We start from the raw sequence: 57,671 nt of genomic DNA, 5'->3' as shown, positions 1-57,671 counted from the left end.
ATATAGATATTACAGATAAAGATGATCAAAAGGTAAAACAGTTTAGTTTAATTATTAAAGAAATGTTAAAGCAGACATTGGTAGAGTATGGGGAAGAGAATAAGATACAGCTTAAAAATGAATTAAGTCAAGAGATGGATATTATGATGAGCAAGAAGATTATGGAACTTGAAGAAGCACAACAGCTCAAAGATGAAGAGTATTATAAGAGAATAGATGAGACAATGCGAGAAATGCAAGTAATGAGAAAGCAATTAGCAGATTTAGAGCAAGTCGGACAAAAGACATCAGTATGGAAGAAAATTTTTAAAGGAAAATCACCAGGAATAGAAGAAAAGAGTATGTAGGGGCAAACTACATACTCTTTTCTTTTTAACATATTAAAAGGTTTTTATACAAATACAGGTAAGTTATGCTTTTTAAAGATACTTTTAGCATGTTCAACTGATTCTTTTGAAGGTTGCTCAGTATCCATTAAGGAATACTCATATCCAAGTTGTTCCCATTTAAACTCACCCATTTTGTGGAATGGTAAAATATCTACACGTTGAACGTTATTTAGTGTAGTTAAGAATTGTGCTAAATCTTCAATGTCTTGTTCATTATCTGTTATATTAGGAACAAATACATAACGAATCCATACAGGAATATTACGTTCATTAAGATGTTTAGCAAAAGCTAATGTAGGATCTAAAGGAACCCCTGTTAATTCTTTAAATACAGTAGGGTTATATGACTTAATATCAAGTAACACAAGATCAGTATAATCAAGTACAGGATTAGCTTTTTCGATATCAACAAATCCAGAGGTATCCAAACAAGTATGAACACCTTCTTGTTTACACTTCATAAACAGATCTTTTACAAAGTCTGGTTGAAGAAGTGGTTCGCCACCGCTTACTGTAAGACCGCCACCAGAAAACTGCATGAAAGACTTGTATTTTACAATGTCTTGAATCAGATCTTTAGTATCTTCTTCCTTTCCATCATTCATTTTCCATGTATCAGGGTTGTGACAATATTTACAACGAAGGGGGCAGCCTTGTGTAAATAAAATGTAACGAATCCCAGGACCATCTACAGTACCGCAGGTTTCTACTGAGTGAATTCTGCCTATCATGTCATATACCTCCCGTAATGTAACAAGATAAGAGGATAAGTTATCCCCTTATCTTTATAAATTTATTTATCTATTAGAATTTTTCGTGGAATGTTCTGTTGATAACGTCTAATTGTTGTTCTCTTGTAAGACGAATGAAGTTAACAGCATAACCAGATACACGAATTGTTAATTGTGGGTATTTTTCTGGGTGATCCATAGCATCAAGTAATGTTTCACGGTCAAATACGTTAATATTTACGTGGTGACCATCTTGAACGAAGAATCCATCCATCATACCAACAAGGTTGTTGATACGTTCGTCTTCTGTTTTACCAAGAGCACCTGGAACAATTGAGAATGTGTAAGAGATACCATCTTCTGCATGTTGGTATGGAAGTTTAGCAACTGATGCAAGTGATGCAACAGCACCTTTTGTATCTCTACCGTGCATTGGGTTAGCACCTGGAGCAAATGGTTCACCAGCTTTACGTCCATCAGGTGTATTACCTGTTTTCTTACCGTAAACTACGTTTGATGTAATTGTTAAGATAGACATAGTTGGGTAAGCATTTCTGTAAGTTTTGTGTTTTCTAATTTTGTTCATGAATGTTTCTGTAATTTTAACAGCAATATCATCAACTCTGTCATCGTTGTTACCATATGCTGGGTATTCACCTGTGATATCGTAATCAACTACAAGACCATCTTCATTTCTGATTGGTTTAACTGTAGCATATTTGATAGCTGATAATGAGTCAGCAGCTACTGAAAGACCAGCAATACCTGTAGCAAATGTACGAAGGATTTCTTTATCATGAAGAGCCATTTCTAATTTTTCGTAGCAGTATTTATCATGCATATAGTGAATGATATTTAATGCGTTTACATATGTTTCAGCTAACCAATCCATTACGTTATCGAATTTAGCCCAAACATCATCAAAGTCAAGTACGTCTGTAGTAACAGGTGCAAATTGTGGAGCAACTTGGTCACCGTGTTTTTCATCTTTACCACCGTTGATAGCATAAAGTAATGCTTTTGCAAGGTTAGCACGAGCACCGAAGAATTGCATTTGTTTACCAATTCTCATTGCAGATACGCAACATGCGATACCGTAGTCATCACCCCAGTAAGCTCTCATAAGGTCATCATTTTCGTATTGGATTGAGCTTGTTTCGATAGAAACTTTAGCACAGAAATCTTTGAATCCTTTTGGAAGGTGTGTTGACCAAAGTACTGTTAAGTTTGGTTCTGGAGCAGGTCCTAAGTTAACTAATGTGTGAAGTACACGGAAGCTTGTTTTTGTAACAAGTGTACGTCCATCAAGACCCATACCACCGATTGATTCTGTTACCCAAGTTGGGTCTCCTGAGAATAAATCATTGTATGCTGGAGTACGAAGGAAACGTACCATACGTAATTTCATTACGAAATGATCCATTAATTCTTGAGCTTCTTCTTCAGTTAAAGTACCAGCTTTGATATCTCTTTCCATGTAAATATCAAGGAATGTAGATACACGACCAAGTGACATAGCAGCACCATCTTGCTCTTTAATAGCACCAAGGTATGCAAAGTATGTCCATTGAACAGCTTCTTGAGCTGTTTGAGCTGGAGCAGAGATATCGAAACCGTAACCTGCTGCCATTGCTTTAAGTTCTTTTAAAGCACCGATTTGTTCTGTAATTTCTTCACGAAGTCTGATGATGTCTTCTGACATGTTAGGTACTTCAAGAGAAAGTTTTTGAGCTTCTTTATCTTGGATTAATCTATCTACACCGTATAATGCAACACGACGGTAGTCACCGATGATACGTCCACGTCCGTATGCATCTGGAAGACCAGTGATGATACCTGAGTGTCTAGCTTTTTTAATAGCTGTTGTATATGCAGAGAATACACCATCATTATGTGTTTTACGATATTTAGAGAAGATTTCTTGTGTATCTTTATCTAATTCATAGCCATAAGCTTCAAGTGCGTTTTTAACTGTACGCATACCACCGTTTGGCATAATATTTCTTTTTAAAGGTGCATCTGATTGGAAACCTACGATTTGTTCTAAATCTTTATCAAGGTAACCAGGACCATGAGAAGTGATTGTTGAAGGAATTTTTGTTTCAACGTCTAAGATTCCTTTTTCACGTTCCACTTTCATAAGTTCAGCTACTTCATTCCATAATTTTGTTGTTCTTTCAGTAGCACCTGCTAAGAAAGAATCATCACCTTCATATGGTGTGTAGTTTTTTTGAATAAAGTCACGTACGTTTACTTCTTTTTGCCATTCACCAGCTGCAAAACCATTCCATTGTTCAAACATGCTAAGGTCAACTCCTTTAATATTTAATATAAGCTTATTATTTGATTTCACCATAGATATATTCTTAAATATGGGAACTAATAATAATTATTAGCTAAATCATTTTACCTTTTTATTATATAATGTATACTGTATACACGTCAATAGTAATACAAAAAAATATTATTATAAATTTTCTATACAAATATAAAAATTAATTTATAATTATTAAAAATTTTGAGTATAATTTAATCAAATAAAATAAGATTCTAAAAGAACCTTATATAAGGAAAGAAAAGCATAATTAAGAAGGATATTATTGTAAAGGGAATAGACAGGCATTATAATAGTAAAGCATATATAGTACATATTTTTAAAGGAGCCAAGTATGATTAAACATATTATGAATGTATTGTATGGTGTTATTTTAGGTGTATCTAATGTTATTCCTGGAATTAGTGCGGGGACAATGGCGGTTATCCTAAATATCTATGATACATTACTTGATGCAGTAAGCTTAAAAAAGGATAAGTTAAAAAAATACTTTCCTTTCTTAATGGCAATAGGTATAGGAATGTGTGTTGGTATTATCCTATTTAGCAATGCAATCACATTCTTATTTGAAAATTACAATATACCTACAAACTTTTTATTTATCGGTATCATAATAGGAAGTATTCCGATGGTAGTTAATCATGCAAAAGAAAAAGATAAAATTAGACCAATTAATTGGATTCCATTTGTAGTATGTTTGGGACTTATGATTATAATGGCTATTACAGATAATGTGGAAGGGAGTACTCCTATAATAAGAGAGATTGACTTGACCATGGGATGTTGGTTAATTATATCAGGAATGATTAGTGCATTCTCCATGATTATCCCAGGAATAAGTGGTTCATTTATTATGCTTACATTAGGTGTGTATACTTCTGTTATTACTGCAATCGCAGAATTTAATCTATTCATATTAATACCTGTTGCAGTTGGTGTACTAATTGGTTTAATTGGTGGAATTAAAATTGTAAAAATATTATTATCAAGATATAATCAAGCAACGTATATGGCTATATTAGGTCTAGTAATAGGTTCAGTGTTTGTGATATATCCAGGATTTACATTTAATGCAACTGGCTTTTTTGCTTTAATATGTATGTGTATAGGTATAATTAGCACTTATTGTTTTTCGGATAAATGATTTGAAAAGAATAAGGATATACTAAATTTAGTACAACAGTGTAGAGATGTACGTGATAAATTAAGGAGAGAATTATGGGAAAAGAAACTTATGTATTCGGACACAGAAATCCCGATACAGATTCTATATGTTCAGCAATTGCTTATGCACATCTTAAAAGTGCATTAGGTGATAGTAATGTAAAAGCAGTTAGATTAGGAAAAGTAAGTAAAGAAACAAATTATGCATTAACTCATTTTAATGTAGAAGCACCAACTTTAATAGAGCATATCAAACCACAGGTTAGTGATATGAAATACTATGCAATTCCACCTATCTATGTAGTGGATTCTGTAAAGAAAGCATGGGATGTAATGACAGAGCATAGAAGACCTATGATTCCTGTTCTTTATCCAGATCATAAATTAGCTGGAGTTGTATCTATTTCTGATATAGCTAAAACTTATATCGGTTTAACAGATGGTTCTGTACTTAAAAATCATCGTACACCATTTGTAAATATTCCAGCAGTACTTGAAGGAAAACTTATTTATGGTGATTACCCACAACCATATGTAGAAGGAGATGTATATACTACAGCTTCTATAACAGATGAGGACAAGCTAAATGATGTAGATATTGTGATTACAGGTAATAATAAAGCACTTATTCAAATGGCTATTAATTCTGGAGCAGGTTGTGTTATCATCACTGACCAAGATATGGAGCAAATTGACTTTACACAAAAACCAGAAAATGAATGTGCAATTATCTGTACACCATACTCATTCTTTAAAACAATAAAAATGATTTCACAAAGTATTTCTGTTAAGAACCTTATTGGAAATCAAGATCTTATCTATTTCCAAACAGAAGATACAATTGATGAAGTTAAAGAGATTATGCTTAATACAACACATAGACATTTCCCTATTGTTGATGAAGAAGGAAAAGTTAAAGGGATTATCTCTAAACGTCATATCTTAGATATTCAAAAGAAACCAGTTATCTTAGTGGACCATAACGAGAGAGACCAAAGTGCAAAAGGTATTGAACAAGCAGAAATTCGTGAGATTATCGATCATCACCGTATTGCTAATATTGATACAGTAGGGCCTGTTTATTTAAGAGCAGAGCCAGTAGGTTGTACATCTACAATTGTAGCTAAAATGTACGAAGAGCATAATATTATGCCACCAAAAGAAATTGCTGGATTAATGTTAAGTGCTATTTTATCAGATACACTTATTTTTAAATCACCAACTTGTACACCAACAGATGAAAAAATGGCAAAACGCTTAGCTAAGATAGCAGAAGTAAACTTAGAAGAGTATGGTATGGACCTTATTGCAGCTGGTACATCATTAGAAGGCGTTCCAGCAAGTGAGTTATTAGAAATGGACCGTAAACCATTTACATTAGGTAAATATAGCACAGCTGTAGCTCAAATTAATACAGGGGATTTCAAAAGCATTTATAAAATGAGAGATGAAATCTTATCAGAGATGGAAGCACTAAGAGAAAGAGAAAATCTTGATCTTGTTGTACTTATGGTAACTGATGTTATTGTAGGTGGAACAGAATTATTTGCTGTAGGGCCAGAAAAATGGGTTGTAGAGCGTGCATTTGAATTACCAAAAGGTGACGATAGTATTTTCTTAAAAGATGTTTACTCAAGAAAGAAACAAATCATCCCTCAATTAACAGCTGCAAGTCAAAATAATTAATACATTTAAAGTTGATAAATAGGACAATTGTATTATAATGAAAGAGTAAGAAAAATTATTTTTTACATTAAAAGGAGAATAGAAAAATGGCTAAACAAGTTTCAAAAGACATGGTAATTGGTCAACTTATTCAAGTAGATAGAGGAATTATTCCAATTCTTATGAGAGCAGGTATGCACTGCCTAGGCTGTCCATCAGCTCAAATGGAATCTATTGAAGATGCATGTGCAGTTCATGGAATGGACGTAGATGTTCTTATCCAAGAAATCAATGATTACCTTGCAACAGTAGAAGAATAAAATAAAAAGAAAGACCTAAAAGTAACTACTTTTAGGTCTTTTTTATAAATAATTAGCTAATATATCAAGTGCATTAGATTCAATAATAGCTTTGCCGTGTTCTTTTAAGAACATCTCATTTAGGTCACTAAAATTACCTGGTTCTCCAAATTCATCTAATAAGCTTTTTACAAATTCTATATTCCCGTTATTGTTATTATTTTCTTTAAGAATAACATAGTAGCGGTTTTGATACTTGTAAAGAGAAGTTTCCCCAAAATAAAGATGATTGATATGATGAGATACCGCACTTACATCATCTAAATTTCTAAATGCATACATGAGTGCAGCAGGAGCAAGTTTAGTTGGATGAAGAGGTTGTTTAGTAGATGGAGCTGTAGTAGAGGTAGATGAAGAGGCCATCATTTCAAGCTCAGCTAAATTTTTAGCAATAGAATCTTTGAAAGTACGATGAGTCGGTCTTTCGCCTATAATCTCTAGTTTTTGTTCTATTTGTGTAGGATCTTCTACTTTGGTAACAACAATCATAATGCTATCAGTAGAAAGAGGTACAGCTTCTATCATAAGAGGAACATTCTCCGCTTCAAAACCAAAATCTTCATAAGCTTGTGCCATCATGTCCCTAAAAAGAGCCTGTGCCTTTGTAGAGCCGTAGGCAAGTTCGCCTATTTTAATATCTCTATTTTGCAAATCAGAATGATTTAGAGTGACTCGGATTTGTGTATCGCTAATTTTTTCGATTTTCATACAACTCACATCCTTTCATACAGTCACATTAAATGTAGGATAAACCTTAAGATATAAATAAGTATAAGATAATGCTAAATAAAAGTAAAGAGGATAAATCTATCAATTCTTGAAATGACCATAAAGAGTGTCTAATGTATTATATGATAGTTGAAGTATTTTTATTGCCAGTTGATTCATTATACCTAAAATATTATTTTATTAAAAAGTCCTATGGTAAAATTATAAAACAGGCTAGGAGGATATTTTAAGAGTATGTTATACTTATCAGAGTGAAGGAGGCAAAATGATGCTGAAAAAAATATTATTAGGGATGTTAATGTGCATGATTTTAGGAGTTGGTGCTATATTTACTTTTATTATGATGCCGGGGAAAGAACAAGTAGATCCTCTTACATACTTTAATGAGTTTAAAGAAGGACAGTTAAACGCAGTGTATGAGGATGTGAGAGTAGATATAGAAAGACCAGTTATTGAGCAAGATGGATTATTATATGTATCATATCCTTTTGCTAGAGAATATATAGATGAGAAAATTTATTATGATTATAATGAGGAAACTATTACCATCACTAATTTAGAGGAGTTAAGAAGAATAAAACCTAATGATAATAAGATGGTAGTTAATAAGCAAGATAAAGAATTAGTAACACCATTTTTAACTTATCAAAATGAATTATATATTCCGGAAGATTATTTAGAAGAAGAGTATGGAATTGATATTCAAATAGGGAGAGATGAAAGATTAGTATGTATCTCAAATCTTAATATACAAAAGCAGATAGGTACAGTTAAAAAGAAAGAATCAGAGCTTCGTACCCATCAAGATAGAAAGGCTCTCATTGTAGATAAGGTAGAAAAAGGCCATCAACTTACTGTATATAGTGAAGAAGACGGTTATATGAGAGTACGTGATGAAAATGGAGTGATTGGATATATTCAGAGTAGTGATGTTAAACTAGGAGAAATGACTTCAATTAAGCAAAATAAGGTATATACATTAGCTCCAATGAGTAAACCAATAGATGGTAAGGTTAAATTGGCATGGGATCAAATGACAAGTAGAGGAACAGGAGACTGGTCTACACCTAAATATAGACACATTAATAATGCAAATATTATCGCACCAACTTGGTTTGAGTTTGCAGATGAACAAGGAAATCTTATAGATAGAGGTTCTAAGGAATATGTGAATACTGCGCATGCAAAGGGACTTCAAGTATGGGCACTTATTAGCCATAACTTTACAACACCTGAACTTACTAGAACGGTATTAACAAGTACAGCTAAACGTCAATATGTGATTAATCAATTATTAGAAGCTGCGAGAGAATATGGATTTGATGGTATTAACGTAGATATAGAGAATATCCAAGCTGACTTTGGGGTAGAATGGATACAGTTTATGAGAGAGCTATCTGTGCAAGCTAAGCAAGAAGGGCTTAGTGTAAGTGTAGATGTTTATATCCCATCTGCTTGGTCAACGCACTATCAACGTGATAAGTTAGCTGAAGTAGTAGATTACTTCTGTGTAATGGCTTATGATCAACATTGGGGTGGATCAGAACAAGCAGGTCCAGTAGCAGGACTTAAGTGGGTAGAAGAAGGTATACAACTGAATTTACAGGAAGTACCTAAAGAAAAATTAGTGTTAGGCATACCGTTTTATACGCGTATCTGGCAAGAAACTAATGGTGAGTTGACTTCTAGTGCATATGGAATGGGGGCATCTCAAAGCGTTATTGGAAAATGGAATGTAGATCCAACCTATGATGATGAACATGATCAATATTATGTACAAAAAACAGAAGGTGACACAGTTTATCAGACATGGATAGAGGATGCATCAACTGTTTTAAAACGTGTAACCTTAATTAATCAATATGATTTAGCAGGTTATGCAGGATGGAAATTAGGGTTAGAGACTCCTGATGTATGGGATTCGTTAAAACAAATGAAAGAGTGACGTAACGGAGGCTAGAAATGATTAGTGATGATAGATATGAGAAGATGATCTATAGAAGGTGTGGTAATAGTGGTCTTTTGTTACCGGCTATTTCTTTAGGGTTATTAAAGAATTTTGGAAAGACAAATAGCTATGATAATAGTAAAGAAGTAATTATATCAGCTTTTAATCATGGGATTAATCATTTTGATTTGGCTAATAATTATGGGAATCCACCTGGCTCAGCAGAATGTACATTAGGACGTATATTAAGAGAGGAGCTAATAGGGTATAGAGATGAACTGCTTATCTCCACTAAAGCAGGCTATACTATGTGGAAAGGACCATATGGGGACTGGGGTTCAAGAAAACATTTGCTATCCAGTTTAAATCAAAGTTTGAAAAGATTAGGGCTTGATTATGTAGATATCTTTTATTCTCACAGAAGAGATTCCAATACACCTCTTGAAGAAACAATGGGAGCATTGGCAACTGCCGTTCATCAAGGAAAAGCATTATATGTAGGGATTTCTAATTATAATGCTTTAGATACGAAAAAAGCAGTAACTATTCTAAAGAACATGGGGGTACCATGTCTCATTCATCAGCCATCCTATTCTTTGCTTAATAGACGGGTTGAAGATGGATTAATTGATTTATTCAAAAAAGAAGGAATGGGAGCTATTGCATTTGGTTCATTAGAACAAGGATTATTAACAAGCAAGGGATTAGATGAAGAAACATTAAAAGGAGCTAGAGCATTAGATTCAGAAGTGCTAAAAGGTGAAGAAACACTAGATGAAGTGCTTCATAAAATACAGCAATTAAATGAAGTAGCTGCACATAGGGGACAGACATTGGCGCAAATGTCTATAGCATGGACACTTAGAGAAGGTGGTGTCACATCTACACTTATTGGAGCAAGCTCTAAGGAGCAAATTGAGGAAAATGTTAAAGCTCTAGACAATTTAGAGTTCACAGAAGAAGAACTTACAATAATTGAGCGTATTTTAAATAAGTTAATATAGAAAAACTAAAGGGTACTGGACTAGAAAATTAGACAGTACCCTTTAGCTATATATTTGATATGAAAATATATAGTATAGGAATTTAACTAAAGAATAGACATAAAAGTAGTGGTAGAGATATTTTAACATACCAATAAATGAGTATAATAGAAGATGCAAATGAAGTAATTATAAAACAAAGTGAGGAGCATCATGAATAAGAAAATAAATGTAAAACTAGCGAGTGTTCAATTCTTTTTAATGGCTGCATATGCATCCTATTTTAATTTTTTTATTTTATTTTTAAGTGAACAAGGCTATTCAAAATTTGAATGTGGTATTATACAGGCTTGTATTGCTATTGTAAGTTTTATTTATCAACCAATATTAGGATATATTACGGATCACTATCTTTCTTATAAGAAATCAGTCTTGCTAAGTATAGGATGTGTACTTATTTTAGCTGTATGTATACCGAGTGTTGCATCTATTCTATTTCTATTAGGATTATTTGTAGTTATTCATGCAGCAACCACTAGACAACTTCCAGTTTTACTTGATGGCTGGATTGTATCTATAAGAAACAAACATCCAGAAGTAGATTATGAAAATACAAGGGGGATAGGATCAATAGGAGCAGGGATTGCATCTATTGTGATGGGACTTGTTATAGGTTATTTAGGATATGATAAGGTGTTTTATTTTAATGCCTTGCTGATGAGTCTTGCAGGAATCTTGCTTGTTACTTTAGAAGATATTAATGATGAATATAAGCAAGAAGCTAAGAAAATACCTCTTAAAGGAACTATTAACCATTTAGTAACTAATAAAACATACATGTGCTTTATGGTGAGTGCATTTTTCCTTAATGTGGGGATTAAAATGGTCAACACTTTTGGACCAATTATGATGCAAGAAGTAGGTGGGAATAGTGTTTATTATGGCTATGTAATGTTTATATGTGGAATTGTAGAGGCAGCTACATTTGCATTAGTTGGGAAAATGTTAATGAAGCGTAGCTTAGAGTATATATACATATGGGCAGTGATTTCGCTAGGTGTTGGTAGCATATGTATTTTTATGGTTAATAATTTAGTTTTATTCATAATAGGGAGAGTCATTATGGGGGCTACTTATGCTATTTATACAGTTATGGCATTATCCTATGTAAATAAAGTTATTGCACCTTATTTAAAAGCTACAGCTATGGGCGTATTGGTAGCTGGAACAGGCGGGATTGCTCAGATTTTATCTAGTTTATGTGGTGGATATATATTGGAATATTTTAATATGACGCAAGTGACATTTGTGATGATAGGACTAATCATTTTAACAGCGGTTACCTTTATTCCTAATTTATTGAAAGAGAAAAGGACAACACAATAAGATAATGGCATTTTTTCTTAACCTCTCTAATACAATAAAAGTAGAACTAGTACAAGTAAGAAAAGAGAGGAAAGAACATGGGGCGTATCATCAAAAAAAATAGTCTAAATATGCTAGTATTAGGTTTAGCTTGCTTGATTGCATTTTGCACTTACTTGAAGTTTGCTAATGGGTCTTTTGAAACTTTTAGCTTATCTACAGCTTCTAAAGTAGTTGTCATTGATGCAGGACATGGAGGGTTCGATCCTGGTAAGGCAGGAGCAAGTGGAACAAAAGAAGATGAGATTAATCTAGCTATAGCATTTAAATTAAAGAGTTACTTGGAACAATCAGGCGCTACAGTTATTATGACAAGGGTAGATGATGAGAAGTTACAAGGAGAAAAAGGAAATACACATAAAAGAAGAGATATGAATTATCGTAAACAGGTTATTCAAGAAAGTGACGCAGATATTTTAGTAAGTATTCATCAAAATGCATTTACACAGCCACAAGTAAAAGGCGCTCAAGTATTTTATTATCAAGACTCTGATAAGGCAAAATTATTAGCTAACTGTGTACAAAATAGCATTAAAGCATATGCCGATCCTGAGAATAAGCGTAAGATAAAAAGTAGTAAGGACTACTATATTCTTAAGATTAGCCAAATGCCAGGAGTAATTGTAGAATGTGGCTTTTTGACTAATCTAGAAGAAGAGGCAAAACTTGCAAGTAATAGTTACCAAGATAAAATAGCATGGTCGATTTATGCTGGCATAGTAGAATATTTTGAGGCACTAGATGCTCAGTAGAATACATACCAAATAGAAATAGCTCTCCAATGTTTATAAATATAACATTGGAGAGCTATTTCTATAAATCTTATAATGTTACCATACCTTGTAAGGCATCAATAACTAAAGGGAGTGTTGTATCATTAAGATGAGCAAGAGAAAGTCGAGAATAAGAACATTTAGATTTCATAGTAAAAAGTTCACCAGGAGCTAAGATGATATGTTGCTGTAGTAAATATTTTTCCATAGCAGATGAGGATATAGCCTGAGGTTTAAACCAGAAGAATAGACTACCATGTTCGGAATATAAGTTAATAGTATCTTTCAATTCTTTTAAAATAGGCATAATCACTTTAAAGTATTTGTAATTATGTTCTATAATTTCTTGGCGAATAGAAGAAAAAATAGAAGAATCTAAGTAATACTGTAAAAAGCGTTCATTAAAAGTAGACTGCATAGGTTCATTAAATTTCTTGGACAGTGCTGGAGGCAAAGCGATAAAGCTATACTGTAAAGTTGGTAAATAAAGCTTAGAAAAATGATAAATATAAATGACATGATTGTTATGATCTAAGCTATAAAGTGGCATAAGAGAGGTTTCAGTATAAGCAAAATCAGAGAGGGTGCCATCTTCTATAATATAAAATTGATGATGTTCAGCTAGTTCAAGTAAACGTTTTTTGTTTTCTAATGCATAAGAAATACCTGTGGGATTCTGAACATATGTAGATACCCATATAAACGAAATATGTTCTGTTTGTAATACTTTTTCTAAATGATCAAGGTCTAATCCATTTTGAGTAAGAGGAAGCTCGATCACTTTAAAGCCTAACGAGCGCAAGAAAGAGCTGTAGCTTAAATCGTGATAGGCCTCGATACCTATTGTAGAGTTAGGATGGATCTTGAGTAGGTCAACTAGAAAGCTTAAGAAATCTTTTGTATAGCGAATTTGACTAGGATTAGAAAGAAGTCCTACTGATTTGAAGAATTCGCTAATACTTTGTTTTAATAAAGTATGTCCTCGATAAAGTGGGTCAGAGAAGACATTCCAACCTTCAGCAGCAATCATTTCATTAGCAAGTTCATTAATAAGTGAAGGTGGAAAATAGCTTTTATTAAAAAATAGACTACTACAAGATATGGTTTCTTGAGATTCAGATGGTTGACTAACTTGGGAAGAAGAAACATAGGTACCACTTCCAACATAAGCAGTTACTAAGCCTTGGTTTTCTAATAGTTTGTAGGCATTTACAACAGTATCCCTATTTATATTAAGTTTTTTTGAAAGGGTCCTAATAGTAGGTAGTTTAGTGTGATTAGGGAGCTCACCTATTTTAATGAGATGAGCCAAAGAATTGGCAAGTTGAATATATAAAGGAGTTGGATCAGATTTTGATAAATGAATGGTGCAAAACATAAGAGCCTCCTTGGAATGAATATTTTATAAAAAATCAAGCTTTATAAAGTATATTAACAAGCTAAGAAAAATATCCATAACAAGACAAAATCAAAAAGCTGCATACCCAGTTATTTGCGGGTTGCAGCTTTTTGGTTCCATTTTTTTAAAAGACGAATATCTTCTCCGAAGAATCTAAGAATACTATATTCACCAAAAATACGAGAAATAATACGTTCAGAATATAGGCTACGCCAGTCACTAAGTGGTAAGTTAGTAGAAATAATAGTAGAAGTTTTATTAAGTGCTCTTGTATTAATAACATGGAATAAATCAGGACCTGTAAAACTATTAGTAGCTTCAGTGGCGAAGTCGTCAATAATAAGAAGATCTACAGTGAGTAGAATATCTAAATTATTCTTTTCATCTTCCTCCATATCTTCACGGTGGAAGCGAGATTCTTCAAATAATTTAAAGAGTTCTTGAGCACTTAAATAGAGAACACTGTATCCTTGGTTAAGAAGTTCCTTGGCAATACAATTACACAAGAATGTTTTTCCAAGGCCAGTAGGACCATGCAATAGCATATTATTTTTCTTATAGGCAAATTGCTCTACAAAGTTGATGCATTCTTGATAAATAAGCTCCATATTTTTTCTAGGAGATTTATTATACTCTTTATCTACTTGATCAGAATAATAATTAAAATTAAAGTTAGAAAAACTTTGATCAGCACCAATAGATTTTAAATTAGATTGATCATAAGAGAGATTAATAAGAGCTTGTTTGAAACATTTACAAGGTTGATGATGTGCATATTCATTAGCAATGCTATCCCTATGACTAACATCACTAATAAAGCCTGTATCTTTACATACAGGACAGTCATGGTGCATATCTAAGTAATCAACAGGATAACCATATTCAACTAAAAGTTGTTTTTTTAGACGACGTAATTCTTCATTTTTGTGACGATAATTTTCAATAAATTCATCAGGGGAAGCATTAAGAGCACTTTTGACAAGACTAATTCCTAATTTATTAAGAGATTGATCTATTCTTTCAATATCAGGGATTTTTTTATAAATTTCCTCTTCACGATTACGTTTAGCTTCTGCAGCACGTGTACGTTTCTGATCGTATTGTTTCAACAGTAATTTATACTGAAGTTCTTTAGTAGTCATCTATTAATTTCCTCCATAAATCTTTTGCTCTAAAAATTGGCGTTCACGTTTTTCAAGTTCATCTAAGTCCCAATTATGTGAATAAGTTGTTGTAAAGTGAGGGTTTTTACTTTTAGCAGTTTTATTTCCTTTTGACTTAGCAGCTTCTTGTTCCTTAGAATGGTTTTGATCAAGGGTTGCAACTTCTTCCAAGGTGTGAATACCTTTTTCTTTCCATTTATCTAAAATAGAACCTAAATAATTTAAGCTAGGAGAAGAGGAATAAGTAACTGTTCTATTGCATGCTTCTAGTATTACCCCTATGTCGAAGGCATAATCATTAAGCCATTTATCTATGAGTTCTTTCTGATGTTTCGTAATAGTTTCACCTGTCATACCTAAAGCTTTTAAAATCGTACGATATTTTTTTGTAATAGAAGCTTGAGCTTTAGCGTCTTCAACTGTTTTAATACCTTGGTCAACCCAACCTAAGGCAACTTTTTCAATATAACGAATATGGGTATGATTATTTGAAGCACAATATTGAACGAGATATTCTATAAGATCTAGTGGTAAATTAAGCCAATCATATAAACCATATAAAACTTGTTGGTCTGTTGAAGAAAGAAGACGTCCTAGATATTTTTCGCATACAGTGAATAAGTTAGCAATAGAAGTATGCTCTTTACAATATAGAGTAAGTTCATCAGAAGTATAATGAGGTCTTGTTTGTTGAATAAAGGTACGTTGAGTTTTTGTTTCTACAGAGGCAGTACGTCCTACTGTAGGAGCACTAGTAGGCTTGTCTAATTCAAAGGTAAGTTCAAAGTCTTCATCTGAGAGCATTTTAAATTGAAGTACTCCGTGAGTATTCCAATATTCTAAAGCTGTAGTGAGTTCAGAACAAAGCATATTTAGCACTTTAGCAGAGTCTTCAAGAGATATACCCTCTATAGAAGGATCATGATAAAGTGCAAAAATATAAAGATAAACTTTAACATAGCCACCTAATGCTTGAGGCATATAATCTGTAATAAACCAATATGGAATGCTAATGGATGTTGGGGGATTTGAAATAAATTTTACATATGCCAAAGCAAGCGCCTCCTTTAATCTAAATACTATCGTGTTAGTATTATAGCACAAAAAATAAAAAATAGTATGTGGCAAAAAACAAAATCCCCTTAATAAAAAGGGGATTTTGAGGATAAGCTGTTAATAAGTTATTATATTATTCACATGAGTTATAAACAGGTGCCTGTGGATAATGTGGATAACTATTTTCCTAATAAGATATCTGCTACTTGATTAACATTTCCAGCACCCATAGTAATGATTAAATCACCTGGTAGACAATGTTCTAGCAAATAATCTGCGATTTCGCTAAAATCTGACAAGTAAACTGCATTCGTATTAGGATTGTGGATTTTTTTGACGATATCTTGTGCATGAATATCCCCAGGATTTTTTTCCCTCGCAGCATAGATATCTGTAACAATAAGAAAATCTGTGTTTGAAAGTGCTTCAGCAAACTCATCTAAAAAGGCTTTTGTACGTGTATAAGTATGAGGTTGGAATACTACAAATAAACGTTTGTGTGGATAAGCCTTAGCTACTTTAAGGGTTGCAGCAATTTCTGTTGGATGATGTGCGTAATCGTCGACTATTGTAATATCATGGATACGTCCTTTAATTTCAAAACGTTGATCTGGTCCAGTAAAGAGTGTTAATCCTAAATTAATTTGATCAATATTAATATTTAAGAAGTGACAAACAGCACATACTGAAAGACAGTTAAGGACATTGTGCATACCAGGTACACGAAGGTGGATACGTCCTTGATATTTTTCTTTATAATAAACATCAAAGGCAGGACATGCATTTGCATCCATTGTAATATTTTCAGCATACCAATCAAAATGATTTTCTAGGCCAAAGGTTTCAACTTTACAAGTCATATTATCAATAATATATTGTACGTGATCAATATGTCCATTAATAGCTAAGAAACCATCCCATGGAATTAAAGTACCAAATTTTTTGAAGGAGTCACGAATTTGGTTAATATCTTTGAAGTAATCCATATGGTCTTCTTCTACATTAAGGATAATACCTATCTTTGGGAAGAAGTTTAGGAAACTATCGCAGTATTCACAGGCTTCAGTGATAAAATATTCACTTCCACCTAAGCGGATATTTCCATCAATAGATTTTAAGATTCCACCAACTGTTATAGTAGGGTTAAGACCTGAACTAATAAGTACTTCTGAAAGCATAGAAGTAGTAGTTGTTTTACCATGTGTACCAGATACACAGATTGGATAATCATAAGATTTCATAAGACTACCTAAAAATTCTGCACGTACTAGAACGGGAATATTATGAGCGCGTGCAGCCATTAATTCAGGGTTATCATCATGAACAGCAGCAGTATAAACAACTAGGTCGATATCAGGTGTGATGTTTGAAGCACTGTGAGATGGGAATACTTCAACACCTAAAGACTCCAGATGTTTAGTAACGGGAGAAGACTTCATATCAGAACCAGTTACTTTATTCCCTCTATCGTGCATAATTTCAGCAAGGCCGCTCATACTAATGCCACCGATACCAATAAAATGAATATGATGTTTATTTGAAATTGTATTAAAATCAATCATGTAATTATCCTTCCAATCTTTATTAATTGTTTCTATAATTGTATTATACTATAAGCAATCCTTTACGTGCATCATTAATTATAAAAGCTTTTTAAATATAATTCGAATGTTTTGGTTTAAATTTATTGAAATATTCGGTTTTTGATGTATAATAAAGCTATTCAAAATGAGAAAGGAATTAAAGGGTGATGAAAAAAGTACAGAAAAACGGTAGAATCGGTATCATATCTAGTATATTAACAGATAATCCGAATCAAATATTTACGTTAACACACTTTTGTGATGTATTTGATTGTGCCAAGTCAACCATTAGTGAGGATATAGATACAATACGAGAGCTATTTCAAAATTATGGATTGGGTAATATTGAAACAGTTTCAGGTGCAGCAGGAGGCGTCTATTATAATCCTTTAATGAATGACGAACAAATTAAAGATTTTACAAAAGAACTTTGTTCTATTATTGACCAACCAGATAGAATGATTCCTAGTGGCTATATTTATACAAATGATTTGTTATACTCCCCTCAACTTTCTAAAAAAATAGGAGCTGCATTAGCTAGCATGTTTAATGGGCAAGAAATAGATTATGTAGTAACTGTAGAAACAAAAGGTATACCTATTGCGCTTATGACTGCACGTGCCCTTAATAAACCAATGGTAGTAGTAAGAAACCAAAGTAAATTAACAGACGGAACAGTTATCTACATGAACTATATTACTGGTAGTAATAACCGTATTAAAACAATGTGCTTGCCTACACGCGCTATAAAAAAAGGTTCTAAAGTACTTTTCATTGATGACTTTATGAAAGCTGGAGGAACAGCTAAAGGTATATTAGATCTTATGCAAGAATTCCAAGCAGAACTTGTAGGTGTAGGTGTGCTTATGGCTACTAAAGAACCTGAACGTAAATTAATTGATGATTTTAAAACTTTAGTATGGCTAGATACCGTGGATACTATAAATAAAAAAATTAATATCTATAGTGCGTTTGAATAAGAGCTAATGAAAATTAGCTCTTATTTTTGTTTAAATGATTTCTTTATAGTATACGAATGCTTATTAAAAAAGATACATATATAAATCCCACAGGAAGCCAAAAAAAATATTTTTAGATAAAAATGTTAAAAACTTGAAAAAATTATACTTAAATGGTATATTTAATTATGATTTATTTAAAAAATAAAAAATATATTAGTCAAGCTGTGGAGGGGTGCGCATGAATCAGCCAGAGATGATGGCCATGTTATTAGCAGGTGGACAAGGAAGTAGACTTGGAATTCTAACTAAAGAAATTGCAAAACCTGCTGTAATGTTCGGTGGTAAATATCGAATTATCGATTTTCCATTAAGTAATTGTATTAACTCAGGGGTATACACTGTAGGGGTTCTAACTCAATATGAGCCACTTATCTTAACGAAACATATTGGTATAGGAACACCTTGGGATTTAGACAGAACAAATGAAGGGGTGACTATGCTATCACCTTTTGTAAAAGGTAATCAAGGGGAATGGTACTCAGGAACAGCTAATGCTATCTATCAAAATATCCGCTTCATAGATAGTTATAATCCAGAATATGTACTTATTTTATCAGGGGACCACGTATATAAGATGGATTATAGTAAGATGCTCGACTTCCATAAAGAAAATCATGCTGATGCAACGATTGCAGTAATGGAAGTAAGTTATGAAGATGCTAAGCAGTTTGGAATCATGAACACAAATGAAGAAGGTCAGATTATAGAGTTTGAAGAAAAACCACCTGTACCGAAAAGTAATTTAGCATCTATGGGAATTTACATTTTTACATGGAAGGAATTGAGACAAGCTCTTATAAGGGATCATGAGCAACATGAAGATAGTGACTTTGGAAAGCATATTATTCCAATGTTAATAGGGGAAGAAAAGAAATTATTTGCTTACAGATTTAAAGATTATTGGAAAGATATTGGAACAATTGATGCATATTGGCAAGCAAATATGGAACTTACAAATACATTGCCTGAATTTAATTTATACGATGAGTTCTGGAAAATTTATACTAATATTGAACATCAACCACCTCAATTTATTAGTGACACAGCCATTGTAGAAAAGGCACTTCTATCTGAAGGGTGTGAAATCAAGGGGAAAGTTTATAATTCAGTTATAGGACCTAGAGTTATTATAGAAGAAGGAGCAATGGTAGCAAATTCTATTATTATGCAAGATACAGTGGTAAGATCAGGTGCAGTTATTGAACGATGCATAGTATCAGAAAAATGTGATATAGGGGAAAATACATATATAGGTCAAGGGGAAAATATCCCACATGAAACGAAATCACATATTTATTATAGTGGAATTACTGCAATAGGTGCATATACAACGATTCCTGATAATGTAGTAGTAGGGAAAAATTGTGAGATTAGTGGAGACACAAAAAAAGAAGATTATCAAAACGGTAAGCTTGAAAGCGGCCGTTCACTAGTTTTGTAGGGGGGATATTATGAAAGCGGTAGGAATTGTATTGGCAGGGGGAAAAAGAAATGCACTTGGTGCATTAACAATGCAACGTAATGTTGCAGCAATACCGGTAGGTGGATCATATAGAGCAATAGACTTTGCTTTAAGTAATCTAAGTAACTCAGGAATTAAAAAGGTAGCTGTTATTTCACAGCATAATACAAGATCATTAACAGACCACATTTCATCATCAAAATGGTGGGGATTTGGTCGTAAAAAGACAGGATTATTCCTTTTTACACCACATATGATTAGTGCAGAAACATTTAGCTATAGGGGAACAGCAGATGCAATTTATCAAAATGTGGATTTCTTAAAAAAGAGTAATGAACCTTATGTAGTGATTGTATCTGGTGAACAAGTTACTAAGATGGATTATGATAAATTGATCCAATACCATATTGAAAAAAATGCCGATATTACTATCATGTGTAAAAACATGCAAGGTGAAGATGTAAGGGATTATGGAGTAGTTAAATTAGATGAAGAATTAAGAATGGTAGATTTAGAGGAAAAACCATTAGAGCCTCAAGGTGACACAGTCTCACTAGGCGTTTATGTAATTGGTCGAGAACTACTTATTCACCTTTTAGAAGAATTAGAAAGTGAAGCAAGATATAATTTTGTAAGCGATATCCTAATCCGCTATAGACGTAAACTTAAAATATATGGATATATGTTTGATGGATATTGGAAAACCATTAAAGATATTCCTGCATTTTATGAAGCTAATATGGATTTCTTAAATCCAGAAGTTAGAAAATTCTTATTTAATACAGCACCTCATATTTTTACAAAGGCTAAGGACGAGCCACCTGCAAAATTTAATGATCATTCTAACATTGCTAATAGTATTATTAGTGGTGGTGATATCATAAACGGTACGGTAGAGCAGTCAGTATTATTTAGAAAAGTTTTTGTAGGAGAGAATGCTGTTATTAAAAATAGTATTATTATGGAAGGTTGCACCATAGGAAGAGGTGCTGTGCTTGAAAATGTCATTTTAGATAAACAAATTTATGTTTCTGAAGGTCAAAGACTGATTGGTACGCCAGAAGATATATTAGTATACCCTAAACGTAGTATTATTTGATGACTGATGACGTGCAAAACTTACAATAAGACTAAATTTTTACATCATTTTATATACAATCTTTAAAAAAATATTGATTATTGTTTAAAAATCGTATATAATTTAAAATATAATACACAGGTTAGCTTAAGGATGGGGACACCTTGGCTCGACTTAAAAACAGGAGGGTTTGCTAAATGGAGATTACAGATATCAGAGTAAGAAAAATCAATAAAGAAGGAAAGATGAAAGCGGTAGTATCTGTTACTTTTGATAATGAATTTGTAGTTCATGATATCAAAGTAATTGAAGGAGATAAGGGCAGCTTTATTGCAATGCCTAGCCGCAAAACTCTAGATGGTGAATTTAGAGACATCGCTCATCCAATTAACTCTGAAACTCGTGATCGCATCCAAAAGACAGTACTTGAAAAATACGAAATGGTATTGCTTTCAGATGATGATGCAGTAAGTGATGAAGTAGCAGTTTCAGAAGAATACTAAGACAAGCTAAAATAAACCTCTTAAAAGCCTAGGCTTTTAAGAGGTGTTTTTTTGGTGCTATGCATCTTGCATAAAACGTAAATAAATGAGAAAATAGAACCAGTTTAATCGAGAGGATGTGCAGTTTGTGAAAACAAAATCTATTATATTAGCAGCAGGACAAGGAACAAGAATGAAGTCAAATACTTCAAAAGTTTTACATGAAATTTTTCATCAACCACTTGTTCACTATCCGATAGAAGCTGCTAGATACGCAGGAGCAGAGGAAGTATGCTTAGTTGTAGGACATAAGGCAGAAGAGGTTATGGCTACATTTGGAGAGACTGTACAATATGCACTTCAGACAGAACAACTTGGAACAGGGCATGCAGTAATGCAAGCTATGGATTTTATAGAAGATGAAGGAGAGGTACTGATTCTTTATGGAGATACACCTCTTATCACAGCGGAAACAATAGAAAAAATGCTTGCTTTCCATAGAAGAAAGAAAAATGCAGTTACAGTTCTTTCTGCTATTGTAGATAATCCAACAGGATATGGTCGTATTGTAAGAGATGAAAGCAAACACTTTGTAAAAATTGTAGAACAAAAAGATGCTACAGATGAAGAAAAACGTATCTGTGAGATTAATGGAGGAATGTACGTTTTTGAAGCGAAGTTATTAAAATTTGCACTTTCTAAAATCACCAATAATAACGTGCAAAATGAGTACTATTTAACAGACACAATAGAGATACTTCTTCATGAAGGGTATAATGTAGATGCAATTGCTATTATGAATCCAGATGATATTTTAGGTGTTAATTCTCGTGCGCAATTAGCAGAAGCTACCGCAATTATGAAACATCGTATCAATACAAAACATATGGATAGTGGCGTAACTATCATTGACCCACAAAATACTTATATTGATCCCTCTGTTGTCATTGGAAAGGATACTATAGTAGAACCTGGATGTATTATTGAAGGTAATACAACGATTGGTGAAAATTGTGTTATTGGATTTAATACAAAAATTAAAAATTGTGTTATTGAAGATGAGGTATGTATTGAATCTAGTGTATTAACAGATAGTAAAGTAAAGAAGAATGCACATATTGGACCATTTGCATATATTAGACCAAATAGTACAATCGGTGAAAAAGTAAAAATTGGAGACTTTGTTGAAATTAAAAATGCTTCAATAGGTAAAGGGACAAAAGTATCTCACTTAACATACATTGGAGATGCAGATGTAGGAAGTGGAGTAAACTTTGGGTGTGGTACAGTTGTTGTTAACTATGATGGGCAAAAGAAACATCGTACAACAATTAAAGACAATGCTTTTATAGGATGTAATACAAATTTAGTGGCACCAGTAACAGTTGAAGAAGGCGCATATACGGCAGCGGGTTCTACTATCACAAAGACAGTTCCAAAAGATAGCTTAGGCATAGCTCGTGCGCGTCAAGAAAATAAGGAAGAATGGGTTACAAAAAAACGCCAAAATTAACCGAAATATTTGCTAAATGTGTATAAAAACGTTCATATAAGTTGCAATTTATCCTCAATATGGTATAATGTTGTCGATTTAGTGGACGTAGATTCTTAAGGAGGACTTAATCAAATGATTAGAAATTATGCTGATATCAAAGTGTTTACCTGCAACGCCCATCCAGCATTAGCTGAAGAAATTGCTAAGTGTCTTGGTGTAACATTAGGTAAATCTGAGGTTTTAAGATTTAGTGATGGAGAAGTTTCCGTAAAAATTGATGAGAAGGTACGTGGTACTGATGTATTTATTATTCAACCTACATCAACACCTGCCAATGAACATCTTATGGAATTACTTATTATGATTGATGCGATGAAACGTGCATCAGCAGGCCGTATTACAGCAGTTATTCCATATTATGGATATGCAAGACAAGATAGAAAAACTAGAGCGAGAGATCCAATTAGTTCAAAACTTGTTGCAGATATTCTTCAAACAGCAGGTGCTGATAGAGTTCTTACAATGGACCTTCACTGCTCACAAATTCAAGGATTCTTTAATATTCCTTTAGATCATTTAGTAGGTATGCCTTTACTTACAAAATACTATACAGATAAATTAGGCGACAATACAGAAGATGTAGTAGCTGTTTCACCAGACTTAGGAAGTGTAGGTCGTGTTAGAGGATTTGCTACAAAATTAGATATTCCTATCGCAATTATCGATAAAAGAAGACCAAAAGCTAATGTATCAGAAATTATGAATATCATTGGTGAAGTAAATGGTAAAAGAGTTATCTTAGTTGACGATATGATTGATACAGCAGGTACAATTTGTAATGCAGCAAATGCATTAAAAGAAAGAGGTGCAACAGCAGTTTATGCTTGTTGTACACATGGTGTATTATCAGGTCCAGCATTAGAAAGAATTGAAGCTTCATCTATTGAAGAACTTGTAGTATTAAATACTATTGTTCTTCCACAAGAAAAGAAAATCTCAAAAATTAAAGAGATTTCAGTAGCAGAAATCTTTGCAGATGCGATTAGACGTATACACGAAGACTTATCAGTTTCTAAATTATTTGATTAATAGAGCGTTAAAAGGGTTTAGATTTTTATCTAAACCCTTTTTGTTATATCTATAAAAATGTATAATATAAAGTACAACAATACAATGCTATACATAAGCAATAAAATTGGAGGAACAAAATGAAATTAATCGTAGGACTAGGAAATCCTGGCATGCAATATGAGACTACAAGACATAACATAGGATTTATAGCAATAGATAGATTAGCTGATAAATATAACATTAGTGTTAATAGAAGTAAATTTAAAGCACTTGTAGGAGAAGGTACGATAGGTGGAGAGAAAGTTATATTAATGAAGCCACAAACTTATATGAATTTGAGTGGAGAATCTATTTCAGCGTGTAAAAGTTGGTATAAACTAGAAAATGAAGATATAATTATAATGTATGATGATGTATCTTTAGGGGTAGGAGATATTCGTATCCGCAAAAATGGAAGTAGTGGTGGACATAATGGAATTAAGAGTATTATTGCCCATTTAAGTTCAGAAGTATTTCCAAGAGTGAAAATTGGAGTAGGTGAGAAGCCAAAAGGATGGGATTTAGCAGACTATGTATTAGGCAAGTTTACTCCAGATGATACAAAGGTATTAGATGAAAGACTAAAAGTAGTCTGTGATGCTGTAGAGACAATGGTTGTTAAAAATGTAGATACAGCTATGAATAACTATAACGGTAAAATGAGACGGTGATCATATGAATTATGGCAAACAAACACTTATTAAACCATTAGAAGAATTAGAAGGGTTTAATAAATTTGTATATGATTTTAATAGTACGCACACAGGGAAAATAGTGGGTACAGTAGATGGATGTAAAGGACACTTGATTTATGCATTAACAAGTGAAACAAATAGGATTCCAACAATTATCACTGCGGATGAAGTAAGCGCAAAAAAACTTTATGAAGATTTGCAATATCTATATGAAGGTCGTGAAGTATATCTCTATCCTGCTAGAGATATACTCTTTTATAATGCAGATGTACATAGTACAGATATTACTGCAGAGCGTATGAAAATCATAGAGAGTTTGCTACAAGGGGAAGAGGCTGTCATTATTATTCCGGCAGAAGCACTTCTTAATCCTTTATCACCTAAAGAGACTTGGCTCTCCTATCAAAGAGTACTCAAAGAGGGACAAGTTGTTGATTTAAAAGAACTTAATAAGTATTTGGTTGAGATAGGGTACGAACGTGTTGCAAAGGTGGAAGCAATAGGGCAGTTTGCCATAAGAGGGGGGATTATAGACTTTTTCCCACCTAATGTTATGATGCCTTACCGTATTGAACTTTGGGATGATGAAATAGACTCTATTCGTACGTTCAATGCTTCTACGCAGCGTTCTGTTGAGAAGGTAGAACAAATTATTGTTATTCCTAACCAAGAGATTATTTTCCCACTTAGTCTATTACAAAAGGCTGCACCAGATATTAAAGCAGACTTGAAAAAAGTAGTAGAGACATTAAGAGGAGAAGGTAAGAAAGAAAGTGCAAAAAGCATAGAAAGTCAAGTAAAGGCACATTTAGAGCAAATAGAAGAAGGTATAAGTATTGAAGGATTAGAAACGTATATTCCTTATACTAACCTACAAACGGTTAGCATATTGGACTATTTGCCTAAAAATACAGTTGTATATATAGATGAACCAGTTAAAGTTAGAGATAAGTGTGAACGTCTATATGAAGAATACGAGATGAGTATGCTAGATCGATTAAATTATGGCCATCTTTTGCCTAAACAACTTGATTTTATCTTTAAATATCAAGATGCAGCCTTTAGCTTAATTCAAAAGCCTTTTATCACATTAAATAATTTTATTACTAATGAAGAACATTTTGAAACGGATAATGAGCTTTCTATTGCTGTATATGAAAATACTACGTTTTATAATAGCCTAGAGTTATTAGAAAAAGATGTTAAGGATTGGAAGGCTGAAGGTAAGAAGGTTTTAATCTTAGCAGGCCTTAAAGCTAAAGCTATGCGCCTTATGGAAGAACTAGAGGAAAGAGGGATTTTAACAACTTACTCAGAAACCTTACAAGATCCTATTCAGCCAGGACAAGTAATTATATCAAAAGGTTCACTTAATAAGGGATTTATGTATGAAGGTGCGGGCTTCCACGTAGTCGCAGATAAAGATTTGTTTGGGAAGGAAAAGAAAAAGCCTAAAGCTTCTAAAAAGCATAAAGGAAGCAAGATAGATAGCTTTTTGGACCTAGTACCAGGAGATTATGTGGTGCATGAAAATCATGGTATAGGCGTTTTTAAAGGTGTTGAACAAATTGTTATAGAGGGTATAGCTCGTGATAATTTAAAAATAGAATATGCAAATGACTCAACTTTGTACGTAAACATCAATCAAATGGATATGGTCCAAAAATATGTAGGGGCAGAAGGAAAAGCACCTAAGTTGAGTAAGCTAGGTACAGCTGAGTGGAAAAAAGCAAAATCTAAAGTTAAAGGTGCAGTACAAGATATTGCAAAAGACTTAATAAAGCTTTATAGCAAAAGACAGCATGCTAGGGGATTTGTTTACGAGCCAGATTCTATTTGGCAAAATGAATTTGAAGAGATGTTTCCATATGAAGAAACAGGGGATCAAATTAATGCCATTGAAGAAGTAAAAGAGGATATGGAAAGTGATAAAATCATGGACCGACTTGTATGTGGAGATGTAGGATATGGCAAGACAGAGGTTGCTATAAGGGCTGCTTTTAAGGCTGTACAAAACAATAAACAAGTTGCCTACCTTGTACCAACTACTATTCTTGCACAACAGCACTTCCAGCGATTTGAAGAACGAATGGCTAATTATCCAGTGAATGTAGGCGTGCTCTCAAGATTCCGCACACCTAAGCAAATTAAAGCAACTTTAGAAGGTATACGTAAAGGAACTATAGATATCGTTATAGGAACCCATAGGCTATTATCTAAAGATGTACAATTTAGAGATTTAGGGTTATTAATTATAGATGAAGAGCAACGATTTGGTGTAACACATAAAGAGAAGTTAAAACAGATGAGAACAGAAATAGATGTTTTAACTTTAACCGCTACCCCTATCCCAAGAACGCTTCATATGAGCCTAATAGGTGTAAGAGATATGAGTGTTCTAGAAGAGGCGCCGTTGGAAAGACGACCTGTTCAAACCTATGTATTAGAGTATAGTGAAGACTTTATAAAAGATGCCATACACAGGGAATTAGCTCGTGATGGTCAAGTTTATTTCTTATATAATCAAGTAAGAGACATAGAAGAAAAGGCTGTACAAGTACAAAAGATGATACCAGAAGCAAAAGTAGGCTTTGCTCATGGGCAGATGAGTGAGCGTGAACTTGAAAGTATTATGCTTGCATTTATTGAGAAAGAAATAAATGTATTAGTATGTACAACCATTGTTGAAACAGGTCTTGATATTGCTAATGCAAATACGATTATCATTAATAACGCAGACCATATGGGTCTTAGTCAGCTTTATCAATTAAGAGGGCGTGTAGGAAGGTCTAATAAACCAGCCTATGCCTACTTGATGTATCAAAAAGATAAGGTGCTTAAAGAAATTGCAGAAAAGAGACTACAGGCAATTAAGCAGTTTACCCAATTAGGAGCTGGATTTAAGATTGCTATGCGAGATTTAGAAATACGAGGAGCGGGGAACCTTTTAGGTGGACAACAACATGGACACATGGAAACTATAGGATATGACTTGTATTGTAAGATGCTTCAACAAGCAGTGGCATTAGAACAAGGAGAACCGCTTAAAGAAAACTTTGAAACAACAATAGAGATGAAGATAAATGCTTATATACCAAGCGAGTTTATTACAGATGAAGTTCAAAAACTAGATATTTATAAGAAGATTGCCTCTATACAGGGTGAAAAGGACTATTATGAAATGCAAGAGGAGATAGAGGATAGATATGGAACTATGCCACTATGTGTCCAAAATCTGATTGATATAGCACTTATTAAATGGGAAGCTAATCAATTAGATATTACTCTTGTTTCTGAGAGTCCAGAAAGTATTTTATTTAAATTTAAAGAAGATGCAGCTTTAAATCCAGCGGTATTACCTGAGATCGTAGCAGAATACCCTCGGAAGGTAAATATTCTAACAGGTAAAGAACTTAGCCTTAAATTTAATTGTGGGGATGTAATCAAAAAAGATAGAATCACTTATATTAAGAATGTGTTACATTCCTTGAAAAAATTGAAGCAGTCATAATTTTATTTTATAATGAGGAAGAAGATAATGGATGAATAATAAAGTAAAATTGACAGGCTAAGGAGAGATGGCAGTGAAAAAACTAAAAAGAATAATGGCACTAATGCTTGCAAGTACTCTGCTAATGACTGGCATAACAGGATGTGCATTTGGAAAGAATTCTACAAGTAATGCGATAGTTGCGATAATAGAGGGTGAAAAGATTCCTGAATCTTTATATAGAATATATTTATGGTATACTCAGCAATATTTTGAGCAAATCTCAGGTCCAACTATATGGAATATGCAAATAGAAGGACAAAATACGAGTGATTTAGCCAAACAGCGTGCTTTAGAGTCTACTATTTTATCAGTAGTAGCAGCTAAAAAAGCAGAAGAATTAGGAGTCCAAGTAACTAAGGACCAAGAAAAAGCGGCTAAAGAAAATGCGGAGAAATTTGTGAAAAATAATTCTGAGATTATTGAAACCTACCATTTTGGTGAAAAAGACATTGAGAAATTCTTATTGGCTACAGATTTAGTGAGTCTAGTTGAAGAAAAACTAGGACAAAATTATATGCCTCAAGAAGCTGAAATTACTAAATTTATTGAAGACAACAAAGGGATTTATGAGCAAGTTACGGCAACACATGTTCTCTTAAAAACAACAGATGATGCATCCAATGAACTTCCAGAAAATGAAAAAGCTAAAAAATTAGCACAAGCAGAAGAAGTACTTCAAAAAGCATTAAATGGAGAAGATCTCTCTAAACTTGCAACTACGTATTCTGATGATGCTGGTTCTCTTAATCAAGTAGATGGAACACCAGATGGTCAGTATACTTTTAGAAGAGGGAAAATGGTTAAAGAGTTTGAAGAAGCAGCATTTGCAGGAAAAGATGGTCAAGTATGGCCAGAACTTGTAAAAACTGCTTATGGCTATCATATTATTAAAACAGATGCACATATTCCAGCAGATGAAGAAGTAATGCGTAATGAATTTATTAGTGCTTCAAAACGTGAATTTACCAATAATGAATTTAATACAATGATTAGTAATGCACAAGTTGAAAAAACCGAGCTTTATGAGGAAATCAATATTATAAATGCTACTGAAGAAACTATAGAAACTGATAGTGCTAGCAAAGAATAAAACCGCCTTTTATAGGTGGTTTTTTTATATGTAAATGTGAAAGTCTTACTAAAAATGTATATTCTAGAAAAAATAGTAGCATAATATACCTAAAGATAAAAGAACATTTATTCCAAATCAGACAATTAAGGAGGTTGTTTACTTGAAAGCAACAGGCATCGTTAGAAGGATAGATGATTTAGGACGTGTAGTTATCCCGAAAGAAATTCGCCGTACTCTACGTATTAGAGAAGGGGATCCACTTGAAATATTTACGGATCATGATGGACAAGTGATCCTTAAAAAATATTCGCCAGTAGGAGAATTAAGTGCGTTTGCAAAAGAATACGCAGAAGCTCTTGCTCAAGCTACAGGTCATATTACATGCATTTCTGATAAAGATCAGATTATTGCTATTTCAGGAGGCTCAAAGAAAGAATTTTTGGATAAAAGCATTAGTAGTAACTTAGAACGCGCTATAGAAGCACGTAGTCTTTTACATGCAGATAAAGAGGATTCTAAGTTTGTACCTATATTATCAGAAGGTAGTACAGAAGGTTATCACTCTGAGATTATTTCTCCTATTATTTGTGAAGGAGATGCTATCGGAGCTGTAATTTTCTTATCAACAATTAAAGGAACCCATATGGGCGAAGTAGAAGAAAAGCTTGCACAATCTGCATCTGGTTTTTTAGGACGCCAAATGGAACAATAATAAGATGCCAGTAACTATTTTAATCTAGTTGCTGGCATCTTATGTGTTACAATATAAACAGATTTCTTAGTTAGAATGGAGATTTAATACCATTTAGACTATGGTTATCGGGTAAATAGCAAAGGGGTGATGAGTATGGAAAAGAAAAAATATACATACCAAGATTTGAAGGATATTATTGAATTACTGAGAAGTGAAAATGGATGTGCCTGGGATAGAGAACAAACTCATGAATCCTTAGTACCTTCTCTGATTGAAGAAACATATGAACTAGTAGAAGCGATACAAAACAAAGACACAGCTAATTTAAAAGAAGAATTAGGCGATGTACTAATGCAAGTAATGATGCAATCACAAATTGCTAATGAAGCCAGTGAATTTACTATGGAAGATGTAATAGATGGTATTGCGTCGAAACTAGTATATAGACATCCTCATGTGTTTAAACAGGGAGAAGAAACTAATAATACCAAAGAAATCTTAGAAAATTGGGAGAAACTAAAAAAGAAAGAGAAAAAACAAGAAACTCAGACGGAGTCCATGGATCAAGTAGCACGTGCCTTACCTGCCCTTATGCGTGCCTATAAAGTGCAAAAAAAAGCGGCAGAAGTCGGATTTACATGGGATAGCTATGAACCTATACTGGATAAGGTTTTTGAGGAAATTGAAGAGTTGAAAATAGAGATAAAACAGGGGAGATTAGACAAAATGAATGAAGAATTAGGTGATGTTTTGTTTTCTATGGTTAATTTATCTTATTTTTTAGAAATAAATCCTGAATTTGCCTTGACAAACAGTACGGAAAAGTTTATAAATAGATTTAGATATATTGAAAATTCGGCGTTTGCTAAGGGAAAACAACTATCGCAAATGACATTGGAAGAGATGGATCAGCTATGGAATGAATGTAAAAAAGTTGAATCAAACATCTAATTTTCAATACATAATATCCATGTAAATGCATGAATAGAGGAGGATTTTTATTATGAACAAATCTGAATTAGTAGCAGCTATGGCTGCAAAAGCAGAAATTAGCAAAAAAGACGCTGAAAAAGCATTAAAAGCTTTCGAAGATGCAGTTATGGAAGAACTTACAAATGATGGTAAAGTTCAATTAGTAGGATTCGGTACATTCGAAGTTACAGAAAGAAAACCACGCGTTGGTAGAAATCCTAAAACAAACGAAGAAATCCAAATTCCTGGTGGAAAAGCTCCTAAATTTAAAGCTGGTAAAGCTTTAAAAGATGCTGTAAACCAATAATAAATGAGAGATAGGAGAATCTACACATTTGTGTAGGTTCTTTTTATCATTATGGAGGAAATGGTCAATGAGAATTGATAAATACTTAAAGCTTACGCGTATTATTAAAAGACGTACTATTGCACAAGAAGCATGTGACCAAGGTCGTGTGAGTATTAATGATAAAGTAGCCAAAGCATCAACCAATGTAAATATGGGTGATATTATTCAAATTCAATTTGGTGAAAAACTATTAAAATATGAAGTTTTAGATATTAAAGAACATGTAAAAAAAGAAGATACAGAATCCTTATATCGTATGTTGTAATAAAACTGAGTCCACCTCAATATAAATAAGTAGTAAGAACTTATTATAAAGGGGTGGATTTTATTATGGAGGAAAAGATCGCTAAAAAACATACTTTAACTCTGTTAGACCGAACTAGGCTTAATATGACAGGTGTAACCGATGTATTTGCGTTTGATGAGAAAGTGATAGAGCTTGAAACGTCTCAGGGATACTTAGATATAGAGGGTGATGACTTACACATTGTCAAAATGAATTTAGACAGTGGGGAATTAATCGTAGAAGGGCATGTATCAGGATTAATCTATCAAGAACAAAATAACTCTAGCAAAAAAGGTTCATTGCTAGGCAGATTATTTAAGTAGTAGGTAGATGATATGAATCAAGTAGTAAATACTCAGAGCGGATTATTCCTAACCTGTATCCTAATAGGAGTAATTATGGGCATGCTCTATGACCTTATAAGGATTTTTAGAAAGATTATTCCTCATCCTAACTGGAGTGTACAAGTTGAAGATACAATTTATTGGATATGTTGTGCACTCATAGGTTTTTCTATTTTATACATGCATAATTATGGACAAATTAGATTTTTTGTATTTATAGGTATTATATTAGGAGCTATATTTTATTTTTGCACGTTTAGCATTGTATTTATGAAGTTTGCCACCTGGCTTATAGAAGTCGTCAAACATATTCTAAGAACTTTAATACATATTATAAGTATTCCTATTAAGTGGATGATCAATGTTGTTAAAATACCACTTAGAATGCTTAAACGATTTGGTATTCAATTAGATAATAAACGTAAGTGGAAAATGAAGAAATTGCAGAGAAGATTATACTTTAAAAATGCAGATATTAAGAGTGGAGTAAAATATAAGCGCACAAAGTGATTTACAACACCTGTTAAAAATATTAAGATAGAAATAGAACAATTAATAGGTGGGATACACATGATAAATAAGAAAATAATATGGCGTATAACCTTTATAACAAGCATGGGCATATTACTTTATTTAGGAGCAAGAACAATTGAGTTAAATAAAGTTATCAATAAGCTAGATAATCAGCTTGTTGAAGCTACAAAGAAGCTAGAAGAAGAACAGAATGAACTAGAGGAGCTTAATAAAGAAAAAGACAATATGGAGACTCTAGAGTACATAGAACGTGTAGCCAGAGACAAGCTAGGGATGGTTAAGAAAGATGATATTGTATTTAAAGAAAAATAAGGGCTGTTGCAACTAGAGGGTAGTGTGCAAACAGTCCTCTTTGTTTGCCAAAAGAATTGGATAAGGACTAGACAATAGCAGTTGTTTATAGGTAGAATCAAGCATAAGGGTATAATGGTAATATCTACAATATGAGTATAAAGTTAAATAAAAAGAAAAGAGATGATGAGAGTGAGTAAGGTAGGACTTGTATTAGAAGGCGGAGGAATGCGAGGCCTGTATACAGCAGGAGTTCTAGATTATTTTTTAGATGAAGAGATATATTTTCATAATGTAATAGGTGTTTCAGCAGGAGCATGTAATGCAGTATCATATATTGCAAAACAAAGAGGAAGAAATCTCAAGGTTAATACAGAGTACATTGGAGATAAAAGATATCTAAGTATGCAAAATCTAATAAAACAAGGAAGCTTGTTTGGGATGGATTTTATATTTAAAATGATCCCGGATGAGTTAGTGCCCTTTGATTATGATGCTTATTTTAATTCACCAATGCATCTTACTATTGTAGCAACTAATTGTGAAACGGGAGAACCAGAGTATTTAGACGGAAGAAATACACAATTAGTAAATGAGTATTTGAGAGCTTCAAGCTCTATTCCTATGTTTGCACCTATAGTAGAGCTTGAGGGGAAGAAGTTGTTAGATGGTGGAACTGCAGATTCAATTCCAATTCAATATTCAATTAAACAAGGACATGACAAGAATATAGTAGTAGTAACAAGAAATGCAGACTATATAAAAAAACCAGAACCATTTAAACACATTTATACACATAAATATAAACAGTATCCAAAGCTTATTCATACGATTGGTAATAGACATGAAAACTATAATAATACATTGAAATCTTTGCAAGAATTAGAAGCAGAAGGTAAGATTATTGTTATAAGACCTACTAAGCTTATTAAGATTGATAGATTTGAAAAAGATAAAAATAAGTTAGAAGAATTATACTATGAGGGATATGAAGATGCAAAAACACTTGGGAATAAAATTAAGCTATATTGTAGTAATTGCGATAATGTAGATATGAGATAGGTGTTTATACTTTACTCATAATCCTGTAGTATAGTACATTGAAGTAGGTATTCAATGAAATGAACTATACTTAAAAGGAGTGAACAAATTGAAAAAGAATACAACAGATTTGGGTAAGGATAGTATTGGAGGGTTGCTTTTTAAGTTAGCGCTACCAGCTATTATCGCACAAATGGTAAATGTACTTTATAACATTGTAGATAGAATGTACATTGGTAGGCTTCCAGATAGTAATGCAATGGCAGGGGTAGGGATTGCGTTTCCTGTTATTATAATAGTATCTGCTTTTAGTGCATTAGTAGGAATGGGGGGCGCTCCTTTAGCAGCTATTAAGCTAGGAGAGAAAGATAAAGATGGTGCAGAGCAAATTATGACCACTAGCTTTTCTTTACTTTTAATAGTCGGAGTTGCTTTAATGGGATTACTTTTGATTTTCAAAGATCCAATTCTATGGGCATTTGGAGCTAGTGATGCAACTATTGAATATGCATCTGACTATTTAACGATTTATTTAATTGGTACGCTTGCAGTACAGTTAGCACTAGGGATGAATTCATTCATCAATACGCAAGGTTTTGCTAAAATAGGTATGTGCACAGTTATGGTAGGTGCAATTATTAATATTGTTTTAGACCCAATTTTTATTTTTGGATTTGGTATGGGCGTAAAAGGTGCTGCATTAGCAACTATACTTGCTCAAATGGCTTCGGCTGTATGGGTAATCTATTTCTTCTTTGGAAAAGAAAAGCATTTTAAAAATGGTATTTTAGATGAACTACTTGGACAAAAAAGTACAATTAAAATAAGAAAAGAATATTTAAAACCTAATATGTCAGTAGGATTTAAAATTATGGCATTAGGTATTTCACCATTTATTATGCAATCAACAGAAAGTTTAGTGCTTATTAGTTTAAATAATCAATTACTTACATATGGTAATTTACTAGGTGAGGGAATTGGAAACTTAGCTATTGGATCAATGACAATTATGAGCAGTATTATGCAAATAGTAAGTTTACCAATGCTAGGATTAACACAAGGGGCACAGCCTATTATCAGTTATAACTATGGTGCTAGACAAATGGATAGGGTTAAAAAGACATTTAAATTATTACTTACATGTTGTTTAACTTATACAGGTATAATGTGGCTAGTTGTTATGTTTGCACCACAAATACTTGTAAGCTTATTTAATAATGATCCAAATGTAATGGAAATGACAACATGGAGTATGAAAATATTCTTTGCAGGACTCTTTATGATGGGTGCACAAACAGCGTGTCAACAAACTTTCTTAGCATTAGGGCAAGCTAAAATTTCATTATTCTTAGCTTTATTAAGAAAAATTATTTTACTTATTCCTCTTGTATTTATTTTACCATTATTTATGACAGATCAATTAGCAGGTGTATTAATGGCAGAGCCAGTAGCAGATATCTTAGCTGCACTTACAACATTAACTTGCTTTATTATCTTCTATAAGAAAACTTTTGCAGAAGATAAATAGAAAATAAATAAAATGAAAAGAGATTTAGTCGTATTATAAAAAGACTAAATCTCTTTTTAATAAAGGAAAGAAAAAAACTAGAAAAAAACCAAAAAAAAATTAAAAAACTACTTGCATTATGACAAGTAATAAGATATACTACAGAAGTGCTTGAGGCAAGGCTTCAAGAAAATGAATATGGCGGAATAGCTCAGTTGGCTAGAGCACATGGTTCATACCCATGGTGTCGGCGGTTCAAATCCGTCTTCCGCTACTTTGGTCGCTTAGCTCAGCTGGGAGAGCACCTGCCTTACAAGCAGGGGGTCATAGGTTCGAGCCCTATAGCGACCATTTTAATTTTGAAAAAAGCTCTGATATGTTTAGGCATATCAGAGCTTTTTTGTTATGGTGTTGTAAAGTATACGGAAGATGTAGCATCATCGTATTTAACATTAAAGCCTAGTGATTCTGCTGTAAAGCGAATAGGTAAATAAGTTTTACCTTCATAAAGCATAGTACGTACATCTAGACTAGTTTGATCTACATTTACAGTAGAGGCTTTTGATGGACTATTTTTGAGATAACTTATGGCTTTACGATATCCTTGGGGCATCTCTAGACGTTTTGAAGCAGTTTCTACAATAGCTACTTTGTTAGAGCCATTCCAACCGATTTCAGCTCCTAGGATTTCTCCAACTTCACGAAGTGGAAGATACACGCGACCTTTGTAAGTGAATGAACGATTAGATAAAGTAATAGGCTTTTTGTCAAAATAAACTTTAATGGTTGAAAAACTTGCGTCTTTGCCTACATCTACAGATACTGCTTGTTGCTCTTTGAGTAATTTAAGAGTAGTAGTATTAAGTGTAGTATCTACTTTATCACTAGGAAGACCAAATGTTATGTTTGAAGTGCAAAGTAGACAAATTAATAGTATAAAGCTGTATTTTTTCATAATCTCCCCCTAAAATAATAATATTCACTTATAAGCTTAACATTAATTAGAAAAAAAAAATATTCTAAACTAAATAATCGCTTAATAGAACAGAAATAGGGAAGACATTATCGGTTATCCAAGAATTAAACTCACTAGCATGAGCTTCTTTTTCTAAAAAAAGTTTATAAAGGACAATAGGGATGTGTTCGGTGCGAATATCTCCAAAAGGAGTACCAAGGTGAGTATTAGTTTTTTCGAGAGATCCATTTAGATATAATGTAAATACATCACATAGATGGCCATTGATCCTTTTTTGATGACCAACTAAACCTATTGGTACAGCATAATTTGGTGTACAAGAATTAGAGATATAAATAGATGATAGAAAGTCTTTTTTATAATTGTGTGAATCAAAATAGTCGGTAATACTTTTAAGTAGAACTTCAGGAGTGTGTGTAAATAGATTCATAATATTTGCCTCACCATTTTATATTTTTTTGTAGTCTTTCCATATGATGAAGAAGCTATACAAATGGTAAGAGTTATAAAATAAGAGAAACTAAAAATAGGAGGGCTGTCATAGACAGACCCTCCTATTTTTAAATTATTTCATTTCTACTGTGTATTTAGCTTTAAGTTCAGCTTGTTTTGCAGAATAAACGTCATTGTGTTTAACTGACATTACAAATTGTTGAACTTGATCTTTAACTTTTTCAAATTCTGCTTCTTCACCATTGTTAATAGAAACAAGTTTAATTAAGTGGTAACCAAATTGTGTTTGAACTGGTTCACTTACTTCATCAGCTTTCATAGTAAAAACAGCATTTTCGAATTCAGGAACCATTTGGCCTCTACCGAATTCACCTAAATCTCCACCACGTTCGCTAGATGGGCAGCTTGAGTATTTTTGTGCAGCATCTTCAAATGCAAGACCAGCATTGATTTCAGCTAAAATTTCTTCTGCTTTTTCTTTAGAATCTACTAAAATGTGTTTTGCACGAGCAGTAGCAGCAGAACGGAAAGTATCTTTGTTGTTATTGAAGTATTCTAATGCTTCTTCGTCTGAAACAGTTACAGTACCTAATAATTTGCTAAGTGCATATTGTTTTAAAAGGTTGCTGTACATACTTTCAGCAGCTGTTATAAATTCTTGATCTTTATCTAATCCATTTTCAATAGCATCAGAATAGAAAAGCTCTTGAGTAATAAGTTCTTCGATAAGTTTTTGACGACCATCCTCAGATGCAAATCTTGCAGCATTTTGTCCTAAGCTGTGAACTAAGCTAACAAGATGACTTTCAGTAATTTCACGGCCATCAACGATAGCAATAACTTTATTTTCCATAATAATCTCCTTTTAATAAGTAGTTATAGTGCTATTGCTATTGTACCATAAAACAAAGCCGGTCATAAAGTATATTTATTTTGTATAAGATATTAGAAGGGGGTGGGTAAATGAAGGAGGAAGTAGATCAAATAAAAAATACAATTGCAAGGTATATAGAAACGTATTATAGAATGTTAGGAAATCAAGATTATAATCCTTATCTTTTGAAAGATTATTTTGCCTATAGCTTAAAAGGAAATCATAGTTTTGTCCAAGAAGAAATAGCACTTAAAAATCGAATTAACCATAATAGTCAGTTAGCAAATTATTTATTATTTGAGCAGCCTGAGATTGATATAAAATGGAGATTAATCAATAAATCAGGTAGGCAATGTCAGGTACACATGGGATTGGATATAAAAATGCAGTATAGAGGAGTAGAGGACTATACAACTATCAAGAATCTAGAACACTTTTTTACATTAACACAAGAAGGAACAATATGGCGTATAGAAGAGGATCGATATGAAAATGAATTTAAGTGTATAGAGATAGAGGATGGGAAGAAAGAGAAAAAAAAGAAAAATAGAAAGAAAAATAGAAAGAATAAAGAATGGCTTTTAATGGAACGTGAGGAAAAATCACAACCAAAAGGGATTTATATGAGAGAAAAAGCTGTTGCCTATGCCAAGAAGTATGCTCTTACTCCTAATACAAAAGAGTGGAAAAACTATGAAGAATGGGGAGGAGATTGTACTAATTTTGTATCACAATGTCTATTTGAGGGGAATATACCATTCGACCACCAAGGAAGATATATAAATGATAAATGGTACTGGTACTCGGATCATTATCGTACACCCAGTTTTACAAGTGCCACAGCTTTTAAGGATTATATGCTTAGAAATAAGGGGTTTGGATTAGTGGCAAGGTTGGGGAGTTTGCAAACGATGCAGCTAGGAGATATTGTACAATTAGGCGATTTGCAGGTGACAACGCATAGCATGATTGTAGTGGATATAGTAAAAGATGAAAATGATATAAATGTGACAAAAGATTTACTCATAGCCCAACATTCGGGAGTGGGGGGGATAAGAGGTTACAATATTCCACTTAGTAGTAAGCCTAATGCGCGAGTTTACTATAATATTTTAGGGTATAATCCTTAAATGTGCTAAAAGGTTAGCTGAATTTGTCTAAAAGTTTTTTGAAAAAAATTCCAGTTATTTACAAATATTTCAACTTATCTCTTCTATAATAAACATTACGTAGGAGGGAAGATAAATGAATGGTGTAGAGACGAAAGAAAAAAGCCCAATGGGGTTAAAAGTGAAAATTCCAGAATTAATAATGATTTTAATGTCGTTTGCTTTTGCAAGAGTAGGATTTTATGAGTATTTTTATACTGTAGGAATTGCATATGTTGGCAGTTTGTACGAAAAAACAGAAATACGAAAATGGTCTATACTTTTTGCGACTTTAGGCGTTTTTTCTTTAATGCGTTTTGATGTAGGTACTTTGAAATATGTACTTATGATCGGTCTCATTAGTTTAGTACGTAAATGGTTAGAAATGAATCACAAAGAATGTACATTGCAAAATCAATTAGTGAGTACATTTGCAAGTATTTTCTTGGTGGATTTATTGAGTACACTCATCCAAGGATTTAATCTTTATACATGTGCTATTTGTATTGTAGAAGCATTAGTTGGGATGGCATTGACTTATATATTTGCATGTGGTACTTCTATAATCTTACAACGTAGACAAACGCCTTTAACAAGTAAGGAGAGTATAAGCATTACAATCATGCTTGCATTAGCAGTTGCTGGAGCATTAGATTTCTATATTAGTGTACCTATATGTAAAGAAATTTATTTTAGGGATATGGTTGCATATATAATCCTTATTGCAGTTACTTATTTAGGTGGAGCAAATAAGGGTGTAACAATGGGAATTGTAATGAGCAGTTTACTTGTAATAATAGGATACATATCTCCTGCATTTGTAGCTATATATGCCTTGACAGCGTTAGTAGGTGGAGTGTTCTTGCCTATTGGCAAATGGGGAGTTATACTTGGAGGATTAATAGGACAACTTGTAGGATTCTCTATTTTTAATGGAGGAAGATTAGACTGGAGTTTGATAGGAGCTTATGGTATAGCAGCAGTTATTAGCTTTATTATTCCTAAAAATTATTTTGGAATTGCAAGTTGGTTTTTGGAAAAGAGTATAGAACAGAATGAACAAATTCACTTAGAACGCATTCAAAGGATTATGACTACTAGATTAAAACATATTGTAAGAGGATTTGAACAACTGGGAGATAGTTTTGAAAAAGTACGACCTAAAAGAATGGAATTTACGCCTAAAGATATGCGAAATATCATTGAAGACACGGGAGAAAAGCTTTGTGTTGATTGCTCTATGAAGCAGTTTTGCTGGGTTCAAGATTTGAAGACAACTTATCAACATGCCTATGAAATGATTGATACATTTAAGGATAAAGGGTTCATTTCTGAAGCAAGTATACCTCCTCTTTTCAAAGAACACTGCCCTAATGCATCTAATTTTGCTTATGTAATGAGTTTTAAGTTAGATTTATTGCGTCAAAATACAATGTGGCATAACAGATTCATAGAAAATAGAGCATTAATGGCAGAGCAACTTAAAGCGGTTTCTACTACTTTGAATAGTTTAGTAAATGAGATAGAAAAAGAAATTTACTTTAATAAGGAAGAAGAAAATCTTTTGAAGGAAAATTTACTAGCACAAGGGATTCACTTAAAAGATGCAATGGTACTAGAGAATAAAGGGAAAATCCAATCTATTGAAATTTATACAAGTAAACAAGATGATGATTACCCTGATATTATGGCTAGTGTAATTGAAGATACCTTAGGGTATAAAGTAGCACTAGAAAGTATGATGAGTAGAGAAGAAAATTATGAGTATAAGTGGAAAATTAAGAATACCTATCGTGTAACAGCAGGTTATGCAATTTGTGCTAAAGAAGAAATTAGTGGAGATGTTTATACCTTTATGGAAGTAGATGATGATCAATATTTACTTGCTTTAGCAGATGGTATGGGAAGTGGAAGAGTAGCTTATGAGGAAAGTGCAGCTACAATTGAAATGCTAGAAGATTTTATGGAATCAGGATTTAGAAAAGATTTAGCGGTAAGAATGATTAATTCTGCTCTTATTCTAAATGATGATGATGAAGTATTTTCTACTGTAGATGTAACGTTAATTGATCGTAAGACAGGTATGGCAGAATTCCTTAAAGCAGGGGCAGCGACAAGTTTTATTCTACATGATGGAGATGTAATGCCAATTAGGATGAATAGCCTGCCAATAGGTATAGTAAAAGATGTAGATTTAGAGATAAAACATGTACAACTTCATGATGGTGATATACTGATTATGATTACTGATGGAATCCTAGAGGCTTCAGGAGATATACTAGGAAAAGAAAAGACGTTTAAACATTTTATCTTAGAATGTAAAGGACAAGCACCTCAGTATATGGCAGATTATTTAATGGAAAAGAGTAGAGACTTATTAGGAGTTCAAGTTGGGGATGATATGACAATCATTGTAGCGCGTATCTGGAAAGAGCATTAAAATGAAATGGAAATGAATATTTCCTTGAGATTATGGCATACTTTAAACACAAGTATGTAATGGGAGGAAATATGAGTAGAAAAGTAGTCGTTAATGGTAAAAAGAGTGATTGGTATGAAAGTGCTACTTTTGTATTGAAAGATACTACACAAGGATGTCAATACCCGCGTGATTTAGAGAATTATGCAGAAGAACTCATAGAGAATTATTTAAAAAAAGGTGGGAGGTCACATCAGAATACAGACTCCTATAAATGGATTGATAACTTTTTCTTTATAAGTATAGGAATACTTATTTTTATAAGCATCATAGGGCTTATATTTTGACTTTAAGGTGTATGATAAATATGCCTTTTTTTATTGTATTTTAATTTTAAATATGTTCTAATACACATAGAAAATGGCAAAATTAAAAGAGGATAAAAGATGGTAAAAGACATAGAAGAAAAGGTGAAACGATATATTATAGAGAATCAACTCATTTCTCCGGGGGATACTATAGTAGTAGGTGTATCTGGAGGAGCAGATTCTATGATGTTATTACACTTTTTAAATGCATATAAAGATTATTTTCAAATTCATTTAAAGGTAGCTCATATACATCATGGTATTAGAGAAGAAGCTAATGAAGATAGAGATTACGTAATACAAGTTGCAAAAGATATGGATCTACCGTGTTATGTTCATCACTGTAATATAAAGACGCTAGCAAAGGAAAAAAAACAAAGTGAAGAAGAAATTGGAAGAGAAGAAAGATATAGTTTCTTTATATCTTTAACAAATCAAAATGATAAAATTGCTACAGCACACAATACTAATGACCAAGCAGAAACACTTATTATGAGATTTTTAAGAGGAACAGATATAAAAGGGCTTGGAGGTATCGGGGCAAAACGGGATAATATTATACGCCCTATTCTTTGTTTATCAAGGAAGGAAATTGAAGCGTACTGTGAAGAAAAAGGTATTAAATACAAAAATGATCACACAAACTATGAAACAGTATACACGAGAAATAAGATTCGACTAGAATGCATTCCTTATATTCAACAAAATATTAATCCCAATATTGTAACAACGTTATTTGAACATAGTCAAACTTATAAAGAACAAGAAATATTTTTAGAGGACTATACAAACAATATCTTTAATAAAATAGTAAAAGTAACTACTCATCAGATAGAAATTTTAATAGAACCTCTTTTAAAAGAGAAGACTTATATTCAAAAGAGAGTTTTATACAAATGTGTGTCTACTTTTATGGGACATAGTAAAGATATTACTCTAAAACATATTGAGCAATTGGTTGATCTGCTAAGTATGCAAAATGGAAAAAAAGTTTATTTACCATATGAAGTTATTGTATATAAGAATTATGAAGTACTTTTGATAAGTCATCCAATTAAGGTAGGAATTTCTAATTATGAGTATACCCTACAACTGGGTATAAATAAGATAGAGGCTTTAGACTTCACAATTCAGTTACAGTTTGTTGACAGGAAAACATTTGAACAAAGCCAGCAAAATATGTATACTAAATATATTGATTATGATAAAATAAAAGATAACCTATGCTTACGTACAAGGCAGTTAGATGACTATATTGTCTTAAAGAATGGGTCTAAAAAGTTGAAGAAATTCTATATTGATGAGAAGATTCCACAGCACCAAAGAGACTTATATCCTATTATATCAGATGGGAAAGAGGTCATATGGGTTTTAGATTCAAGACTGAATATCAATTATTTTGTCACGAATCAGACTGACAATATACTAGAAATCAAAATGATTAAATGACAAAAGCTCAGGAGGGATTATGTTGAAATTAGAAACGCTCATAGCAGAACAAGATCTTCAAAGAAGAATAGAGGAATTAGGAGCGCAAATATCAAAAGACTATGAAGGTAAAGAAATCATAATGCTTTGTGTGCTTAAAGGTGGCGTTATGTTTATGACTGACCTTTCAAAGCGTGTTACTGTACCTATGAAGATGGAGTTCATGGCTGTATCTAGCTATGGAGATGAGTACAAAAGCTCAGGTATCGTAAAAATTATTAAAGATTTAGATGAGCCAATTGATGGAAAAGATGTATTAATTGTAGAAGACATCATTGACTCAGGACGTACACTAAGTTATCTGAAAAATATCTTAGAAGGTAGAAATCCAAACAGTATTAAAATCTGTACATTATTAGATAAACCTGATCAACGTGTAGTTGATGTTGAAGTAGATTACGTAGGGTTTACTATCCCAGATAGCTTTGTTATAGGTTATGGTCTTGATTATCATCAACTTTATAGAAACCTTCCTTACATTGCAGTCAACAAAGGAGAATAAGTGCCGGGTTTAAAGCCAGGAAGGAGGAGAGAAGAATGAAAGGTAAAATGAAAGGTGGTATGCTCTACTTAATTATTGTAGGTGTACTTCTTATTGCCATATTATTTGGTGCTAACCAAAACTTTGCACCAAAAGAGCAATTATCACTTGGACAGTTAATGACTAACTTATCTGAGGGTAATGTAGATCAGATGACAGTTAGGTTATCTGGAGATGATATTGCTTATGTAACATTTACACTTAAAGGTTCAGATAATGAATCAACTATTCCAGTTGTACAAAGTGAATTTGCTGAATATTTAAGAACGTTACCAAATGATGTAATTGCAAATATGAAACTTGACAGTTACGTACAACAACAAAGTATGTTCTGGCCAATCTTCCAAATTGTAATTACAATTGGTATGTTTATCTTTATCATGGTATTCTTTATGCAACAGATGCAAGGCGGTGGCGGCGGCGGTGGCCGTGGTGTCATGTCATTTGGTAAGAGTAAAGCTAAAATGACTGTAGATGACAAAGGTTCCACTACTTTTAAAGATGTTGCAGGTTTAGATGAGGAAAAAGAAGAGGTATCAGAACTTGTAGACTTCCTCAAAAATCCACGTAAATACACTGAGATTGGAGCAAAAATACCAAAAGGTATCCTACTTGTAGGACCTCCAGGAACAGGTAAAACACTTCTTGCAAAAGCTGTTGCAGGAGAAGCTCAAGTACCATTCTTTAGTATTTCAGGTTCTGACTTCGTAGAAATGTTCGTTGGGGTTGGTGCATCTCGTGTGCGTGACTTATTCGAACAAGCGAAAAAGAACTCTCCAGCAATCGTATTTATCGATGAGATTGATGCTGTAGGTAGAAAGCGTGGAGCCGGTCTTGGCGGTGGACACGATGAAAGAGAACAAACATTAAATCAATTATTAGTTGAAATGGATGGATTCGGAGTAAATGAAGGGGTTATTATTATCGCTGCAACTAACCGTGCGGATATTCTTGACCCAGCGCTTCTTCGTCCAGGTCGTTTTGACAGACAGGTAGTTGTAGGAAGACCTGACGTAAAAGGTCGCGAAGCTATCCTTAAAGTACATGCAAAAGGTAAGCCACTTAATGAAGACATTGACTTAAAAGTTGTAGCACGTACAACTCCAGGTTTTACAGGGGCAGACCTTGCTAACTTAATGAATGAAGCTGCATTACTTACAGCTCGTCATAATAAACGTGCTATTGATATGGAAGAAGTACAAAAAGCATTTATTAAAATTGCTGTAGGTACAGAAAAGAAAAGTCATGTTGTTACAGAAAAAGAAAAACGTATTACAGCATTCCATGAAGTTGGGCATGCACTTATTCATGAGTTATTAGATGATATTGATCCAGTACACAGTGTATCAATCATTCCAACTGGATTTGCAGGTGGTTATACAATGCCACTTCCTAGAGAAGATAGATTATATAGAACAAAATCAGCTATGCTAGATGAAATTGTATCTTTATTAGGTGGTCGTGCAGCAGAAGAAATTACATTTGGTGATATCACAACAGGCGCATCAAACGATATTGAACGTGCAACACAAATTGCTCGTGATATGGTTACAAAATATGGTATGAGTGAACTTGGCCCAATCAAGTTTGGTGATGAACAAGAAGAAGTATTCTTAGGACGTGACTTCTCACATCAACGTAACTATAGTGAAGATGTAGCAACTGCTATCGATCAACACATTCGTGCAATTGTTGAAAATGCTTACCAAAGAGCAAAACAATTACTTAATGACAATATCGATATTTTAAATAGAGCATCTGAAATTCTTATGATTAAAGAAAAAATCACAGGACATGAATTTAGAAAAATCATGCGTGGTGAAGAGATTAATATGGAAAAAGTTGAAGAACAAAGCATTTTCAACTTTGATGAAGTAGAAAAAGAAGCAAAACAATTCTTCCAAGAAGAAGCAAAACTTGAAGAGGCAACTCATCAAGATGTAATGGATGAAGATGAAGAGATTTAATAAAAAAGCTTAGGGTAGATACCCTAAGCTTTTTTTATTGATGTACATGAGTTTGGTTGTGGTTCGTATAGAATAAAAAAGATAAAGTTTAAGAGTGTGACCTCATTTAAGAGGTCTGTCTATCAGTAAATAGTATGTTATAATATACCGTAGAAAATGTATATCTGGGGGGAACTAGATGGAGCTTAATTGGATTAAACAAAGTAATACATTATGTTTAGGAAAAGAAATTGCTTACTATGAAGAAATAGATTCTACAAATACAAGATTGAAAGCATGGGCAAAAGAAGGAGCAATGGAGGGAAGTATAGTTATTGCAGAAGAACAATTACAAGGTAAAGGTCGCTTAGGACGCATATGGGATTCACCTAAAGAAACAGGTATTTGGATGAGCATCTTAGTTAAACCACAAATAGGAATAGAAAAAATACCTCAAATAACTTTATTAGCAGGACTAGCTACCTGTGAAGCGATAAGGAAAACGACAGGCCTTGAGGCAATGATTAAATGGCCTAATGATATTGTGGTCAATAATAAAAAAGTATGTGGTATACTATGTGAGTTAGTAAACACAGGGAAAGACACAGCTGTTATTATAGGAATAGGAATTAATGTAAATAGTAAAAAATTTCCTGATGACTTACCTTATGCAACTTCATTATATTTAGAAGGTAAAGAAGTTTACATGAGAGAGCCTATTATAAGTTGTTTACTTGAACAATTAGAAGGTTATTATATACAATATAAGAAACAACTATCACTACACAATATTATTGAGCAATATAAAGATAAGTGTATTAATATGAATAGAGAAGTTAATATTGTTAGTAGTACTGAAAGCTATAGAGCAACAGTAAAAGATATTGATGTAGAAGGTAGATTGATTGTACAAAAGCAAAATGGAATAGAAGAAACAATTTTAGCAGGTGAAGTCTCTGTTAGAGGACTTTATGGCTATATATAGAAGGAGTTTAAGATGGAAAAACAAATTGTAATTAGTGTATCACCTTATAATCATAAATATTATTTCGATCCAAAGTTTAATGATATTCCAACTGAAATTAAAGAAGAGTTAGCAGAAGCTATTGCAGCTATTGCAGAAAAAGTAAATGCTATTATTTCAGTAGGATTTAATGAAGACGGCCAGATCTTTATAGACCAAACGGCAGATGAAGAAATTTTTGTAGATGAGATAGGTGCAGCTTTGGAGATAAAAAGACTTCAAAAAGATAAAGCAGAGCTTCTTAAATCATTACAACTTTGGTATATGGTTTACCGTAGTGAACAAGGACAAATAGTAAAAGAAATTGTATTGATGCAAAGTCAAGGCAAAACAACCGAAGATCTATTAGATATAATTGAAGAGAAATATGGTTTAGAAGGAAGAACTTTTGCACAGGCTTTATTAAATTAGGAGGGAATCTATGATTTTAGCGATGGACGTAGGGAATACTAATATTGTACTTGGTATAATGAAAAATGATAAGCTGATTACAAGCTTTCGGCTTACTACGCAAATGCCTAGAACGTCAGATGAATTTGGTGTAACGATTACAGGGATGCTACAGCAAAAAGGTATTCAAGTAAATGAGATAAAAGATGTTATCATTGCTTCGGTTGTGCCAGATATCATGTATTCTTTAACTAATAGTATTAAACGTTATTTTAACCTAAAACCTATGATAGTGGGGCCGGGATTAAAAACGGGTATTGCTATTCGTACGGATAATCCTAGAGAAATGGGTGCAGATCGTATTGCTAATTGTGTAGCAGCATATGAAAAAATAGGTGGTCCATGTATAGCTATTGATTTTGGAACAGCTACAACCTATGATGTAGTTAATGAAAAGGGAGAGCTTATAGCGGCAATTACATCTCCAGGAATACGTATTTGTGCAGATGCTATGTGGCATAGAGCAGCACAGCTTCCGCCTATAGAAATAAAGAAGACAAAGAGTATATTAGATGCAAAGAATACAATAACAAGTATGCAGACAGGCTTGGTATATGGTTATATCGGACAAGTTGAATATATAGTGAAACAAATAAAAAAAGAATTAAATGATCCAGAGATAAAAGTCATTGCAACAGGTGGCTATGCAAGAATTATTCAAGATGGTACTGATGCTATTGATTATTATGATGGTTTATTGACATTAAAAGGACTTAATATAATTTACAAAAAGAATAGATAGGATGATTTTAAGTGAAATTTAAAAATGTAGTAACACCGAATAACGTGTTTTTAGCACCGATGGCGGGTATTACAGATTTGCCTTTTAGGCTCATATGTAAAGAATTTGGTGCGGGTATGGTCTATACTGAAATGGTAAGTGCGAAAGGTCTATTTTATGATAGCGATAGATCTAAGTTACTTTTAAGTGTAGAAAAAGAAGAGCATCCAGTGGGAGCTCAACTCTTTGGAAGCGATCCTAAGATATTAAGCGATATGGCGAAGGTTGTTTGTGAAAGTGATGTAGACTTTATTGATATTAATATGGGATGTCCAGCACCTAAGATTACTAAAAATGGAGAAGGATCAGCGCTTTTAAAAAGACCAGAGCTTATTGGTGAGATTGTTTATGCTGTTGCAAATGCAATAGATAAACCTCTTACTGTAAAAATAAGAAAAGGTTTTGATGATGAATCTGTTAATGCGGTCCAAGTAGCAAAGATTATAGAGCAAGCGGGTGCAAGCGTTTTAACCTTACATGGACGTACAAGGGAACAGTTTTATAGTGGTGTAGCTGATTGGGATATTATTAAAGAAGTAAAAGATGCTATTAATATTCCTCTTGTAGGTAATGGAGATATACGTACTCCAGAAGATGCAAAGCGTATGATGGATGAAACGGGATGTGATGCAGTATTAATAGCACGTGCAGCGCAAGGAAATCCTTGGATTTTTAAACGTACAGTACATTACTTAGAAACAGGAGAGCTACTTCCAGAACCTACTTTAGAAGAACGTATTCCTATTATTTTAAAACATGCTGAAATGTTAACAGCACATAAAGGGGATTTTATTGGAATTCGTGAAATGAGAACCCACCTTACGGCATATGTAAAAGGACTTCATGGGGCTACTGAATTTAGAAGAAGATTAACACAAGTAGAGTCTTTAGATGACATTAAGCATTTATTAGATGAAATGAACGAAGAACTTAAAAAGCGCTAAGAATGTTCTTGTACATGCTCTCATAGAATACATATGAATAGATGTTTTCTAGGGGGAAAATAGATGAGTAAATTTGCATGTATATATTTTATAGAGAATAATATAATATTATCTAAAGATAGGTCTTTTAAAGGAAAGCATCCAAGAATGACTATTGAATCTACATGGTATGAACAAATAGAAAGTTATAATGTAACAATCTATGCACCATATCAGAAGTTAACACAGAAAAATTGGCAATACCTTGAAAATCAACTTTTGTTGAAAAATGTGGAATATGCATATATACAAAATGGAGGTAAACAAAATCAACTATTTGAGGAGATCCATATTATAAGTGGACAAGAAATTTTGCCTTTAACTTCATACTATATATTGAAGTATATAGAAAAGTATAAACTCGTTCCAAAAGATATATTTAATAATAAGGTAGGAATCATTGCCGGTGAATTAGAAGAAACTATTGATCTCATAGGGAATATAATGGATGATATTACAGACTTAACTTTGTTTGCACCACAACCTTTAATCTATAAGGATATTGTTATTGCTTTACATCAAAAGAAACGATTAAAGGTAAGGGTTGTTAAACCTGAAAAGGTGATACTAAGTAAGATGGATATTGTATTTGATTTAAAAGATAGAGGCATCTACGCAACATGGTGCAGTCCCAACGCTATCTATATAGATTATAAGAATAAAGTAGTAAGGTATATGGATCAAATTGGAGGGGCGCTGCCTAGAATATGGTATGATTTTGATATAGTATGGGAGGGTCGGTTAATTAAGCTTTTTGAATTGCAAATGATATTAGCAGTTCAAGGCATAACAGGACGCTCTTTAAGAAAAGAATTTAAACAGCTAAACCTAAGCATTCGAGATGTCTACACTAGGCGCATAAGTTGACATCTAGCTTAGAGTGGGTTATAATTTTAAAATTAATAGTTGAATGCGCTTTAGAAAGGGAGTATTTTAAAATGGCAGAGAAACAAATATTACTCACATATGAGGGGATTAAAGCCTTAGAAAAAGAACTTGAAGAACTCAAGACAGTTGAACGTAATAAAGTCGCTATTGACTTAAAAGAAGCGAGAGCACAAGGTGATTTATCTGAAAATGCTGAGTATGACGCAGCAAAAGATAGACAAGCTGAGATTGAATCTCGTATTGTTGAAATTGAAAAAATGCTCAAAAACGTTGTTGTTATTGACGCTGATGATGAAGAAACGGCTGATAAAGTTAAGCCAGGACATAAAGTAAAATTACAAGACCATACATTTGAAGAAGAAGTAGAATACCTTATTGTAGGTTCTACAGAAGCAGATCCTGTAAATGGTAAAATTTCAAACGAATCACCAGTAGGTGCAGCTCTTATCGGGCGCCAAGTTGGAGATGAAATCGTTGTGGAAACAGAATTTGGAACAGATCGTTATACAATTTTAGCTATATCAACTAACTAAAGATTAAGTTGAAGCACGGAGGAGGAAAAATTTTGTCAGAAGTAGAACAAAATGTAGTAGAACAAAGTATAAATGTAAATGAGCTTATTAAAGTACGTCATGATAAGTTAAAAGATTTACAAGAAAAAGGTAAAGATCCATTCCATATTACAAAGTTTGATGTTGATGCACATAGTCAAGATGTTATCAATAACTTTGATGAAATGGAAGGCAAAGATGTAACAATTGCTGGACGTATTATGGCAAAAAGAGATATGGGTAAAGCGTCATTTATTCATATTCAAGATCAACAAGGTAGAATCCAATCTTATGTTAGAAAGGATGAACTTGGTGAAGAAGATTATGCAGAATTCAAAAAATACGATATCGGTGACCTTGTAGGGATTACTGGACTTGTATTTAGAACACAAAAAGGTGAGATTTCTGTACGTGCACATAAAGTTACGCTTTTAGCAAAGAGTCTTCAAATTCTTCCAGAGAAATATCATGGATTAAAAGATACAGAAGTACGTTATAGACAACGTTACTTAGACCTTATTGTAAATCCAGAAGTAAAAGATGCATTTGTTAAACGTTCTATGATTATCCGTGAAATTCGTAGCTTCCTTGATCAAAAAAGCTTCTTAGAAGTTGAAACACCAGTACTTCACTCAATTGCAGGTGGTGCTGCGGCTAGACCATTTATTACACACCACAATGCATTAGATATTGATATGTACATGCGTATTGCTCTTGAACTTCACTTAAAACGTCTTATCGTTGGTGGATTTGATAGAGTATATGAAATTGGTCGTGTATTCCGTAATGAAGGTATGTCTGTAAGACATAATCCAGAGTTCACACTTCTTGAACTTTACCAAGCATACGCAGATTACGAAGATATCATGAACCTTACAGAAGAACTTATTCGTCACGTATCAAGAGCTGTAAATGGTACAGCTGTTGTAGAATATAATGGCGTTACAATTGACCTTGAAAAACCATTTGCTCGTTTATCAATGGTAGATGCAGTTAAACAATATGCTAACGTTGACTTTAGAGCAATTGCGGATGTAGAAGAAGCACGTAAAGTTGCTAAAGAACATCATATTGCATTTGAAGCACATCATGGTAAAGGTGATATCCTTAACTTATTCTTCGAACATTATGTAGAAGAACACCTTATCCAACCAACATTTATTACAGAACATCCTGTAGAAATTTCTCCACTTTCAAAACGTAAACCTACAGATCCTGAATACACAGAAAGATTTGAGTTATTCATCGTAGGACGTGAGCATGCAAATGCTTTCTCAGAACTTAATGATCCAATTGACCAAAGAGGACGTTTTATGCACCAAGAAGAACTTCGTGCAGCTGGTGATGATGAAGCAACTGAAATGGATGAAGATTTCCTTACAGCACTTGAATATGGTATGCCTCCAACAGGTGGTTTAGGTATTGGTATTGACCGTTTAGTAATGCTCCTTACCGATTCTTACTCAATTAGAGACGTACTCTTATTCCCAACAATGAAACCAATTAACGAATAATAAAAGTGAAATCAACGATTTTAAAGATTGAAAATTAGAATTTACGACTGATTTACGACTAAATAAAAGAGAATACGTTCAAATAAGCAGAGTGAAGAAAAATCTTTACTCTGTTTTTTGTTTTAAGATTGCTTAAAGGGACACGATATGTGTATAATGTGTGTATAGATTTTGGGGGAAAGGAAAAGAAAATGAAGAAACGAATTAACATATCGTTAGATGAAGCTACGGCTGAACAATTAAAAAAACTAGCTACACAAGATCATAAGAATGTTTCACAATGGATTTCGGACGCTGTATGGAGAGAAGAAAAATTAGAAAGAAAAGGAAAGGCTAGGGAAGAATAATGGAGAGAACAGTAATAATAAATACAATAGGAATTGAATATCATACACCCAATATTGAAGGTGGAGAATATAGTTATGTTCAAGAAGCAGGTTCAAAAGCAAAGCTTGAAAAAGCAATGGGTCGAGAAGTAGAACATTATAAATTAGATATAAGATTTGAATCTGGAGATGTTGTTGTGTTGGTGGAAACAAAACAGAATTTTACATCAAAGGACGAAAAGCAATTAAATGAATATGTGGAGGAAGAAAAAGCTTTACATTGTGGTAAAAAGATAATTGCGATATTGGCTAATACTAATAATGATAAGATTAAGGTATGGAAAAATAGTATTGATGATGAGAGTATTCTTACTACTGAGACTGTCCTAGATAAAATGGAACATTATGTAAGACTATTCGATATAAATAAAGAGAATGATAGAGAAAAGGTACTAAAAAATACTTTAGCTTTAAATGAATTACTTCATAAAATGGATATTAAAGAAGACTTGAGAAGCCAGTTTGTTGGAACGACTCTTTTGTATATTAAAGATATGGTTAATAGAGCAGGTGCCACAAAGATAGACAATGAACTTAAAAATGATCTAAATAAAGTATGGTCTATGATGGATGAGAAGTCTATTAGAGCCGGAATAGAATCTACTCTAAATGGATTATTAGACGGATGTGATAATAAAACAAAAAAAGTAGAGCTTCTTCAAAAAAATGTTTTAAATAACCAGAAAGTAAGAAAACTTAACAAAGAAAATTGGATTAAGATTCTAGATACAATCCTCATAGATATATATAAGTATATTGATGCAGATAGTTCAGAAGGACAAGACATATTGAATCTATTTTTTATTGCATTTAATAAATACACAGGAAAAGCAGATAAAAATCAAGCATTTACCCCTGATCATATTACAGAATTTATGTGTAGATTAACAGAAGTAGATCGTGGAAAAGTAGTACTTGATGCAACCTGTGGTAGTGGTTCATTCTTAGTTCAGGCAATGGTAAAAGAGCTTGCAGATTGTCGTAAGGGAAAAACTGAAGAAGAATCTATAGAGTTAATGAAGATTGTTAAAGAAAAACATATCTATGGGATTGAGGTTGAAGAGAAAGCATATGGACTTGCTACTACCAATATGTTGATTCATGGAGATGGAAATAGTAATATTAAATTTAAAAGTTGCTTTGATTGCGTAGATTTTATTAAAGAAGCAGACCCAGATATTATTTTAATGAACCCGCCTTATAATGCTAAACCAATTGGAATTCCTGAACGTTACAAAACCAATTGGACTAAGGCAGCTAAAGAGGGAAAAGAAGATCCAACAAAAGGGTTAGTATTTATTCATTTCTTGTCTGATATTATTAAGGAAATGAATGATAAAAGAGAGAAGAATAACGAATCGAGAAAGTATGTGAAGCTTGCAGTATTATTACCAGTTTCAGCAGCAATTGGAACAAGTAATATTATTAAAAAAGAGAAAGAAGCCATGTTAGAACATAATACTTTAGAGGCAGTATTTACATTGCCAAATGAAATATTTTATCCAGGAGCCTCAGCCTCAGCTTGTTGTATGTTATTTACCTTAGGAAAATCACATGTTAAAAGTGATGGAACAGTAAATGAAACCTTTTTTGGATATTTTAAAGATGATGGTTTTAAAAAGAAAAAAAATCTAGGAAGAGTGGAACAATTTGATGAAAATGGCTCTTCAAAGTGGAAGAGTATAGAGGAAAATTGGTTGAAGCTATTTCATAATAAGAAAGTAGTTGATGGATTATCTGCAACAGCTGAAGTAGATAGTGAATCAGAATGGTTATGTGAAGCTTATATGAAAACAGATTATAGTAAGCTATCAGAATTAGATTTTCAAAATACTGTTAATAATTATCTTGCATATTTAATGAAAGAGGGAAAGATATATGAATCTGGAAACTAAGAGTTGGGAAGAATTCCAGATTAATAGATTGTTTGATGTGGAATATGGTAATGGCTTTACATTAGATTCTTGCGAAGAAACAACAAAAGAAGATAGTGAAAAAGTGAATTTTGTGGCAAGAACTAGAGAAAATAATGGTGTTACAGCATACGTAAAACGTATTGATGGAGTAAAACCGAGCCCAGCAGGACTAATTACAGTAGCAGGAAGTGGAAGTAGTACGTTATCCACATTTGTTCAGGAAGATGAGTTTTATAGTGGGTATCACCTGTTTATTTTAGTTCCAAAGGAAGAATATCCCAAAGAATGTAAACAGTTTATTTGTGTATGTATTGAATTAGATAAGTATAAATATTGGTATGGACGACAAGCAAATAAAACACTTCCATATATAAAAATTAGATTACCAATACAAAGAGATCAACAAGGGAATGCTATTTTAGATGCTGAAAATAAGTATTCAGAAGAGGGTTTTATCCCAGATTGGGATTTTATGAAAAAATTTATGAATTCTTTGAATCATAAACCTCTTACTACTAACAATAAAGATAAAGTAATTAGCTCTTTACAGATTGAGAAGTGGGAGGAGTTTACATTTAACGATTTATTTACATTAAAAGGGGGTTTTTATAATAAAAAACCAGAACACTCAAAAGAAGGAAATATACCTTTTTTAGCATCAACTGAAAATAATAACGGAGTAACTGAATATTATTGTTTAGAAGATATTCAATCATGGGATAAAGTTGGCAATAAAGATGATACGCTTGAAAAGAAAATATATAAAGGAAATTGTATTGCGGTTACTGTAAATGGATCTGTTTGTAATGCCTATTACCAAAAAGAGAATTTTACTTGTAGCCATGATATTACAGCCTTTTATATAAAAGGTTATAATATGAATGTATATCTAGCAGAATTCCTTTGCACAATAATTATGCATGAGAAATATCGATGGAGCTATGGAAGAAAGCCACATGATATTAAAAAATTCGGGAAATCAATAATTAAGCTTCCAATTCAACGAGACAAGGAAGGAAATCCTTTAATTGATAAAAATTGTAAATACTCGGACAAAGGATACGTTCCGGATTGGAAATTTATGGAGGAATATATAAAGTCCTTACCTTATGGTGACAGATTGGAAGGATAAAATAAAAGAATTCAATTATATTCAAGCTATTGTCTAATAGAGTTTGAAAAAGCTATCAAAATACGATAAAAATCGTTTTTGATAGCTTTTTTTATTCCTCAAAGTTATCAAAGACTTCTGGGCAATGTTCAGCCATAAATAATGCATTTGCTAAATATTGAATTGCAGATTGTTTTTGTGTACTTAAGGAATTGAATAACCAGTCAATATTTTGACAGTCTACACTGGCTCCACCGTTAGGACCCTTAAGATGTCTTATTTCTTCAGCAGGGATATTAAGTACAGTACAAGTATCTTCAAGCAACGCACTGTTAATACTTTTTCTACCCCTGAATGATTCATATGTTTTCCTATTTGTAGAATAATCGAAAGATTTGTTTAGTAATCTGTAAAGTTCTTCGTAACCAATATTCATTAATTCCATATTATCCGATATTTTCTTGTGAATAGCATCATTAGTACTAGTATACTTTTTTGAACTATTCATTTGTACAAGCATACAAGAAACAATATGTTTATGAATATGATTCAATGAAGAATATTTTTCTTTAAACTTATGTAGTTTCATATATTACCCTGCATTAGGCTATGCAGGGTATACACCTCCTTTGTTAGATTGTAAGATGAGTATAACAAGGTTAACCGAACAAGTAAAGCAAGCGCTAGCTTTACTTAGAAAGGAGGAAAAAAATATGCAACTTATAGGGATGGCTTATTCAATTAACGGCAATGGTGAGAAGGTAACTACAATTCATGTAGCCGAAGAGTTTAACGCCTATTACACCAATAGCCAAACGGGTAGAGGTTGTGTGGGTATGAGAGTAGAATCAATTTATGTTGGTAATTATGATTGTTCAGGGTTCAAAGTAGGAATGGATGTAGATATACTTTACGATCGAGCTATAACTTCAAAAGGAAAAACATTTCAACCTATTAAGCGTATTGATGTTTTAAATAAATAGTATTAATAGCATAACTGAAAAAACTATGGATTTAAATGTAGAAAGTATTCTTGATGAATATTTTTAACATACGAGCGATAGGGGAATTTAGCTGTATAAAGTATGAGTTTTCATTACTTTATAAGAGGTATTGATATGGTAGGCTGGCACAGCGTGCCTTCAGGCTTTAGCACCTAGTACGGTTTTTGCTAGGTGGTGGAGCCTGAACCCAAGCCTGAGATACCGTATCAATGGGTTCCTGTTGTCAAGTATTTAATAGCCTAGGGGTTAACAGCTACTTGAAGGAAATTCTAGGCGTTAAATTTAATGCTAGAAGTTAATATGATGACTGGGTTAATAACTAAAAGTATAGATTTTAAGAGAGGGTGATATGATTTGGAACTCGTAAAAATAATAATGATAGTATTGTTGTTATTTATTTGTGCATTGTTAGTTGAAAAGGCGTTGCATATGTCCTTTTCATTAAAGCAACTTGTATATCAACTAAAAACTGATATAAGGGTAGTTATAAAAGCTCTAACCTCAAAAGAAGTTATAAGACACTGCTTTTCACAACAGCTAGCTGAAGAGCTTAAAAATGTTTCAAGACCCTACTCGAATATTACATTTGATATTGATATAGCTACATCGTTTAATTCAGGAACACCATTTATTGGGGTGCATTTCATTCCACATCATAAAATGGAGGTTGAAGAATTAAATGAGGTTACAAATTTACTACTATTAAAGTTCAGAAGATACTTATTGATAAATAACTTAAGTTGGAAAACCTTTGCTTGTTTCAGTAGTGGTCATGACTTTGTAAGAGTATATCTATACTATGCAGAGGTGCAGGAGGACTCAGAAAATTTTAAATATAGATATAAGATGACGATAAGAGAAAATACTGATACTGACTACGGAATACTTGAAGATGATGATTTAAACAAGGAACTAGACGATGTTGATTAAACTTGGATATAACGAGACAAAATGGAAAGATGGCATAAAGGATGTTTTTTTTTGGAATACAGCAAAGGTACCACATATTTTAATATCTGGAATAACTGGTGGTGGAAAAACAGTGCTATCACAGATGCTTGTAAATCCACTCCTTGCTTCACGAGTAGATATTGCAATATGTGATTACAAAGCAGGAGGAGATTGGAATGGCATTATCCCTAATTATGCTGAGTTTACGAA

Annotated in this window: 56 protein-coding genes and 2 tRNA genes (2 of these 58 only partly in view); 47 read left to right on the top strand and 11 right to left on the bottom strand. The window is 33.0% G+C overall.

Translation table 11 applies throughout. The features are described 5' to 3' along the window. Positions 1-347, top strand: partial view of a helix-turn-helix domain-containing protein gene (locus tag BN2390_RS02545; protein WP_053982780.1) — the 3' portion only. 313 nt of this gene lie to the left of the window's left edge; 347 of the gene's 660 nt are visible here — the last part of the coding sequence; its start codon lies beyond the left edge, outside the window; it ends in the stop codon at positions 345-347. 44 nt (positions 348-391) lie between these two features. Here BN2390_RS02545 and pflA read toward each other — a convergent pair whose 3' ends face one another. Then, the gene (gene pflA, locus BN2390_RS02540) at positions 392-1,120 is read right to left on the bottom strand and encodes a pyruvate formate-lyase-activating protein (protein ID WP_053982779.1); all 729 of its coding nucleotides are present in this window, start codon (positions 1,118-1,120) and stop codon (positions 392-394) included. 73 nt (positions 1,121-1,193) lie between these two features. Continuing rightward, on the bottom strand, positions 1,194-3,422 hold the full coding sequence (pflB, locus tag BN2390_RS02535; protein ID WP_053982778.1) for a formate C-acetyltransferase: 2,229 nt from the start codon (positions 3,420-3,422) through the stop codon (positions 1,194-1,196). Positions 3,423-3,789: 367 nt separating this feature from the next. Here pflB and BN2390_RS02530 point away from each other — a divergent pair, with 367 nt between their 5' ends. From BN2390_RS02530 to BN2390_RS02520, 3 genes are all read left to right on the top strand, one after another. Continuing rightward, positions 3,790-4,599 carry a DUF368 domain-containing protein gene (locus BN2390_RS02530; RefSeq protein WP_053982777.1) on the top strand — a complete coding sequence of 270 codons (810 nt, stop codon included), beginning with the start codon at positions 3,790-3,792 and terminating at the stop codon, positions 4,597-4,599. A gap of 74 nt (positions 4,600-4,673) precedes the next feature. Then, on the top strand, positions 4,674-6,305 hold the full coding sequence (locus BN2390_RS02525; protein WP_053982776.1) for a putative manganese-dependent inorganic diphosphatase: 1,632 nt from the start codon (positions 4,674-4,676) through the stop codon (positions 6,303-6,305). An 86-nt stretch (positions 6,306-6,391) separates the two neighbouring features. After that, a complete protein-coding gene (locus tag BN2390_RS02520; protein WP_053982775.1) occupies positions 6,392-6,604 on the top strand; it encodes a DUF1858 domain-containing protein in 213 nt (70 codons plus the stop codon). Positions 6,605-6,646: 42 nt separating this feature from the next. Here the strand turns inward: BN2390_RS02520 and BN2390_RS02515 are convergent, their stop codons facing one another. Further along, positions 6,647-7,351: an adaptor protein MecA gene (locus BN2390_RS02515; RefSeq protein ID WP_053982774.1), complete on the bottom strand. Its 705-nt coding sequence runs from the start codon at positions 7,349-7,351 to the stop codon at positions 6,647-6,649. A gap of 289 nt (positions 7,352-7,640) precedes the next feature. On the opposite strand from BN2390_RS02515, the gene BN2390_RS02510 reads away from it, so the two are divergent. The 4 genes from BN2390_RS02510 to cwlD all read left to right on the top strand — a co-directional run bounded on the left by BN2390_RS02510 (position 7,641) and on the right by cwlD (position 12,480). Continuing rightward, positions 7,641-9,317: a glycosyl hydrolase family 18 protein gene (locus BN2390_RS02510; protein ID WP_053982773.1), complete on the top strand. Its 1,677-nt coding sequence runs from the start codon at positions 7,641-7,643 to the stop codon at positions 9,315-9,317. 17 nt (positions 9,318-9,334) lie between these two features. Next, the gene (locus tag BN2390_RS02505; protein WP_053982772.1) at positions 9,335-10,324 is read left to right on the top strand and encodes an aldo/keto reductase; all 990 of its coding nucleotides are present in this window, start codon (positions 9,335-9,337) and stop codon (positions 10,322-10,324) included. A 192-nt stretch (positions 10,325-10,516) separates the two neighbouring features. After that, positions 10,517-11,689, top strand: coding sequence for an MFS transporter (locus BN2390_RS02500; RefSeq protein WP_053982771.1), 1,173 nt, complete (start codon positions 10,517-10,519; stop codon positions 11,687-11,689). Positions 11,690-11,766: 77 nt separating this feature from the next. Then, positions 11,767-12,480, top strand: a complete 714-nt coding sequence (gene cwlD, locus BN2390_RS02495; protein WP_242847637.1) for an N-acetylmuramoyl-L-alanine amidase CwlD — start codon at positions 11,767-11,769, stop codon at positions 12,478-12,480. Between the two features lie 70 nt (positions 12,481-12,550). Here the strand turns inward: cwlD and BN2390_RS02490 are convergent, their stop codons facing one another. The 4 genes from BN2390_RS02490 to murC all read right to left on the bottom strand — a co-directional run bounded on the left by BN2390_RS02490 (position 12,551) and on the right by murC (position 17,681). Next, positions 12,551-13,879: an aminotransferase-like domain-containing protein gene (locus BN2390_RS02490; protein WP_053982770.1), complete on the bottom strand. Its 1,329-nt coding sequence runs from the start codon at positions 13,877-13,879 to the stop codon at positions 12,551-12,553. Between the two features lie 110 nt (positions 13,880-13,989). Beyond that, entirely contained in the window at positions 13,990-15,042 is a 1,053-nt protein-coding gene (locus BN2390_RS02485) for an ATP-binding protein (RefSeq protein ID WP_053982769.1), read from the bottom strand. Between the two features lie 3 nt (positions 15,043-15,045). Continuing rightward, positions 15,046-16,116 (bottom strand): DnaD domain protein, encoded by a 1,071-nt coding sequence (locus BN2390_RS02480; RefSeq protein WP_053982768.1) that lies wholly within the window; start codon positions 16,114-16,116, stop codon positions 15,046-15,048. A 182-nt stretch (positions 16,117-16,298) separates the two neighbouring features. Next, positions 16,299-17,681: a UDP-N-acetylmuramate--L-alanine ligase gene (gene murC, locus BN2390_RS02475; protein WP_053982767.1), complete on the bottom strand. Its 1,383-nt coding sequence runs from the start codon at positions 17,679-17,681 to the stop codon at positions 16,299-16,301. Between the two features lie 188 nt (positions 17,682-17,869). Between murC and purR the strand changes: the two genes are divergently transcribed. From purR to BN2390_RS02375, 20 genes are all read left to right on the top strand, one after another. After that, complete coding sequence (gene purR / locus BN2390_RS02470) at positions 17,870-18,682, top strand: pur operon repressor (protein WP_053982766.1); 813 nt, start codon at positions 17,870-17,872, stop codon at positions 18,680-18,682. A 220-nt stretch (positions 18,683-18,902) separates the two neighbouring features. After that, the gene (locus tag BN2390_RS02465) at positions 18,903-20,165 is read left to right on the top strand and encodes a glucose-1-phosphate adenylyltransferase (protein WP_053982765.1); all 1,263 of its coding nucleotides are present in this window, start codon (positions 18,903-18,905) and stop codon (positions 20,163-20,165) included. Positions 20,166-20,175: 10 nt separating this feature from the next. Then, positions 20,176-21,285 (top strand): glucose-1-phosphate adenylyltransferase subunit GlgD, encoded by a 1,110-nt coding sequence (glgD, locus tag BN2390_RS02460; protein WP_053982764.1) that lies wholly within the window; start codon positions 20,176-20,178, stop codon positions 21,283-21,285. Between the two features lie 176 nt (positions 21,286-21,461). Next, positions 21,462-21,767 carry a septation regulator SpoVG gene (spoVG, locus tag BN2390_RS02455; protein WP_053982763.1) on the top strand — a complete coding sequence of 102 codons (306 nt, stop codon included), beginning with the start codon at positions 21,462-21,464 and terminating at the stop codon, positions 21,765-21,767. Positions 21,768-21,894: 127 nt separating this feature from the next. Beyond that, positions 21,895-23,259: a bifunctional UDP-N-acetylglucosamine diphosphorylase/glucosamine-1-phosphate N-acetyltransferase GlmU gene (glmU, locus tag BN2390_RS02450; RefSeq protein ID WP_082238545.1), complete on the top strand. Its 1,365-nt coding sequence runs from the start codon at positions 21,895-21,897 to the stop codon at positions 23,257-23,259. 114 nt (positions 23,260-23,373) lie between these two features. Further along, positions 23,374-24,330 carry a ribose-phosphate diphosphokinase gene (locus tag BN2390_RS02445; protein ID WP_053982762.1) on the top strand — a complete coding sequence of 319 codons (957 nt, stop codon included), beginning with the start codon at positions 23,374-23,376 and terminating at the stop codon, positions 24,328-24,330. Between the two features lie 119 nt (positions 24,331-24,449). Beyond that, complete coding sequence (gene pth / locus BN2390_RS02440; protein ID WP_053982761.1) at positions 24,450-25,022, top strand: aminoacyl-tRNA hydrolase; 573 nt, start codon at positions 24,450-24,452, stop codon at positions 25,020-25,022. Positions 25,023-25,026: 4 nt separating this feature from the next. After that, positions 25,027-28,557, top strand: a complete 3,531-nt coding sequence (gene mfd / locus BN2390_RS02435) for a transcription-repair coupling factor (protein WP_053982760.1) — start codon at positions 25,027-25,029, stop codon at positions 28,555-28,557. Positions 28,558-28,630: 73 nt separating this feature from the next. Next, positions 28,631-29,689 carry a peptidylprolyl isomerase gene (locus BN2390_RS02430; protein WP_053982759.1) on the top strand — a complete coding sequence of 353 codons (1,059 nt, stop codon included), beginning with the start codon at positions 28,631-28,633 and terminating at the stop codon, positions 29,687-29,689. Positions 29,690-29,831: 142 nt separating this feature from the next. After that, positions 29,832-30,383, top strand: a complete 552-nt coding sequence (gene spoVT / locus BN2390_RS02425) for a stage V sporulation protein T (protein WP_053982758.1) — start codon at positions 29,832-29,834, stop codon at positions 30,381-30,383. A gap of 135 nt (positions 30,384-30,518) precedes the next feature. Further along, the gene (gene mazG, locus BN2390_RS02420) at positions 30,519-31,316 is read left to right on the top strand and encodes a nucleoside triphosphate pyrophosphohydrolase (RefSeq protein WP_053982757.1); all 798 of its coding nucleotides are present in this window, start codon (positions 30,519-30,521) and stop codon (positions 31,314-31,316) included. 52 nt (positions 31,317-31,368) lie between these two features. Further along, on the top strand, positions 31,369-31,644 hold the full coding sequence (locus BN2390_RS02415) for an HU family DNA-binding protein (protein WP_053982756.1): 276 nt from the start codon (positions 31,369-31,371) through the stop codon (positions 31,642-31,644). 67 nt (positions 31,645-31,711) lie between these two features. After that, positions 31,712-31,951, top strand: coding sequence for an RNA-binding S4 domain-containing protein (locus tag BN2390_RS02410; RefSeq protein ID WP_053982755.1), 240 nt, complete (start codon positions 31,712-31,714; stop codon positions 31,949-31,951). 65 nt (positions 31,952-32,016) lie between these two features. Next, positions 32,017-32,295 carry a sporulation protein YabP gene (yabP, locus tag BN2390_RS02405; protein ID WP_053982754.1) on the top strand — a complete coding sequence of 93 codons (279 nt, stop codon included), beginning with the start codon at positions 32,017-32,019 and terminating at the stop codon, positions 32,293-32,295. Positions 32,296-32,307: 12 nt separating this feature from the next. Beyond that, entirely contained in the window at positions 32,308-32,826 is a 519-nt protein-coding gene (yabQ, locus tag BN2390_RS02400) for a spore cortex biosynthesis protein YabQ (protein WP_082238543.1), read from the top strand. A gap of 60 nt (positions 32,827-32,886) precedes the next feature. After that, positions 32,887-33,162, top strand: coding sequence for a septum formation initiator family protein (locus tag BN2390_RS02395; protein WP_053982752.1), 276 nt, complete (start codon positions 32,887-32,889; stop codon positions 33,160-33,162). Between the two features lie 162 nt (positions 33,163-33,324). Further along, positions 33,325-34,203 carry a patatin-like phospholipase family protein gene (locus BN2390_RS02390; RefSeq protein WP_330373663.1) on the top strand — a complete coding sequence of 293 codons (879 nt, stop codon included), beginning with the start codon at positions 33,325-33,327 and terminating at the stop codon, positions 34,201-34,203. Between the two features lie 88 nt (positions 34,204-34,291). After that, positions 34,292-35,710 (top strand): MATE family efflux transporter, encoded by a 1,419-nt coding sequence (locus BN2390_RS02385; RefSeq protein ID WP_082238541.1) that lies wholly within the window; start codon positions 34,292-34,294, stop codon positions 35,708-35,710. Between the two features lie 179 nt (positions 35,711-35,889). After that, a tRNA-Met gene (locus tag BN2390_RS02380) sits at positions 35,890-35,963 on the top strand. A 4-nt stretch (positions 35,964-35,967) separates the two neighbouring features. Next, a tRNA-Val gene (locus BN2390_RS02375) sits at positions 35,968-36,040 on the top strand. A 52-nt stretch (positions 36,041-36,092) separates the two neighbouring features. On the opposite strand, the gene BN2390_RS02370 is transcribed toward BN2390_RS02375, so the two are convergent. The 3 genes from BN2390_RS02370 to BN2390_RS02360 form a co-directional block, all read right to left on the bottom strand. Next, positions 36,093-36,644: a copper amine oxidase N-terminal domain-containing protein gene (locus tag BN2390_RS02370; protein WP_053982749.1), complete on the bottom strand. Its 552-nt coding sequence runs from the start codon at positions 36,642-36,644 to the stop codon at positions 36,093-36,095. Positions 36,645-36,708: 64 nt separating this feature from the next. Continuing rightward, positions 36,709-37,095 carry a hypothetical protein gene (locus BN2390_RS02365; RefSeq protein ID WP_053982748.1) on the bottom strand — a complete coding sequence of 129 codons (387 nt, stop codon included), beginning with the start codon at positions 37,093-37,095 and terminating at the stop codon, positions 36,709-36,711. 135 nt (positions 37,096-37,230) lie between these two features. After that, positions 37,231-37,971: a peptidylprolyl isomerase gene (locus BN2390_RS02360; protein WP_053982747.1), complete on the bottom strand. Its 741-nt coding sequence runs from the start codon at positions 37,969-37,971 to the stop codon at positions 37,231-37,233. Between the two features lie 110 nt (positions 37,972-38,081). Here BN2390_RS02360 and BN2390_RS02355 point away from each other — a divergent pair, with 110 nt between their 5' ends. From BN2390_RS02355 to BN2390_RS02280, 16 genes are all read left to right on the top strand, one after another. Further along, on the top strand, positions 38,082-39,122 hold the full coding sequence (locus tag BN2390_RS02355) for an amidase domain-containing protein (protein ID WP_053982746.1): 1,041 nt from the start codon (positions 38,082-38,084) through the stop codon (positions 39,120-39,122). A gap of 115 nt (positions 39,123-39,237) precedes the next feature. Continuing rightward, a complete protein-coding gene (locus tag BN2390_RS02350; protein ID WP_053982745.1) occupies positions 39,238-41,580 on the top strand; it encodes a SpoIIE family protein phosphatase in 2,343 nt (780 codons plus the stop codon). Positions 41,581-41,651: 71 nt separating this feature from the next. Continuing rightward, positions 41,652-41,906 (top strand): hypothetical protein, encoded by a 255-nt coding sequence (locus tag BN2390_RS02345; RefSeq protein WP_053982744.1) that lies wholly within the window; start codon positions 41,652-41,654, stop codon positions 41,904-41,906. A 99-nt stretch (positions 41,907-42,005) separates the two neighbouring features. Next, a complete protein-coding gene (gene tilS / locus BN2390_RS02340) occupies positions 42,006-43,376 on the top strand; it encodes a tRNA lysidine(34) synthetase TilS (RefSeq protein WP_053982743.1) in 1,371 nt (456 codons plus the stop codon). Between the two features lie 19 nt (positions 43,377-43,395). Then, complete coding sequence (hpt, locus tag BN2390_RS02335; RefSeq protein WP_053982742.1) at positions 43,396-43,917, top strand: hypoxanthine phosphoribosyltransferase; 522 nt, start codon at positions 43,396-43,398, stop codon at positions 43,915-43,917. A gap of 35 nt (positions 43,918-43,952) precedes the next feature. After that, positions 43,953-45,923, top strand: a complete 1,971-nt coding sequence (gene ftsH, locus BN2390_RS02330) for an ATP-dependent zinc metalloprotease FtsH (RefSeq protein ID WP_053982741.1) — start codon at positions 43,953-43,955, stop codon at positions 45,921-45,923. A gap of 178 nt (positions 45,924-46,101) precedes the next feature. Beyond that, a complete protein-coding gene (locus tag BN2390_RS02325; RefSeq protein WP_053982740.1) occupies positions 46,102-46,887 on the top strand; it encodes a biotin--[acetyl-CoA-carboxylase] ligase in 786 nt (261 codons plus the stop codon). A gap of 12 nt (positions 46,888-46,899) precedes the next feature. Then, positions 46,900-47,337, top strand: a complete 438-nt coding sequence (locus tag BN2390_RS02320; protein WP_053982739.1) for a DUF6145 family protein — start codon at positions 46,900-46,902, stop codon at positions 47,335-47,337. Positions 47,338-47,347: 10 nt separating this feature from the next. Next, positions 47,348-48,118 carry a type III pantothenate kinase gene (locus BN2390_RS02315; protein ID WP_053982738.1) on the top strand — a complete coding sequence of 257 codons (771 nt, stop codon included), beginning with the start codon at positions 47,348-47,350 and terminating at the stop codon, positions 48,116-48,118. An 11-nt stretch (positions 48,119-48,129) separates the two neighbouring features. Next, the gene (gene dusB, locus BN2390_RS02310; protein WP_053982737.1) at positions 48,130-49,101 is read left to right on the top strand and encodes a tRNA dihydrouridine synthase DusB; all 972 of its coding nucleotides are present in this window, start codon (positions 48,130-48,132) and stop codon (positions 49,099-49,101) included. Between the two features lie 63 nt (positions 49,102-49,164). Further along, on the top strand, positions 49,165-50,007 hold the full coding sequence (locus tag BN2390_RS02305) for a hypothetical protein (RefSeq protein WP_053982736.1): 843 nt from the start codon (positions 49,165-49,167) through the stop codon (positions 50,005-50,007). A gap of 71 nt (positions 50,008-50,078) precedes the next feature. After that, complete coding sequence (greA, locus tag BN2390_RS02300) at positions 50,079-50,561, top strand: transcription elongation factor GreA (RefSeq protein ID WP_053982735.1); 483 nt, start codon at positions 50,079-50,081, stop codon at positions 50,559-50,561. 29 nt (positions 50,562-50,590) lie between these two features. Beyond that, complete coding sequence (gene lysS, locus BN2390_RS02295) at positions 50,591-52,093, top strand: lysine--tRNA ligase (RefSeq protein WP_053982793.1); 1,503 nt, start codon at positions 50,591-50,593, stop codon at positions 52,091-52,093. Positions 52,094-52,284: 191 nt separating this feature from the next. Next, a complete protein-coding gene (locus tag BN2390_RS02290) occupies positions 52,285-52,440 on the top strand; it encodes a ribbon-helix-helix protein, CopG family (protein WP_154668757.1) in 156 nt (51 codons plus the stop codon). After that, positions 52,440-54,374 (top strand): HsdM family class I SAM-dependent methyltransferase, encoded by a 1,935-nt coding sequence (locus tag BN2390_RS02285; protein WP_053982733.1) that lies wholly within the window; start codon positions 52,440-52,442, stop codon positions 54,372-54,374. The genes BN2390_RS02290 and BN2390_RS02285 overlap by 1 nt, the downstream gene beginning before the upstream one ends. Then, a complete protein-coding gene (locus BN2390_RS02280) occupies positions 54,358-55,527 on the top strand; it encodes a restriction endonuclease subunit S (protein WP_053982732.1) in 1,170 nt (389 codons plus the stop codon). Before BN2390_RS02285 ends, BN2390_RS02280 begins: the two co-directional genes overlap by 17 nt. Positions 55,528-55,618: 91 nt before the next feature. On the opposite strand, the gene BN2390_RS02275 is transcribed toward BN2390_RS02280, so the two are convergent. Then, positions 55,619-56,095 (bottom strand): hypothetical protein, encoded by a 477-nt coding sequence (locus BN2390_RS02275; protein ID WP_053982731.1) that lies wholly within the window; start codon positions 56,093-56,095, stop codon positions 55,619-55,621. 124 nt (positions 56,096-56,219) lie between these two features. Between BN2390_RS02275 and BN2390_RS02270 the strand changes: the two genes are divergently transcribed. From BN2390_RS02270 to BN2390_RS02260, 3 genes are all read left to right on the top strand, one after another. Then, positions 56,220-56,489, top strand: coding sequence for a hypothetical protein (locus BN2390_RS02270; protein ID WP_053982730.1), 270 nt, complete (start codon positions 56,220-56,222; stop codon positions 56,487-56,489). Between the two features lie 375 nt (positions 56,490-56,864). Next, positions 56,865-57,440 (top strand): hypothetical protein, encoded by a 576-nt coding sequence (locus BN2390_RS02265; protein ID WP_053982729.1) that lies wholly within the window; start codon positions 56,865-56,867, stop codon positions 57,438-57,440. Further along, a protein-coding gene (locus tag BN2390_RS02260; RefSeq protein ID WP_053982728.1) for an ATP-binding protein crosses the window boundary here: on the top strand, positions 57,430-57,671 show its start. It continues 469 nt past the right edge of the window; the window shows 242 of its 711 coding nt (coding positions 1-242); it begins with the start codon at positions 57,430-57,432; the stop codon falls past the right edge of the window. Before BN2390_RS02265 ends, BN2390_RS02260 begins: the two co-directional genes overlap by 11 nt.

Origin of the sequence: Niameybacter massiliensis, from assembly GCF_001282685.1 — a bacterium.
GTDB classification, from domain to species: domain Bacteria; phylum Bacillota; class Clostridia; order Lachnospirales; family Cellulosilyticaceae; genus Holtiella; species Holtiella tumoricola.
This window is presented reverse-complemented; position numbering and strand designations above follow the sequence as displayed.

Coding starts and splice junctions, on each gene's coding strand:
- pflA (WP_053982779.1), bottom strand. CDS start 1,120: ATGATAGGCAGAATTCACTCAGTAGAAACCTGCGGTACTGTAGATGGT.
- pflB (WP_053982778.1), bottom strand. CDS start 3,422: ATGTTTGAACAATGGAATGGTTTTGCAGCTGGTGAATGGCAAAAAGAA.
- BN2390_RS02530 (WP_053982777.1), top strand. CDS start 3,790: ATGATTAAACATATTATGAATGTATTGTATGGTGTTATTTTAGGTGTA.
- BN2390_RS02525 (WP_053982776.1), top strand. CDS start 4,674: ATGGGAAAAGAAACTTATGTATTCGGACACAGAAATCCCGATACAGAT.
- BN2390_RS02520 (WP_053982775.1), top strand. CDS start 6,392: ATGGCTAAACAAGTTTCAAAAGACATGGTAATTGGTCAACTTATTCAA.
- BN2390_RS02515 (WP_053982774.1), bottom strand. CDS start 7,351: ATGAAAATCGAAAAAATTAGCGATACACAAATCCGAGTCACTCTAAAT.
- BN2390_RS02510 (WP_053982773.1), top strand. CDS start 7,641: ATGCTGAAAAAAATATTATTAGGGATGTTAATGTGCATGATTTTAGGA.
- BN2390_RS02505 (WP_053982772.1), top strand. CDS start 9,335: ATGATTAGTGATGATAGATATGAGAAGATGATCTATAGAAGGTGTGGT.
- BN2390_RS02500 (WP_053982771.1), top strand. CDS start 10,517: ATGAATAAGAAAATAAATGTAAAACTAGCGAGTGTTCAATTCTTTTTA.
- cwlD (WP_242847637.1), top strand. CDS start 11,767: ATGGGGCGTATCATCAAAAAAAATAGTCTAAATATGCTAGTATTAGGT.
- BN2390_RS02490 (WP_053982770.1), bottom strand. CDS start 13,879: ATGTTTTGCACCATTCATTTATCAAAATCTGATCCAACTCCTTTATAT.
- BN2390_RS02485 (WP_053982769.1), bottom strand. CDS start 15,042: ATGACTACTAAAGAACTTCAGTATAAATTACTGTTGAAACAATACGAT.
- murC (WP_053982767.1), bottom strand. CDS start 17,681: ATGATTGATTTTAATACAATTTCAAATAAACATCATATTCATTTTATT.
- purR (WP_053982766.1), top strand. CDS start 17,870: ATGAAAAAAGTACAGAAAAACGGTAGAATCGGTATCATATCTAGTATA.
- BN2390_RS02465 (WP_053982765.1), top strand. CDS start 18,903: ATGAATCAGCCAGAGATGATGGCCATGTTATTAGCAGGTGGACAAGGA.
- glgD (WP_053982764.1), top strand. CDS start 20,176: ATGAAAGCGGTAGGAATTGTATTGGCAGGGGGAAAAAGAAATGCACTT.
- spoVG (WP_053982763.1), top strand. CDS start 21,462: ATGGAGATTACAGATATCAGAGTAAGAAAAATCAATAAAGAAGGAAAG.
- BN2390_RS02445 (WP_053982762.1), top strand. CDS start 23,374: ATGATTAGAAATTATGCTGATATCAAAGTGTTTACCTGCAACGCCCAT.
- pth (WP_053982761.1), top strand. CDS start 24,450: ATGAAATTAATCGTAGGACTAGGAAATCCTGGCATGCAATATGAGACT.
- mfd (WP_053982760.1), top strand. CDS start 25,027: ATGAATTATGGCAAACAAACACTTATTAAACCATTAGAAGAATTAGAA.
- mazG (WP_053982757.1), top strand. CDS start 30,519: ATGGAAAAGAAAAAATATACATACCAAGATTTGAAGGATATTATTGAA.
- BN2390_RS02415 (WP_053982756.1), top strand. CDS start 31,369: ATGAACAAATCTGAATTAGTAGCAGCTATGGCTGCAAAAGCAGAAATT.
- BN2390_RS02410 (WP_053982755.1), top strand. CDS start 31,712: ATGAGAATTGATAAATACTTAAAGCTTACGCGTATTATTAAAAGACGT.
- yabP (WP_053982754.1), top strand. CDS start 32,017: ATGGAGGAAAAGATCGCTAAAAAACATACTTTAACTCTGTTAGACCGA.
- yabQ (WP_082238543.1), top strand. CDS start 32,308: ATGAATCAAGTAGTAAATACTCAGAGCGGATTATTCCTAACCTGTATC.
- BN2390_RS02395 (WP_053982752.1), top strand. CDS start 32,887: ATGATAAATAAGAAAATAATATGGCGTATAACCTTTATAACAAGCATG.
- BN2390_RS02390 (WP_330373663.1), top strand. CDS start 33,325: ATGATGAGAGTGAGTAAGGTAGGACTTGTATTAGAAGGCGGAGGAATG.
- BN2390_RS02370 (WP_053982749.1), bottom strand. CDS start 36,644: ATGAAAAAATACAGCTTTATACTATTAATTTGTCTACTTTGCACTTCA.
- BN2390_RS02365 (WP_053982748.1), bottom strand. CDS start 37,095: ATGAATCTATTTACACACACTCCTGAAGTTCTACTTAAAAGTATTACC.
- BN2390_RS02360 (WP_053982747.1), bottom strand. CDS start 37,971: ATGGAAAATAAAGTTATTGCTATCGTTGATGGCCGTGAAATTACTGAA.
- BN2390_RS02355 (WP_053982746.1), top strand. CDS start 38,082: ATGAAGGAGGAAGTAGATCAAATAAAAAATACAATTGCAAGGTATATA.
- BN2390_RS02350 (WP_053982745.1), top strand. CDS start 39,238: ATGAATGGTGTAGAGACGAAAGAAAAAAGCCCAATGGGGTTAAAAGTG.
- BN2390_RS02345 (WP_053982744.1), top strand. CDS start 41,652: ATGAGTAGAAAAGTAGTCGTTAATGGTAAAAAGAGTGATTGGTATGAA.
- tilS (WP_053982743.1), top strand. CDS start 42,006: ATGGTAAAAGACATAGAAGAAAAGGTGAAACGATATATTATAGAGAAT.
- hpt (WP_053982742.1), top strand. CDS start 43,396: ATGTTGAAATTAGAAACGCTCATAGCAGAACAAGATCTTCAAAGAAGA.
- ftsH (WP_053982741.1), top strand. CDS start 43,953: ATGAAAGGTAAAATGAAAGGTGGTATGCTCTACTTAATTATTGTAGGT.
- BN2390_RS02325 (WP_053982740.1), top strand. CDS start 46,102: ATGGAGCTTAATTGGATTAAACAAAGTAATACATTATGTTTAGGAAAA.
- BN2390_RS02320 (WP_053982739.1), top strand. CDS start 46,900: ATGGAAAAACAAATTGTAATTAGTGTATCACCTTATAATCATAAATAT.
- BN2390_RS02315 (WP_053982738.1), top strand. CDS start 47,348: ATGATTTTAGCGATGGACGTAGGGAATACTAATATTGTACTTGGTATA.
- BN2390_RS02305 (WP_053982736.1), top strand. CDS start 49,165: ATGAGTAAATTTGCATGTATATATTTTATAGAGAATAATATAATATTA.
- greA (WP_053982735.1), top strand. CDS start 50,079: ATGGCAGAGAAACAAATATTACTCACATATGAGGGGATTAAAGCCTTA.
- BN2390_RS02290 (WP_154668757.1), top strand. CDS start 52,285: ATGAAGAAACGAATTAACATATCGTTAGATGAAGCTACGGCTGAACAA.
- BN2390_RS02285 (WP_053982733.1), top strand. CDS start 52,440: ATGGAGAGAACAGTAATAATAAATACAATAGGAATTGAATATCATACA.
- BN2390_RS02280 (WP_053982732.1), top strand. CDS start 54,358: ATGAATCTGGAAACTAAGAGTTGGGAAGAATTCCAGATTAATAGATTG.
- BN2390_RS02275 (WP_053982731.1), bottom strand. CDS start 56,095: ATGAAACTACATAAGTTTAAAGAAAAATATTCTTCATTGAATCATATT.
- BN2390_RS02270 (WP_053982730.1), top strand. CDS start 56,220: ATGCAACTTATAGGGATGGCTTATTCAATTAACGGCAATGGTGAGAAG.